At 43.4% G+C, this 57,671-nt stretch carries 51 protein-coding genes, 3 tRNA genes, 1 other RNA gene and 1 pseudogene (1 of these 56 running past the window's edge); 51 read left to right on the forward strand and 5 right to left on the reverse strand.

The genetic code is table 11. The features are described 5' to 3' along the window. From FRX57_RS06295 to FRX57_RS06325, 7 genes are all read left to right on the forward strand, one after another. The coding region (locus FRX57_RS06295; protein ID WP_146567778.1) for a MucBP domain-containing protein at nucleotides 1-1,061 on the forward strand (1,061 nt) is incomplete at its 5' end. Nucleotides 1,062-1,213: 152 nt separating this feature from the next. After that, on the forward strand, nucleotides 1,214-1,657 hold the full coding sequence (msrB, locus tag FRX57_RS06300) for a peptide-methionine (R)-S-oxide reductase MsrB (protein WP_146567780.1): 444 nt from the start codon (nucleotides 1,214-1,216) through the stop codon (nucleotides 1,655-1,657). A 2-nt stretch (nucleotides 1,658-1,659) separates the two neighbouring features. Further along, entirely contained in the window at nucleotides 1,660-2,817 is a 1,158-nt protein-coding gene (locus FRX57_RS06305) for an Mbeg1-like protein (protein ID WP_146567782.1), read from the forward strand. Between the two features lie 132 nt (nucleotides 2,818-2,949). Then, a complete protein-coding gene (locus tag FRX57_RS06310) occupies nucleotides 2,950-4,431 on the forward strand; it encodes an amidase (protein ID WP_146567902.1) in 1,482 nt (493 codons plus the stop codon). Nucleotides 4,432-4,454: 23 nt separating this feature from the next. After that, entirely contained in the window at nucleotides 4,455-5,090 is a 636-nt protein-coding gene (locus FRX57_RS06315) for an amino acid ABC transporter permease (protein WP_146567904.1), read from the forward strand. Nucleotides 5,091-5,115: 25 nt separating this feature from the next. Then, entirely contained in the window at nucleotides 5,116-5,769 is a 654-nt protein-coding gene (locus FRX57_RS06320; RefSeq protein ID WP_146567906.1) for a uracil-DNA glycosylase, read from the forward strand. A gap of 84 nt (nucleotides 5,770-5,853) precedes the next feature. After that, nucleotides 5,854-8,223 carry a 5'-nucleotidase C-terminal domain-containing protein gene (locus FRX57_RS06325; protein ID WP_146567785.1) on the forward strand — a complete coding sequence of 790 codons (2,370 nt, stop codon included), beginning with the start codon at nucleotides 5,854-5,856 and terminating at the stop codon, nucleotides 8,221-8,223. An 82-nt stretch (nucleotides 8,224-8,305) separates the two neighbouring features. Here FRX57_RS06325 and plsY read toward each other — a convergent pair whose 3' ends face one another. After that, entirely contained in the window at nucleotides 8,306-8,947 is a 642-nt protein-coding gene (gene plsY / locus FRX57_RS06330; protein ID WP_146567787.1) for a glycerol-3-phosphate 1-O-acyltransferase PlsY, read from the reverse strand. A 102-nt stretch (nucleotides 8,948-9,049) separates the two neighbouring features. Between plsY and parE the strand changes: the two genes are divergently transcribed. From parE to rpsA, 10 genes are all read left to right on the forward strand, one after another. Beyond that, on the forward strand, nucleotides 9,050-10,990 hold the full coding sequence (parE, locus tag FRX57_RS06335; protein ID WP_146567789.1) for a DNA topoisomerase IV subunit B: 1,941 nt from the start codon (nucleotides 9,050-9,052) through the stop codon (nucleotides 10,988-10,990). A 105-nt stretch (nucleotides 10,991-11,095) separates the two neighbouring features. Next, nucleotides 11,096-13,156, forward strand: coding sequence for an N-6 DNA methylase (locus tag FRX57_RS06340; RefSeq protein WP_146567791.1), 2,061 nt, complete (start codon nucleotides 11,096-11,098; stop codon nucleotides 13,154-13,156). Then, complete coding sequence (locus FRX57_RS06345; protein ID WP_146567793.1) at nucleotides 13,099-14,331, forward strand: restriction endonuclease subunit S; 1,233 nt, start codon at nucleotides 13,099-13,101, stop codon at nucleotides 14,329-14,331. Before FRX57_RS06340 ends, FRX57_RS06345 begins: the two co-directional genes overlap by 58 nt. A gap of 291 nt (nucleotides 14,332-14,622) precedes the next feature. Beyond that, nucleotides 14,623-15,399: a DUF6261 family protein gene (locus FRX57_RS06350; RefSeq protein WP_146567795.1), complete on the forward strand. Its 777-nt coding sequence runs from the start codon at nucleotides 14,623-14,625 to the stop codon at nucleotides 15,397-15,399. A 30-nt stretch (nucleotides 15,400-15,429) separates the two neighbouring features. Further along, nucleotides 15,430-15,780, forward strand: coding sequence for a hypothetical protein (locus FRX57_RS06355; protein WP_146567797.1), 351 nt, complete (start codon nucleotides 15,430-15,432; stop codon nucleotides 15,778-15,780). A gap of 52 nt (nucleotides 15,781-15,832) precedes the next feature. Next, the gene (parC, locus tag FRX57_RS06360; protein ID WP_146567799.1) at nucleotides 15,833-18,247 is read left to right on the forward strand and encodes a DNA topoisomerase IV subunit A; all 2,415 of its coding nucleotides are present in this window, start codon (nucleotides 15,833-15,835) and stop codon (nucleotides 18,245-18,247) included. A gap of 127 nt (nucleotides 18,248-18,374) precedes the next feature. Continuing rightward, on the forward strand, nucleotides 18,375-18,605 hold the full coding sequence (locus FRX57_RS06365) for a DUF2969 domain-containing protein (protein WP_146567801.1): 231 nt from the start codon (nucleotides 18,375-18,377) through the stop codon (nucleotides 18,603-18,605). 62 nt (nucleotides 18,606-18,667) lie between these two features. Further along, nucleotides 18,668-18,748: transfer RNA gene (locus FRX57_RS06370), tRNA-Tyr, on the forward strand. A 29-nt stretch (nucleotides 18,749-18,777) separates the two neighbouring features. After that, nucleotides 18,778-18,849, forward strand: a tRNA-Gln gene (locus FRX57_RS06375). Between the two features lie 122 nt (nucleotides 18,850-18,971). After that, nucleotides 18,972-20,180 carry a 30S ribosomal protein S1 gene (gene rpsA, locus FRX57_RS06380; RefSeq protein WP_146567804.1) on the forward strand — a complete coding sequence of 403 codons (1,209 nt, stop codon included), beginning with the start codon at nucleotides 18,972-18,974 and terminating at the stop codon, nucleotides 20,178-20,180. A 73-nt stretch (nucleotides 20,181-20,253) separates the two neighbouring features. Here the strand turns inward: rpsA and FRX57_RS06385 are convergent, their stop codons facing one another. Beyond that, on the reverse strand, nucleotides 20,254-20,847 hold the full coding sequence (locus tag FRX57_RS06385; protein WP_146567806.1) for a TVP38/TMEM64 family protein: 594 nt from the start codon (nucleotides 20,845-20,847) through the stop codon (nucleotides 20,254-20,256). A gap of 74 nt (nucleotides 20,848-20,921) precedes the next feature. Between FRX57_RS06385 and ssrA the strand changes: the two genes are divergently transcribed. Both ssrA and FRX57_RS06395 read left to right on the forward strand, forming a co-directional pair. After that, nucleotides 20,922-21,268, forward strand: a transfer-messenger RNA (tmRNA) gene (gene ssrA, locus FRX57_RS06390). Between the two features lie 27 nt (nucleotides 21,269-21,295). Next, nucleotides 21,296-21,928 (forward strand): DUF3862 domain-containing protein, encoded by a 633-nt coding sequence (locus FRX57_RS06395; RefSeq protein ID WP_146567808.1) that lies wholly within the window; start codon nucleotides 21,296-21,298, stop codon nucleotides 21,926-21,928. A gap of 109 nt (nucleotides 21,929-22,037) precedes the next feature. Here the strand turns inward: FRX57_RS06395 and FRX57_RS06400 are convergent. Then, nucleotides 22,038-22,109, reverse strand: a tRNA-Arg gene (locus tag FRX57_RS06400). A gap of 113 nt (nucleotides 22,110-22,222) precedes the next feature. Between FRX57_RS06400 and FRX57_RS06405 the strand changes: the two genes are divergently transcribed. From FRX57_RS06405 to FRX57_RS06465, 12 genes are all read left to right on the forward strand, one after another. After that, complete coding sequence (locus tag FRX57_RS06405; protein ID WP_146567810.1) at nucleotides 22,223-22,594, forward strand: GntR family transcriptional regulator; 372 nt, start codon at nucleotides 22,223-22,225, stop codon at nucleotides 22,592-22,594. Then, nucleotides 22,591-23,289 carry an ABC transporter ATP-binding protein gene (locus FRX57_RS06410; protein WP_146567812.1) on the forward strand — a complete coding sequence of 233 codons (699 nt, stop codon included), beginning with the start codon at nucleotides 22,591-22,593 and terminating at the stop codon, nucleotides 23,287-23,289. Before FRX57_RS06405 ends, FRX57_RS06410 begins: the two co-directional genes overlap by 4 nt. A gap of 9 nt (nucleotides 23,290-23,298) precedes the next feature. Beyond that, entirely contained in the window at nucleotides 23,299-24,048 is a 750-nt protein-coding gene (locus FRX57_RS06415) for an ABC transporter permease (protein ID WP_146567814.1), read from the forward strand. A gap of 94 nt (nucleotides 24,049-24,142) precedes the next feature. Next, nucleotides 24,143-27,247, forward strand: a complete 3,105-nt coding sequence (locus tag FRX57_RS06420) for a DNA polymerase III subunit alpha (RefSeq protein ID WP_146567816.1) — start codon at nucleotides 24,143-24,145, stop codon at nucleotides 27,245-27,247. A 69-nt stretch (nucleotides 27,248-27,316) separates the two neighbouring features. Then, nucleotides 27,317-28,330, forward strand: a complete 1,014-nt coding sequence (pfkA, locus tag FRX57_RS06425) for a 6-phosphofructokinase (RefSeq protein ID WP_146567818.1) — start codon at nucleotides 27,317-27,319, stop codon at nucleotides 28,328-28,330. Between the two features lie 46 nt (nucleotides 28,331-28,376). Then, entirely contained in the window at nucleotides 28,377-29,879 is a 1,503-nt protein-coding gene (gene pyk / locus FRX57_RS06430) for a pyruvate kinase (RefSeq protein WP_146567820.1), read from the forward strand. Between the two features lie 712 nt (nucleotides 29,880-30,591). Beyond that, nucleotides 30,592-31,146 (forward strand): signal peptidase I, encoded by a 555-nt coding sequence (gene lepB / locus FRX57_RS06440; RefSeq protein WP_146567910.1) that lies wholly within the window; start codon nucleotides 30,592-30,594, stop codon nucleotides 31,144-31,146. A gap of 153 nt (nucleotides 31,147-31,299) precedes the next feature. After that, nucleotides 31,300-33,117 carry a glutamine--fructose-6-phosphate transaminase (isomerizing) gene (gene glmS / locus FRX57_RS06445; protein WP_146567822.1) on the forward strand — a complete coding sequence of 606 codons (1,818 nt, stop codon included), beginning with the start codon at nucleotides 31,300-31,302 and terminating at the stop codon, nucleotides 33,115-33,117. A 12-nt stretch (nucleotides 33,118-33,129) separates the two neighbouring features. Next, complete coding sequence (locus FRX57_RS06450) at nucleotides 33,130-33,459, forward strand: zinc ribbon domain-containing protein YjdM (RefSeq protein WP_146567824.1); 330 nt, start codon at nucleotides 33,130-33,132, stop codon at nucleotides 33,457-33,459. A gap of 68 nt (nucleotides 33,460-33,527) precedes the next feature. Then, nucleotides 33,528-36,164 carry a DNA polymerase I gene (polA, locus tag FRX57_RS06455; protein ID WP_146567826.1) on the forward strand — a complete coding sequence of 879 codons (2,637 nt, stop codon included), beginning with the start codon at nucleotides 33,528-33,530 and terminating at the stop codon, nucleotides 36,162-36,164. Nucleotides 36,165-36,173: 9 nt separating this feature from the next. Further along, entirely contained in the window at nucleotides 36,174-36,611 is a 438-nt protein-coding gene (locus FRX57_RS06460; protein ID WP_146567828.1) for a CoA-binding protein, read from the forward strand. Nucleotides 36,612-36,646: 35 nt separating this feature from the next. Further along, the gene (locus FRX57_RS06465) at nucleotides 36,647-37,108 is read left to right on the forward strand and encodes a Fur family transcriptional regulator (protein WP_146567830.1); all 462 of its coding nucleotides are present in this window, start codon (nucleotides 36,647-36,649) and stop codon (nucleotides 37,106-37,108) included. Nucleotides 37,109-37,131: 23 nt separating this feature from the next. Here the strand turns inward: FRX57_RS06465 and FRX57_RS06470 are convergent, their stop codons facing one another. Next, nucleotides 37,132-37,875: a DUF975 family protein gene (locus tag FRX57_RS06470; RefSeq protein ID WP_186600843.1), complete on the reverse strand. Its 744-nt coding sequence runs from the start codon at nucleotides 37,873-37,875 to the stop codon at nucleotides 37,132-37,134. A gap of 127 nt (nucleotides 37,876-38,002) precedes the next feature. Here FRX57_RS06470 and tgt point away from each other — a divergent pair, with 127 nt between their 5' ends. Further along, complete coding sequence (tgt, locus tag FRX57_RS06475) at nucleotides 38,003-39,145, forward strand: tRNA guanosine(34) transglycosylase Tgt (protein ID WP_146567835.1); 1,143 nt, start codon at nucleotides 38,003-38,005, stop codon at nucleotides 39,143-39,145. 360 nt (nucleotides 39,146-39,505) lie between these two features. Continuing rightward, nucleotides 39,506-40,495, forward strand: a complete 990-nt coding sequence (gene trpX, locus FRX57_RS06480; protein WP_146567837.1) for a tryptophan ABC transporter substrate-binding protein — start codon at nucleotides 39,506-39,508, stop codon at nucleotides 40,493-40,495. Nucleotides 40,496-40,516: 21 nt separating this feature from the next. Here trpX and FRX57_RS06485 read toward each other — a convergent pair whose 3' ends face one another. Next, a complete protein-coding gene (locus tag FRX57_RS06485) occupies nucleotides 40,517-41,167 on the reverse strand; it encodes a prepilin peptidase (protein WP_146567839.1) in 651 nt (216 codons plus the stop codon). A 97-nt stretch (nucleotides 41,168-41,264) separates the two neighbouring features. On the opposite strand from FRX57_RS06485, the gene FRX57_RS06490 reads away from it, so the two are divergent. From FRX57_RS06490 to ileS, 18 genes and pseudogenes are all read left to right on the forward strand, one after another. Further along, the gene (locus tag FRX57_RS06490) at nucleotides 41,265-41,723 is read left to right on the forward strand and encodes a Dps family protein (protein WP_146567841.1); all 459 of its coding nucleotides are present in this window, start codon (nucleotides 41,265-41,267) and stop codon (nucleotides 41,721-41,723) included. 89 nt (nucleotides 41,724-41,812) lie between these two features. After that, nucleotides 41,813-42,019 (forward strand): YqgQ family protein, encoded by a 207-nt coding sequence (locus tag FRX57_RS06495; RefSeq protein ID WP_146567843.1) that lies wholly within the window; start codon nucleotides 41,813-41,815, stop codon nucleotides 42,017-42,019. Further along, nucleotides 42,012-42,983, forward strand: coding sequence for an ROK family glucokinase (locus FRX57_RS06500; RefSeq protein ID WP_146567845.1), 972 nt, complete (start codon nucleotides 42,012-42,014; stop codon nucleotides 42,981-42,983). Before FRX57_RS06495 ends, FRX57_RS06500 begins: the two co-directional genes overlap by 8 nt. Nucleotides 42,984-42,992: 9 nt before the next feature. Beyond that, nucleotides 42,993-43,379, forward strand: a complete 387-nt coding sequence (locus tag FRX57_RS06505) for a rhodanese-like domain-containing protein (protein WP_146567847.1) — start codon at nucleotides 42,993-42,995, stop codon at nucleotides 43,377-43,379. A 134-nt stretch (nucleotides 43,380-43,513) separates the two neighbouring features. Beyond that, nucleotides 43,514-45,355 carry a translational GTPase TypA gene (typA, locus tag FRX57_RS06510; protein ID WP_146567849.1) on the forward strand — a complete coding sequence of 614 codons (1,842 nt, stop codon included), beginning with the start codon at nucleotides 43,514-43,516 and terminating at the stop codon, nucleotides 45,353-45,355. A 22-nt stretch (nucleotides 45,356-45,377) separates the two neighbouring features. Beyond that, nucleotides 45,378-45,656 (forward strand): DUF3165 family protein, encoded by a 279-nt coding sequence (locus tag FRX57_RS06515; protein WP_146567851.1) that lies wholly within the window; start codon nucleotides 45,378-45,380, stop codon nucleotides 45,654-45,656. A 104-nt stretch (nucleotides 45,657-45,760) separates the two neighbouring features. Continuing rightward, nucleotides 45,761-47,116 carry a UDP-N-acetylmuramoyl-L-alanine--D-glutamate ligase gene (gene murD / locus FRX57_RS06520; RefSeq protein WP_146567853.1) on the forward strand — a complete coding sequence of 452 codons (1,356 nt, stop codon included), beginning with the start codon at nucleotides 45,761-45,763 and terminating at the stop codon, nucleotides 47,114-47,116. Between the two features lies 1 nt (nucleotide 47,117). Next, complete coding sequence (locus tag FRX57_RS06525) at nucleotides 47,118-48,179, forward strand: UDP-N-acetylglucosamine--N-acetylmuramyl-(pentapeptide) pyrophosphoryl-undecaprenol N-acetylglucosamine transferase (protein ID WP_146567855.1); 1,062 nt, start codon at nucleotides 47,118-47,120, stop codon at nucleotides 48,177-48,179. A gap of 9 nt (nucleotides 48,180-48,188) precedes the next feature. Continuing rightward, entirely contained in the window at nucleotides 48,189-49,283 is a 1,095-nt protein-coding gene (locus FRX57_RS06530; RefSeq protein ID WP_146567857.1) for a cell division protein FtsQ/DivIB, read from the forward strand. Between the two features lie 127 nt (nucleotides 49,284-49,410). Beyond that, a pseudogene (gene ftsA / locus FRX57_RS06535) lies at nucleotides 49,411-50,602 on the forward strand (cell division protein FtsA); the annotation flags it as partial. Then, on the forward strand, nucleotides 50,596-50,799 hold the full coding sequence (locus FRX57_RS07895) for a cell division protein FtsA C-terminal domain-containing protein (protein ID WP_425472615.1): 204 nt from the start codon (nucleotides 50,596-50,598) through the stop codon (nucleotides 50,797-50,799). The pseudogene ftsA and the gene FRX57_RS07895, both read left to right, overlap by 7 nt. A 28-nt stretch (nucleotides 50,800-50,827) precedes the next feature. Next, nucleotides 50,828-52,132, forward strand: a complete 1,305-nt coding sequence (gene ftsZ, locus FRX57_RS06540; RefSeq protein ID WP_146567861.1) for a cell division protein FtsZ — start codon at nucleotides 50,828-50,830, stop codon at nucleotides 52,130-52,132. Nucleotides 52,133-52,135: 3 nt separating this feature from the next. After that, complete coding sequence (locus FRX57_RS06545) at nucleotides 52,136-52,804, forward strand: YggS family pyridoxal phosphate-dependent enzyme (protein ID WP_146567863.1); 669 nt, start codon at nucleotides 52,136-52,138, stop codon at nucleotides 52,802-52,804. Between the two features lie 14 nt (nucleotides 52,805-52,818). Beyond that, nucleotides 52,819-53,400: a cell division protein SepF gene (locus FRX57_RS06550; protein WP_146567865.1), complete on the forward strand. Its 582-nt coding sequence runs from the start codon at nucleotides 52,819-52,821 to the stop codon at nucleotides 53,398-53,400. A gap of 4 nt (nucleotides 53,401-53,404) precedes the next feature. Continuing rightward, a complete protein-coding gene (locus FRX57_RS06555) occupies nucleotides 53,405-53,662 on the forward strand; it encodes a YggT family protein (protein ID WP_146567867.1) in 258 nt (85 codons plus the stop codon). Continuing rightward, a complete protein-coding gene (locus FRX57_RS06560; protein ID WP_146567869.1) occupies nucleotides 53,659-54,450 on the forward strand; it encodes a YlmH family RNA-binding protein in 792 nt (263 codons plus the stop codon). The genes FRX57_RS06555 and FRX57_RS06560 overlap by 4 nt, the downstream gene beginning before the upstream one ends. 10 nt (nucleotides 54,451-54,460) lie before the next feature. Further along, a complete protein-coding gene (locus FRX57_RS06565) occupies nucleotides 54,461-55,243 on the forward strand; it encodes a DivIVA domain-containing protein (RefSeq protein WP_146567871.1) in 783 nt (260 codons plus the stop codon). Nucleotides 55,244-55,482: 239 nt separating this feature from the next. Further along, nucleotides 55,483-57,671 carry the 5' portion of an isoleucine--tRNA ligase gene (gene ileS, locus FRX57_RS06570; protein WP_146567873.1) on the forward strand. 601 nt of this gene lie beyond the right edge of the window, so the window shows 2,189 of its 2,790 coding nt (coding positions 1-2,189); it begins with the start codon at nucleotides 55,483-55,485; its stop codon lies off the right edge, out of view.

The following is a 57,671-nucleotide window of genomic DNA, read 5'->3' on the forward strand; positions in this document are numbered from 1 at the left end:
CCTACCGCAAGGTAAGTAAATCAAATACTTCTTTCGTTGATGAAGAAGGTAACCCACTTGCGCCGCAAGAGGACGGTAAACAACCAAGCAAGACCATCTCAGGTTATGAAATCGTGTCAAGCACGACAGATGAGAATGGTAATGTGGTCCACACTTACCGCAAGGTAGCGAAGAAGACCACGTCATTTGTAGATGAGAATGGTAACCCACTTGCACCGCAAGAGGACGGTAAACAACCAAGCAAGACCATCTCAGGTTATGAAATCGTGTCAAGCACGACAGATGAGAATGGCAATGTGGTCCACACTTACCGTAAGGTAGCGAAGAAGACCACGTCATTTGTAGATGAGAACGGCAACCCAATCGTACCAAACGAGGAAGGTAACCAACCATCGAAAGACTTGCCAGAGTACGAGCTAGTATCAAGCACAACTGACGAAAATGGTAACACTGTTCACACTTACCGTAAGGTAGCGAAGAAGACCACGTCATTTGTAGATGAGAATGGCAACCCAATCGTACCAAACGAGGAAGGTAACCAACCATCGAAAGACTTGCCAGAGTACGAGCTGGTATCAAGCACAACTGATGAGAATGGTAACACTGTTCATACCTACCGTAAGGTTTCTAAACCATCAACACGCTTCGTTGATGAAGAAGGTAACCCACTTGCACCGCAAGAGGACGGTAAACAACCAAGCAAGACCATCTCAGGTTATGAAATCGTGTCAAGCACGACAGATGAGAATGGCAATGTGGTCCACACTTACCGCAAGGTGATTACTCCAGAAGCTCCACAAGAGCCAGTGAAACCAAGTCAGCCAGCTAAGGTTGAGCAACCGGTTAAACCAGTTGCACCAAGTCAACCTGCTGCACCGGCCAAAGCTGTTGAGGCGGCAAATCCGCAACCAGCAGAACCGACAGCACCTAAGACTGAGAACAAGCTAACAGTCTTACCAAATACTGGTACAGAAAGTACAACCACAGCAACTGCTGTTGGCGTTGGCATGATTCTTGCGTCACTTGGCCTAGTAGGCAAACGTCGTCGTAAAGAGGACTAAGCAGACCTGTCTCAATTGATAGATGACCAATCAATGAGATAAGAAAATCCCCTCCCTAAATTAGGGAGGGGATTTTTAGTATATGGTGGAAATTTATAGTTGACAAAGACCAGGAATCTTTTTAGAATGGACATAGTACAGGAGGTAGAAAGATGACAGAAACACAAGAGGAATTAAAAAAGCGACTAGGCTTTTTAGCCTATGAGGTTACTCAGAATGGTGCGACGGAGCATGCTTTTACTGGGAAGTATGATAATTTTTTTGAGAAGGGGCTATATGTTGATGTGGTCAGTGGAGAACCCTTGTTTTCGTCGTTAAATAAATACCAGTCTGGCTGTGGCTGGCCTGCCTTTACTAAACCGATTAATAATCGTTTCGTAACTAACCATGAAGATCTATCTCATCATATGCGGCGAATTGAGGTGAGGAGTCGTCAAGCCCAGTCGCATTTAGGACATGTCTTCAATGATGGTCCTCTTGCTGAGGGTGGTTTGCGTTATTGTATTAATTCGGCTGCTCTAGACTTTATTCCTTATGACCAGTTAGAGGAACGAGGCTACGGGGATTACAAGGCTATCTTTGATCAGGAGGAGTAATCGTGGCAAATATTCTTGATTATTTGACAGAACATGGGCAGTCCTCTTTTAATGACATTTCCCTGAATCATATTGATATGCTCATTTTAAATGAAATCGCCTACCTCCCCTTGGGAGAGGGTAAGGATTTGACCAGTGAGTCTACTTTGGTCACTTGGGGAGAGGAGCTATTAGCCCATGACTTGGATTTCTTGGTAACGGCAGAGCGGTTGGAATTATTGAAGGCGGTTTTGGCCAGTGCACGCTTTTCGGACTTGCAGCTAAAAGCCTATGTCAATGAAATTGACCCCACCTTTGATAAACAATTTGCTGCAGCTCTTTTTTACTTACCGGCTTTAGACTATTACCAGCTGGTTTTTCGCGGGACAGATGATAGCCTAGTGGGCTGGAAGGAAGACTTCAACATGACCTATATGAGCGAAATTCCAGCTCAGAGACGGGCGGTAGCCTTTTTGACTGATGTCCTAGGGCAACTACCAGGCACTCTCGTGGTGACAGGTCATTCTAAAGGGGGTAATCTAGCCGTCTATGCAAGTAGTTTTATTGCAGCGGCTGATCAAGATAGGATTAAGGCAGTTTATGCTTTTGATGCACCAGGAGTTCATGAACGTGTTTTAGCTAGCCCAGGCTATGAACGGATTAAATCTAAGATTGTTGCCATACGACCACAGGATTCGATTGTCGGTGTGATGTTGGAAAGTGACAGGGATCCTGTGATTATTGCTAGTGATAAGCGGGGATTGGAGCAGCATAATGTTATTCATTGGCAGACCGATGGTTATGGCTTGCTTTTAGTAGAGGAGGGAACCAAGACTAGCCAAATTTTAGAGCAGACCTTTAAATCATGGACCCAGGAACTCGGAGGTCAGGAATTAAAAGTCTTGGTTAATCTTGTGTTTGATGTCTTTGCCGAGGTTGGTATTGATAGCTTGAATGATTTACAGGAGAATTTCCCTCAAAAATTAACAGGCGTTTTATCAGCCTTTTCTAACCTACCGAGTCAGCAAAGAGAAATGATGAACCAGTCAGTTAATGTTTTTTTCAAACACTTGTTGCAGTTTCGATTTCAACAACTGACAGGAGATTTGGACCAAAAATTAGCGGGTTTTAACGCCAAACTCAAATCATTAGGGGAGACTGATCCATCAAGCAAGACATAAGCTTGCTAAAGGTCGATTAGGTTTTGGAGCTAGTCTGGGCTGATAGTCAGACTGGCCCTTTTTTGTTATAATAAAGCAAAAGAGAGGTTAATTGCTCATGATGATAGAAAGAAACAAGGGGTAATTGGGATGTTGGAAAACTTAGACGCCTTGGCCTTGGCGCAAAAAGTTAAGGACAAGGACCTTTCTCCTAAGGAATTAGTGGAGTGGGGCATCAAGCAAATTGAAGGCTTAAATCCTTATGTCAATGCCGTGACTAGCAAACGTTATGACAAGGCTTTAGCAGAAGCAGAAACGAGGGACTTTTCAGGTCAACCGTTTGGAGGAGTTCCCCTTTTATTGAAGGATTTGGGGCAGGAGCAGCTTGGAGAGCCGGCTAACTCAGGCTCTAAGCTTTTTACCAATTATCGGGCTCGGATTTCAGATAATTTTGTCAGAGCCTTGGAGAGCTTGGGCTTTATTGTTTTAGGACGGACCAATGTTCCAGAATTTGGTTTTAAAAATATTAGTGACAGCCAGCAATACGGAGCTGTCAACCTCCCCTTTGATCGGTCGCGTAATGCGGGTGGTTCAAGTGGTGGAGCTGCGGCAGCCGTATCCTCTGGTATGCTTCCCCTAGCGACAGCTAGTGATGGTGGTGGCTCTATCCGAATTCCGGCCTCTTTTAATGGCCTGATTGGCTTGAAACCTAGTCGAGGGAGGATGCCTGTTGGGCCGATTGGTTTTCGTGGCTGGCAGGGCCTCTCATCGCATTTTGCCCTGACCAAATCTGTCCGTGATACCAGGGCCTTGCTAGCAGGCATGCAGGTTTGTCAACTAGAGAGTCCCTTTGTTCTTCCTTTATTATCTAGCCGTCAGCTAGAAAGCCCTTTACGAAAAAAACTGCGAATTGGGGTCCAAATGACTTCGCCCGTAGGGACACCGGTTTCAAAAGATGCTCAAGCAGCTGTCAAACGGGCTTGTCAATTTTTGACTGATCAAGGTCATCAAGTGAGTGAGGTGTCAGCCCTGCCTCTGGATGGTTGGGAGGCCATCAAAACCTACTACCTGATGAACAGTGTTGAAACAGCTGCTATGTTTGATGAGATTTCGGTTCAGTTGGGGAGGTCAATGACCATAGCTGATATGGAGCTGATGACTTGGGCTCTTTACCAAAGTGGCCAAAAGGTAGCAGCTAAAGATTATACCAAGGCTATTCAGAAATGGGATACTTACAGTCATGTCATGGCAGAATACCATCAGGAGTTTGACCTCTTATTATCTCCGGCAACAGCTGATGTTGCGCCTAAACATGGTCAGCTGCAGCTAGATGAAGACTTGAGAGAAAAATTACTTCATATTTCAGACTATGGAGTGAGTGAGCAGCAAGATCTACTTTTGGAAATGTTTAAACCTGGTTTAAGCCTGACTCCTTTTAATCAGTTAGCCAATCAAACTGGTCAGCCCTCCATTAGTCTTCCTCTTTATCAAACAACAGCAGGGCTTCCTTTGGGAGTGCAGTTTACGGCTGCCAAGGGCCGAGAGGATCTCTTGTTGGCCCTAGCGCAGGACTTTGAGACCGCGGGGCAGTTTGTCCAACCCCGCCCTGTTTTTGAGAGAAAGGAAGACGTGTGAGTAAATTTATTGATATCCCACTCATGATAGATAGCTTTGGCTTTGTGATTTCGGGACTGCCTTATACCTTGGGAATTTCCTTGTTCAGTTTTGTTTTTGGTCTGGGCTTAGGACTTGTGGTTGCCCTGATGCGCTTATCGGGGAAGTTTTACTTGACCCTTCCTGCTCAGGTATTTGTCTCTCTGTTACGGGGAGTACCGATGATTGTGGTTCTCTTTGTCCTTTATTTTGGTCTACCACATTATGGCATTCAATTATCGGCCTTGCTTTGTGCCCTAATTGATTTTAGTGTGGTGTCATCTGCCTACATGTCAGAAATTTTTCGCTCCGCCATTGGGGCAGTTGATCAGGGCCAATGGGAGGCAGCAAGGGCCTTAGGGTTACCTGAGCACAAGGTATTAAGGGCTATCATTTTGCCCCAAGCCATGAGAATTGCCCTCCCTCCTTTGGGAAATGTGATTATTGACATGGTTAAGAGTTCTTCGCTGGTGGCCATGATTACTGTTCCAGATATTTTTCAAAATGCTAAGATTATCGGGGGCTCCAAGTGGGATTACATGTCCATGTACATGTTAGTTGGTTTGATTTATTGGTCCTTGACCTTTCTACTGGAACGTGGGCAAAGTATGTTAGAAAAGCGGCTTGGTTTAGGCCGTTAATAGAGAAGATTGAGAGGAATTGATGATGGAACACTCCACATGGCATAACTTAATCAAGGCAGAATTACCAGCTGGCTATTTTCAAGGCATCAACCAATTCATGAATCAAGTCTATCAGACAGGGATTGTTTATCCCCCACGTGAAAAGGTTTTTCGAGCCCTCCAGATGACCCCTTATGAGGCGGTAAAAGTCGTTATCTTAGGTCAGGATCCCTACCATGGTCCCCATCAGGCCCAAGGCCTGTCTTTTTCAGTTCCCAATGACTTACCCGCCCCTCCCTCTCTACAAAATATTCTCAAGGAACTGGCAACAGATTTGGGTGAACGATCCGGTCATGACCTGACCCCTTGGGCTAAAGAAGGCGTTCTATTATTGAACGCTTGTTTGACCGTGCCTCAACATCAGGCTAATGGTCATGCTGGGCAGATTTGGGAGCCTTTTACAGATGCTATCATTAAGGTGATTAATCAAAAAGACAGCCCTGTGGTCTTTATCCTTTGGGGGAGCTATGCCAGACGAAAGAAAACCTTAATTACCAATCCCCATCACCTGATTATCGAATCAGCTCATCCCAGTCCCTTATCGGCCTATCGTGGTTTTTTTGGTTCTCGTCCATTTTCACGAACTAATGCCTTTTTGAAGGCGGCAGGTCTTTCGGAAATCAATTGGTTAAATTAGCCATAAAAAGGACTTTCTCTTGACAGATGACTTCCGTTTTTGATATGATGAAAGCGTATAACGATTTATAAGGAGTAAAAGTCCATGGATAAAAAGCGAATGATACCTCTCTTGTCAAGTTTGGTCTTATCGGCAGCGGTTTTGACAAATCCTGCCTATGCAGAAGAACAGGTAACAGAATCAAGTCCAGCACCAAGCACTAGTGCTAGTCTGGTTACCGAAGAAAGTAGTCCTCAGCCAGAGCTTGAGTCAAGTCAGAGCCAAGACCTACTTGTGCCAGCGACAACAGAACTAGAGACAGAGACAGAAACAGAAACAGATTCTTCGGCAGTGGTAGCCGAGCCAGTAAGCCCTACTGAAGAATCCCTAGCAGTAAGTAATCGCTCAGTAGCCCCTAGTGAGTCTGCTACAGTTGAGTCAGAGCCAGCGGTCAGTCCAGTGGCGACTGCAGAAGCTAGCCCACTAGTTACCGCTCCTGTCACAGCCGAGTCATCAGTCAAGGATATTACCATCTTGCATACTAATGATATGCACGGTAATATGGAAGAAGGACGGGGTGTACTGGGCATGGCCAAGTTAGCTACGGTAGTGGAAGAGAGCCGTAAACAGGGACCAACCCTCTTGTTGGATGGTGGAGATGCGCTTCAGGGCATGCCTATTACCAACAGTACCAAAGGTGAAGAAATGGTTGCCCTGATGAATCAAATTGGCTATGATGCCATGACAGTCGGCAACCATGAATTTGACTTTGGCTTGGATCAGTTAAAACGTTTCCAAGAACTCTTGAAGTTCCCAATCATTAGTTCAAACATCTATGTTGACGGTGTCCGTCTCTTGCAACCTTACACGATTATCGACAAGGATAAGACGGTAGTCGGGGATGAATTTGTGGTTATCGGGCTGACAACACCTGAAGCAAGCACCAAGACCCATCCGCGTAATATTCCTGGAGTGACTTTTACTGAGCCGATTGCCGAAGTGGAAAAAGTCATTGCTGAAGTGGAGGCTCGGGCACAGGCAGAAGGCAAGGTCTATCGCAATTATGTTGTCCTATCGCATTTAGGAATTGACCAAACGACCCTCCCACAATGGCAGGGGGGCAATTTAGCCAAGGCATTTTCTCAAAGCAAGCTCCTAGAAGGCAAACGCCTGATTGTGGTTGATGGGCACTCACATACCCTGGCAACAGCTAGCTATGGTGACTATGTGGTCTATGGCCAAACCGGTAACTACCTTAATAATGTCGGTAAAATTTTGGTATCAGCTGATAAGATGACGGCTAGCTCATTAACCTATGATGATTTGAAGTCTGTGACGCCAGATCCAGCAGTCGCAGCTAAGGTGGCACAGGTTAAGGCAGATTTTGAACAATTAAATTCAGAAGTCTTGGTAGCCAACAATCCTGTTGAGCTAGATGCTGATCGGATGAATGTTCGGGTACGTGAAACCAATATTGGTAACTTGATTACTGATGCGATTTTGACCTATGGTCAGACAGGTTTCAGCCATAAAACAAACTTGGCAGTGATGAATGGTGGTGGTATCCGTAAGACCTTAGAAAAAGGAAAACCAATCACCAAAGGTGGCACCATTGCCGTGTTACCATTTGGTAATTTCATTTCACAGATTGAAATGACGGGTCAAAGTATTTATGACATGTTTGTCAAATCACTGGGATCTGTTCTCCAAAGTAAGGGGGAAACTCAAGCCCCTGTTCTTGATGAAAATGGTCAACCTCTCCTAGAACCAAGTGGAGGCTTCCTCCATGTTGCCGGAGCGGAAGTTTATTATGACACGACCCTACCAGCTGAGGAGCGGATTTTAGCCATTTCAATTTATAACCCAGAGACAGGTGCCTATGAGCCAATTGATTTAGCAAAATCTTACTATCTAGCAACCAATGATTTCTTGGCAGCTGGCGGTGATGGTTACATCATGCTAGGCGGCGCCCGTGAAGAAGGTCCGTCACTGGATACTGTCTTTGCAGATTTCTTGCAAACCCAGGCCAAGACTCTTGATTGGTCACTTTACGAGAAAATCAATCCAAATTCACGCTTGATTTCTCTCTCTAAGGCAAGCTTTGAAAAATTATTGGAGGAGTTAGCCAAGGCAGAGCAAGAGGACCAAAAACTAGACTTGCCAAGCACGTCAGAGAATAAGGAGCTGACCTTAGACCAAGCTAGGCCATTGGTGCAAGCAGGGACAGCAACAGGTCAAGCGACTCAAGCCCAGACACTTGTGACAACCAAGATGACAAGCGGCAGACAAACGGTTGCTAAACCAGCGTCATTTGAAGTGACTAAGATTGCTAGCCTGGCTAATGATAAGAACCACAGCCTAACGAGTGATAAATTCCTGCCATTGACTGCTGGTAATCGGTCAATCATGGGTATTTTTGCCGGACTAGGGCTGATGATTCTTGGCTTGGTCGGTGTGCGGAAGAAAGAGGAATAAGTCCCCTTAAAGGACTAGACACTTGTCTAGTCTTTTTTGGCGACAAAAAAGCCGAGCAACTGCTCGGCTAGTTAAGGAAGATTTATTTTTTAGGGGCTTGTTTGGTTAGATTAAGCCCAAAGGGAACTAAATTTTCCTTCTTGTTTTTAATCCGTTTCATATTATCCTGATGACGCAGGAGAATCACGGTTGCCATCAAGCCAATGACCACTGAAAAAACAAGGTCATAGCTGGGGAGGATGATGCCAAGGGCGGGGAAAATGATGATTCCAACCAAGGCACAGATGGCAACGGAAATGCTAGCATAGGAAATCATGCTGGTCAAATAAAGCGTGGTTAAAAAAATGACCAGTAGATAAAGGAAAAATGATGGGGCAAAGCCGAGAATGACGCCAGCACTGGTCGCAACTGCCTTACCCCCCTTAAAATGAGCAAAGACAGGAAAGGTGTGACCTAAGACAGCCAAGAAACCGATGATGATAGGCGATAGCCAGCTGCCACCAAACCAAATAGGCAAGAGGGTTGCCAAGGTTCCCTTTAATAAATCAACTAACAAGGTGACTGTTCCGGCCTTTTTGCCGAGAATGCGAAAGGTGTTGGTAGTCCCTGTGTTACCACTGCCAAATTCACGCAGATTTTTACCATAAATAGAATGACCAATCCAAAGACCAGTCGGAATGGAGCCTAATAAATAGGCAATCAAAAGATAAATCAAGGTAGTCATATTGCCATTATACCACATAAATCAGGAAAAAATGTAGAATTCCTTTGCAAAAACGCCTAAAAACTTGTAAGATAGGGGAGTATGAAAAATTTGGAGGTCAAGATGGCTAAGGAAGTAACGAGAACAACTTATAATGATGATGCCATTCAGGTCCTAGAAGGCTTGGAAGCGGTCCGCAAGCGACCAGGTATGTACATCGGTTCAACGGATGGGGCTGGCCTGCACCACTTGGTCTGGGAAATTGTTGATAATGCGGTGGACGAGGCCCTATCAGGCTTTGGTCGGGAGATTCGAGTCACCATTCATGCTGATGGTTCTCTTAGTGTGGCTGACCAAGGACGAGGCATGCCTGTTGGCTTACACGCGCGTGGGATTCCCACAGTAGAAGTCATCTTTACCGTCCTCCATGCCGGGGGGAAATTTGGTCAAGGTGGCTACAAGACCTCAGGGGGCTTGCACGGGGTTGGGTCGTCAGTTGTCAATGCCCTCTCTAGCTGGCTGGAAGTGGAAATCACCCGAGATGGGGCCATCTACCGCCAACGCTTTGAAAAGGGGGGGCAGCCTGTCACGACCTTGGAAAAGATTGGCACAGCAGCCAAGTCCAAATCAGGGACCACCGTCCGTTTTCTACCAGACGCCAGTATTTTTTCCACGACTCAGTTTAAATTTAATACCATTGCTGAGCGCTTGAAGGAGTCAGCCTTTCTCTTAAAAGATGTGACCATGGTCTTGACCGATGAAAGAAGTGGTCAGACAGAACACTTCCATTATGAAAATGGGGTAGAAGACTTTGTAGCCTACCTCAACGAGGACAAGGAAACCTTGACCCCTGTTGTTGCTATCGAAGGCAGTCAATCAGACTTTCAGCTCTCCATCGCCCTCCAATATCATGATGGCTTTTCAGATCATATCCTCTCCTTTGTTAATAATGTCCGCACCAAGGATGGCGGTAGCCATGAAACGGGTTTTAAGACGGCCATTACCAAGGTCATGAATGACTATGCCCGTAAGACTGGTCTGCTCAAGGAAAAAGATAAGAACCTAGAGGGGTCGGACTACCGTGAGGGCCTGTCTGCGGTCTTATCCATCCTGGTCCCAGAAGAACACTTACAGTTTGAAGGGCAAACCAAGGATAAGTTGGGGAGCCCTCTGGCTCGTCCAGTGGTGGAGAGCATTGTTTCAGACAAGCTGACCTTCTTTCTCATGGAAAATGGTGAACTAGCAGCCAATCTCATCCGCAAGGCCATCAAGGCGCGTGATGCCAGAGAAGCCGCTCGTAAGGCCCGTGACGATAGCCGCAATGGCAAGAAAAATAAAAAAGACAAGGGCCTTTTATCTGGCAAATTGACACCGGCCCAGTCTAAGAACCCTCAAAAAAATGAACTCTATCTGGTTGAGGGGGATTCGGCTGGTGGCTCAGCCAAGCAAGGACGAGACCGCAAGTTTCAGGCTATCTTGCCCCTCAGAGGTAAGGTTTTAAATACAGAGAAGGCCAAGATGGCAGATATCCTTAAAAACGAAGAAATCAATACCATGATTTATACCATCGGTGCCGGTGTCGGGGCAGATTTCTCATTGGTGGATTGTCATTATGATAAGGTCATTATCATGACCGATGCTGACACGGACGGTGCCCATATTCAAACCCTACTTTTGACCTTTTTCTACCGTTATATGCGGCCCTTGGTTGAGGCAGGTCGGGTTTATATCGCTCTTCCCCCTCTTTACAAGATGAGCAAGGGCAAGGGGAAAAATGAGCAGATTGCCTATGCTTGGAGCGATGGTGAGTTGGCTGATTTGCGAAAAGACTTTGGCAAGGGAGCGACCCTCCAACGTTATAAGGGACTGGGCGAAATGAATGCTGACCAGCTCTGGGAAACAACCATGAACCCTGAGACGAGGACTTTAATTCGCGTGACGATTGAAGATCTAGCTCGGGCTGAGCGGCGCGTGTCTATCCTGATGGGTGACAAGCCTGCTCCTCGTCGCCAGTGGATTGAAGACAATGTCAAATTTACCTTGGAAGAAGCCAGTGTGTTTTAGGGAGTCAAGAAAGGGTGGTTTGAAACAGTGGTCTTGGCGGGATTAAGATGGCGCTAGCGCCTTGCCAGCCATCGTAAGGAAAAAAGAAAGGCTGTGAAGTAAAAAATGGTAAAAGTACAAAGTGTTGAACCAAATATTGCTGATTTAGTCAATAGCTGGTTAAAAAATTATCAGCTGGATTATAAGTTAGAACAAGAAACCTTAAATACCGAGATTGATAAGGCTCTTAATGACTATCATTCTAAGAGTGGTGGTAAGGGTGGCAATAGACCCGACGCAAAACTCTTGTTGCAAGATGAACAAGGCAATTATTTTCCTGTCTTAATCGAGTATAAGGGTTATAAGGACAAGTTAGTCAAGCTAACGACGACTGGTGAGGTGGATAATAGCACGGCTAAAAATGAGCCGCATTTTCAGAATATCAAGAATTACGCTGTCAATGGAGCCGTTCACTATGCCAATGCCCTTTTGCACTATACTAGCTACACTGATATTATTGCCATTGGTGTGACTGGCTACAAGGATCCTCAAGATAATCTAAATCATGCTATTGGTGTCTATTATGTTTCTAAGTCCAATCTAGGTATTGGTCAAAAAGTTGGCGACTTTACCGACCTCTCCTTTTTAGCTCCTACTAATTTTGAAGGTTTTGTAGAAACTATTCGTCATCTGAGCTTGAGCGAAGAAGAATTGGCACGTATTAAGGAAAAACGTGAACAGGAAATTGACGCTAGTTTGACCAAGCTCAATAATGACATCTACCAAAACGAAAAAGGCTTGGGGGAAAATGACCGTGTTTATTTAGTTGCGGCGTCAATCATTGCCACCTTGGGGATTCCAGGTAAGGTAACTCCTCTAGAAAAATCAGATCTTAAATCTCAACGAGAGACAGGAAATGATAGTGATGGACAAGTTCTTAAACGGAAAATTGAAAGTTTTTTGGAAGAAAAAGACTTGCCTAAGTCTAAGAAAAAATTGATTATTCGTACTTTGTCTAATACCATTTTGTCGGATAATATTAACAAGATTAAAAATGGTGAAAGTCAGTTGAAAAGGGTTTTTACCAAGATTGTGGATGACTTGGGGATTTACTACAAGATTGGGTTGACAACAGATTTTACTGGAAAACTATTCAACGAGATGTATTCATGGTTAGGTTTCTCACAAGATAAGTTAAATGATGTCGTGCTAACGCCTTCCTATGTTGCTACTTTTTTGGTGAAGCTAGCCCGTGTTAATAAGGATTCTTATGTCTGGGATTTTGCCACAGGTTCGGCGGGTCTCTTGGTCGCTGCCATGAATGAAATGCTTAATGATGCCAAGGAAAAGATTAGTTCGCCAGAAGAACTTCGTCAGAAAGAGTTATCCATTAAGGCAGAGCAGCTGTTAGGACTAGAGTTACTTTCTGGTGTTTATATGTTGGCTGTCCTTAACATGATTTTGATGGGTGATGGTAGTTCTAACATTTTGAATAAAAATTCTTTGACAGAATTTAATGGTAATTATGGCTTTGGTAAAGAGGGAGAAAAATTTCCTGCGGATGCCTTTATTCTCAATCCTCCGTATTCGGCAGAAGGCAATGGCATGATTTTTGTTAAAAAGGCCTTGTCTATGATGACCAAGGGCTATGCTTCTGTCATTGTTCAGGATTCTGTTGGTAAAAATGGGCAAGAGATTAGGAAGGCAATTCTTGAGAAAAACACTTTATTAGCTTCGATAAAAATGCCAGTGGATGTCTTTATCGGAAAGTCTGGTGTACAGACGTCTATTTATGTTTTCAAAGTTGGTGAAAGTCATGATGTGAAGCAACCTGTTCGTTTTATTGATTTACGCAATGATGGTTATAAGCGAGCTAGTCGTAAGAAAACAAAGGCGAGTAATAACTTACGCGATGTTGATAATGCCGCAGGTCGTTATGCAGAAGTTGTTGATTTAGTCAAGTATGGAGCGAGTTATTTGCACATTCTGACCACTGATGAATTTATTGAAGACCCCATTACTCTAGATGAAGAAAAAATTGGACTGGATTGGAATTTTGAACATCATCAAAAGATTGATACCAAACCAACCTTGGATGATTTCAAAAAAACAGTTGCTGATTATCTCTCATGGGAAGTCACTCAACTACTCCAACAAAAGGGGGAAGATGTTGCAAAAAAGCCATAAATCCAGCTTTGCAGAAGTTAGACGATGACTTCATAAAGGCTGGGGGAGAGTGGAAAAAGATAGCAATTGAGACCCTCTTTGAAAAAATACCGACTAAGAAATTACCATATAAAGCGAGGGACTTAAAAAATAAACATGACGAAGTTTATTGTTTACCTGCTTTAACAGCTGGTGTGGAAAATCAAGGATTAGCTTATTATGTACCAGTAGAAAATGCAACAATTTTGAAAAATTGTATTAGCGTATCAGCCAATGGTGCTAATACAGGAGTAATGTATTATCAATCTAAGGAATTTACAGTCCTACAGGATGCCTATGCAATACGTTTTAAGGAAAAAGAGCTATCTGAGTTGGCTTACTTATACTTTGTCGGTGTATTGCAAAAGGCAATAAGATACCGTTATAATTGGTCAAATAAAGCCGGTTGGGAACGTATTAAATCAGTGGAAATCACAGTACCTTATGTAAAAAATGAGTTGGCATTTTCATATATGGAAACCTATATAAAGACGCTCGAGGCTGAACGCATCGAGACGCTCGAGGCTTATCTAACAGTCACTGGACTAAAAGATTATCACTTAACAGAAAAAGATGAAAAAATACTTGACAAGTTCGTCAAACTCTCCGATACTAAGAGTAGAGTAGAGTATTTGGGTACTTATGCTTTCAAAAGTATTTTTAACATTTATACAGGACAAGATGTTATTATTGGAAGAACAGAAAAAGGGAATATTCCTTTGGTCAGTCATCAACATCAAAATAATGGAATTTCGGTTTACATTAAACAGTTGTCCAATCGTCAGTTATTTGGTTATAAGGAAACTTTAGCTTTAGCAGATAGAGGTGTGTTTTTAGCAACAACACAGGCTAATGATTTTTATATTGGAACGAGGGTCAAAGCCTTACAATTTAAGGATGGAGACCAAACAAGCGAGGTTCGCTTGTTTGTGACGACAGCTATCAATAAATTACAAATTCTATTTACAGAGTACTCAGTCAATGCTACTAATAAACTACCTGATTTACAGTTTCAATTACCTGTTAAAAATGGGGAAATAGATTATACTTTTATGTTCGACTTTATCCGTGTAATTGAAAAATTAGTCATCAAAGACTTGGTCGAATGGACGGATAAGAAGATTGAAGCAACCAAGGAAGTGGTTGCTAGTCACTAATCAATAATTAAACCTTTTTTCTTAGTTTTACCTTTCTTTTACGAATGATAAGATAAGGAACCAATCATCTCATTTAGTTCTTTGCTGGTGAAATTAATGATTAAGGCTGTCTAACCAAGTAGTTGGGAGTGACTAATTTTTAGCCATCCTCTCCCTGATGGTCGGACAAGTCGATAAAATATAAAAAAAGCCAGCGAGCGGGTTAGGCAGGTCAAAAAATTTTTTATTGGCTTGTCCGACCCACTCCGAGTAGGTGATAAAAATTTTATCAGATTCATCAAGGAGGCTTCTATGAAAAAAGTTTATCGTGTGACTGGTATGTCCCCGGCAGCCTTGGACAGCAAGGCCCTGTATCAGCTGATCAAGGAATCGCATGATGCCATTGCTAAATTTACCAAGGCTCATAAAACGGAACTGCTCTATGTCAGTAAAAACACTCGCCTGTCAACCTTGTTAGACCAGTTTGACGATGGTCTACATGTCAATCGGTCGAGTAGAGTTACCAAAAAACTAGAAGCGGCAGACAATGAGCGCAAGGATGCCCTAGTCACCTTGTTTTCCTTAATTCGGGCCTTTGCTAGAAGCAAGGATAGCAATAGTCAAGCTGCTTATCAAGACCTCACTCCCCTACTAAAAAATTACCAAAAATTAACCCAGCTCAGCTATGAAAAACGAACCGAGAGTATCAATCACCTCTTGGCTCAACTGGCCTCAGTGACCTATCAGTCGGCTCTGACCCAATTCCACCTATCCCCACATGTGGAACAATTAAAGGCAGTCCAGAATCGTTTTGCTCGTCTTTATCAGGAGCGGCTGACAGAGCAGACGAGCTTTGTGCCTAGTCAAAATCGGCAATTAAAGGTAGAATTGATTGAGACTTACGAGTTTTTGGTTGACTTTACAGCACTCAATGCCTATGCTTATCCAGAAAAAGCCTACTTTGCCCAACTTCGTGACCAGCTTAATGCTATTCGGAGCCGGTATAGAAAACGTAAAGGTAAAAAGGCTCCGACGGTTATTGCCGACCTGGCAGTCACAACTACCAGTAACCAAGCTGAAGTGATCTAGACCTTAACAATGAAAGAATAAAGGAAACGTATGGAAAGTAAGACAATTCTAGCCACTGTTTCTTTGACACCCTTGACTTATACGGAGTTTGGTCAAGTATTAGATGCCAAAGAATCAAGACAGGCAATGACCGTTTACCGGATAATGGATAAACTGAAACATAAGGAAGAAACTTATGACAATACCTTATCTTCTCTCCCTTTTTCTTTGGAGGCGTCATGGAAAAAAGATGGGGTGTCTTGGGTTAGATTTGATGCCCTAAATGGTTACTATCTTGTTCTGTCTCATCTTGACGACCAAGTAACGGAATTTGACCTACCAGACGATCTCAAAGAACATATTGCCCAGAAAAAACCAGTCATGGTGACCTTAGCCCTTTAGAAAGGAACCCAATCAGTCCCAACATACGATAGTGGACGATGTGTATAATCTTATGACCAACATTCAAAACATGTCCTTGGAGGACATCATGGGGGAGCGTTTTGGACGTTACTCCAAATACATTATTCAGGAGCGGGCCTTGCCAGACATTCGTGATGGTCTCAAGCCCGTGCAACGGCGGATTCTTTATTCGATGAATAAGGACGGCAATACCTTTGACAAGGGCTATCGGAAATCAGCCAAGTCAGTGGGAAATGTCATGGGGAATTTCCATCCTCACGGTGATTCGTCCATCTATGAGGCCATGGTACGCATGAGTCAGGACTGGAAAAACCGAGAAATTCTGGTGGAAATGCACGGAAATAATGGTTCTATGGACGGAGACCCGCCGGCGGCCATGCGTTATACCGAGGCTCGGCTGTCAGAGATGGCAGGTTATCTCTTGCAGGACATTGATAAAAAGACCGTTCCTTTTGCTTGGAACTTTGACGATACCGAGAAGGAGCCTACGGTCCTACCAGCTGCCTTTCCAAATCTTTTGGTCAATGGAGCAACAGGTATTTCGGCCGGTTATGCTACGGATATTCCCCCCCATAATCTGACGGAGGTGGTTGATGCGGTGGTACACTTGATTGACCACCCCAAGGCTAGTCTGGATAAGCTCATGGAGTTTCTTCCTGGGCCTGATTTTCCAACAGGTGGCTTGATTCAAGGAACTGAAGACCTGAAAAAAGCTTATGAAACAGGTAAGGGACGCTTGGTACTGCGTAGTCGGACAAGCATTGAGCCCCTTAAGGCAGGCAAGGAGCAAATCGTCATTACCGAACTCCCCTATGAGGTCAACAAGGCAAATCTAGTTAAGAAAATTGATGAGGTTAGGGTCAATAACAAGGTGCCTGGCATTGCCGAGGTCCGAGATGAGTCAGACCGCGCCGGCCTACGCATTGCGGTAGAATTGAAAAAGGATGCGGACAGCCAGACCATTCTCAACTATCTCTTTAAGTACACGGACTTACAGATTAACTATAATTTCAACATGGTGGCCATCGACCATTACACGCCGCGGCAGGTTGGTTTGATTAAAATCCTCTCTAGCTACATTGCCCACCGCAAGGAGATTATTATTGCCCGGTCACGTTTTGATAAGGAAAAGGCGGAAAAACGGCTTCATATCGTGGAGGGCTTGATTCGTGTCTTGTCAATTCTCGATGAAGTCATTGCCCTGATTCGGGCCAGTGAGAACAAGGCTGACGCCAAGGAAAACCTCAAGGTCAGCTATGACTTTACAGAAGAGCAGGCTGAGGCCATTGTGACCCTACAACTTTACCGCTTGACCAATACCGACATTGTGACCTTACAGGAGGAAGAAGAGCGTCTGCGACAGGAGATTCAATACCTGTCTGCCATTATCGGAGATGAAAAGACCCTGTATCAGGTCATGAAAAAAGAACTGCGAGAGGTCAAGAAACGGTTTGGCAATCCTAGACGAACAGAATTAAGGGCAGAAGAAGCTCATATTGAGATTGACAGCAAGAGCTTGATTGTGGCAGAGGACACCTATGTTAGTGTGACCAAGGCTGGCTATATCAAACGAACCAGTCCACGCTCCTTCTCCGCTTCAACCCTTACTGAGGTAGGCAAGCGCGATGATGACTACCTGATCTTCTTAGCCCAGGCTAAGACCACCCAACAACTACTCATCTTTACCAACCTTGGGAATGTCATCTATCGCCCGGTCCATGAATTGGTTGATAGTCGCTGGAAAGATATCGGAGAGCACTTGTCACAAACCATCAGTAACTTTTCTGCTGATGAGGAGGTTGTCTTTGTTGACTTGTTAGACCAGTTGAGAGACGGTCTTTACCTGGCAGCTAGCCAGTCGGGCCAGATTAAACGCTTTGAGCAAAAAGAGTTAGGTCCTTGGCGAACCTATCGGTCCAAGTCTCTGACCTTTATGAAATTGAAAGCGGCTGGCGACCGAGTCTTGACTGTGGCTCCTGTTCAGTTGGAGGAGGTCATGCTAGTGACCCAGTTGGGTTATGCTCTGCGGTTTGAAAATAGCGAAGTGCCGGTAGTCGGTCTGAAAGCGGCTGGGGTTAAGGCGGTTAATTTGAAGGCAGATGATTTGGTCCAGGCCGTCTTTACTGTCCAAAGTGATTCCTTCTATCTCTTGACCCAAAGGGGAAGCCTGAAGCGAGTGGCGGTGGATCAGTTGCCGGTTACTGGTCGGGCCAAACGAGGCCTTCAAGTTCTCCGGGAATTGAAAACCAAGCCCCACCGAGTTTATCTAGCGGGTAATGTCTTGGCTGGACCGCAACAGTTACAGGTCGTGTCACAGGCAGGCCAAACCTACACGGTGGACTTGACCAGTCTCTCCCTGTCAGAGCGGACCAGCAATGGTAGCTTTATTGCAGATAGCATGAGCAGTGACCAAGTTATCAAGGCCTGGGAGGAGTTGTCTGGGTGAGAACAGGTCTTTGTTAGCGACCACATGTTACCCAAGTTGGTTTGACTGTCCATTGCTAAGTGTCGGGAAGTTTGCTCTTGCAAGCTTCCTTGTTTTTGTGTAAAATAGTTACAGGAGTGAGGTTCTTATGAGTAAAAAAGATAAAAAGATTGAAGTACAGGTCCTAGATGCCAAGGTTGAGGTCAATGGTCAGCTGGTGGCAGGCTACCACTTAGTTATTGGTAAGAAAATTGCCGGTCAACTGGTTGAGTTGGATAAACAGTTTGCCGTCATTAAACAGGGGGCTGTTGACAGTATCTATAAAACATTTGACCAAGGAATTGAGCATATTATTGAAGCTTATAACTTGAATCATTAAAAAAATAACAAAAAAGTCTTGCACAAAGGCAAAACCTGTGTTATAATAGGTTTTGTTGTTAAGGAGAGATAGCGAAGAGGCTAAACGCGGCGGACTGTAAATCCGCTCCTTCGGGTTCGGGGGTTCGAATCCCTCTCTCTCCATATCTAAGACAAGTAGCTTAGATGATGATTGGGGTATCGCCAAGCGGTAAGGCAAGGGACTTTGACTCCCTCATGCGTTGGTTCGAATCCAGCTACCCCAGTTGAGGTATTAGGAATTCCTAAGACCGTCAGCGATAAAATTCTTGTCCTTGCGGGTTGCCTTGAAAAAATATATTGTTGTTAAAAGCTAGCTTGGCTAGCTTTTATTGGAGGATTTTTTAGAATGAATGAATTTGAAGATTTGCTAAACAGTGTTAGCGAAGTGAACCCAGGTGACGTGGTCACTGCGGAAGTTTTAACAGTTGATAATGGTCAAGCAAACCTTGTCATTGAAGGTACAGGTGTTGAAGGTGTTTTGACACTTCGTGAATTGACAAATGACCGTGATGCTGATATCAATGAATTTGTTAAAGCTGGCGAAACACTTGAAGTGCTTGTTCTTCGTCAAGTTGTAGGTAAAGATACTGATACAGTAACTTTCCTTGTTTCTAAAAAACGTTTAGAAGCTCGCAAAGCTTGGGATAAGCTTGTCGGTCGTGAAGAAGAAGTTGTTACGGTTAAGGGAACTCGTGCCGTTAAGGGTGGTCTTTCTGTTGAGTTTGAAGGCCTTCGTGGCTTCATCCCTGCATCAATGCTTGATACTCGTTTCGTTCGTAACACTGAGCGTTTTGTTGGTCAAGAATTTGAAGCAAAAATCAAGGAAGTTAATGCAGCAGAGAACCGTTTCATCTTGTCACGTCGTGAAGTTGTAGAAGAAGTTGCAGCAGCGGCTCGCCAAGAAGTCTTCTCTAAAATTGAAGTTGGATCAGTTGTCACTGGTAAGGTTGCTCGTTTGACTAGCTTTGGTGCCTTTATTGATCTTGGTGGTGTTGATGGTCTTGTTCACGTGACTGAATTGTCACATGAGCGTAACGTTTCTCCAAAATCAGTCGTAACTGTTGGTGAAGATGTTGACGTTAAAGTTCTTGCTATTGACGAAGAAGAAGGTCGTGTATCGCTTTCTCTTAAAGCAACAACACCTGGACCATGGGATGGTGTAGAGCAAAAACTTGCAGCTGGTGATGTTGTTGAAGGTAAAGTAAAACGTTTGACTGACTTTGGTGCTTTTGTAGAAGTGTTGCCAGGTATTGATGGCTTGGTTCACATCTCACAAATCTCACACAAACGTGTTGAAAATCCAAAAGATGCCTTGTCAGTAGGTCAAGATGTAACGGTTAAAGTGCTTGAAGTTAATGCCGCTGATGAGCGTGTATCATTGTCAATCAAGGCACTTGAAGAGCGTCCAGCCCAAGACAAGTCTGAAGGCGACAATGGTGAAAAACGTCAATCACGTCCACGTCGCCCACGTCGTCAAGAAAAACGTGACTACGAGTTGCCAGAAACACAAACTGGTTTCTCAATGGCTGACTTGTTTGGTGATATTGAATTGTAATAAAAAAGCTTGGTTTTACCAAGCTTTTTTATTGTTGCCTTCAGTCAAGAAAAAAGCACCCATCTGGGGGGTGCTAGAGACTAAGAAAGTATTGGAGGAGATGGCCGCCGTAAATCCATAGGTAACTGTAACCGATGATGGATAAGGGTTTGGTGATTAGCATGATGATGATAAAGCGTCTGAGCGACATGCTACTCAGCCCTGTAACCATGACCATGATGTCGGCTGGAGAAATCGGCGAGGCCATGCAGAAGATGAAAAAGCGTTCGTAGCCCTTGGTTTCTAGTTTGGCTTCGTATTTACTGAGATCCTTGTCCTTGACAAACAGTTTGATAAAGGGGCGACCATAGCGCTTGACAATGAGGAAAAGAATGATACTCCCTAGTAAAATCCCGATATAGTTAGTGATAAAGCCTAGCCAGGGTCCAAAAACCAAGTAGCCGGCTACTGTGGTTACCCCACCTGGAAGGATGGGGATGACAATCTGGACAATTTGAATGAAAATAAAGATTAGGGGAGCCATCAGTTGGTATTGGCTGACCCAGCTCTTAAAGGCATTCTGATCATTGAGAATCCCATTTTTGAAGAGCCAGATGACTAGGGCAATGGAGGCAATCAGTGTGATGATTCCTAAAATTTGAAACGTTTTCTGCCATACTTTATACATAATACAATCATATCAAAAATAGTATTTTTTTGCCATCTTTTAATGTTTTTGATATACTAGTTAGGTAATGTTTTGGGGTCGTTACGGATTCGACAGGCATTATGAGGTAGATTCTGCAACTCGGGTGACGGCGTAACCGTTCAGTTAAATATAACTGCAAAAAATAACACTTCTTACGCTTTAGCTGCCTAAAAACCAGCGGGCGTGACGTCTCTGGAATTGCTTGTGTTTCAGTAGAGGTCTTATTTGAGCAAGCTACGTTTAGCCATTGTCTAGCTGGCTAAAAAGAGAGTGATAGACTCGCAAGATAGGGGCTTGAGCCATGTGTCACTAGCTTGTTAAACCAAGACATGGCCTATGGTTGTAGACGAATCTGTTGGCAGGTGTTTGGACGTGGGTTCGACTCCCACCGGCTCCATTAAGTTTAAGATAAAGATAGAGGATAGATATGACGACAAAAAAGATGAGCCTGGTCAGTTTGGTGTTCTTGGCCCTCTTGCTTTCGGCTTGTTCCAGTCAAGCCAAAAAAGCAACGACTAAGCCTTCCTTGGAGGTTAATCAGTCTTGGATTACCAAGCCAAGTGTCCCCAACCATGAAGATGTTCGGATGAAGTTTGAACAAATCAGGCTAGGCACAGAAGCCAATGAGTTTCAAGGTGGGTCTAACCTAGAAGAACTCAAGGCTCTCTTTGGTGAGCCAAGTGGCCACGAAACCAAGCAGGCAGGGGAAAATGTTACCATTGACGCCTATACTTGGACTTTTGATGATGTGGTTTTAGCTGTTCAACAGTATAAGGACAGTGCGATTTCCCGGTCTATTTCTAATTTCCAATTCACTCGTGAGGAGCGAATCACACTTGATGATTATAAGGCCTTGACAGAAGGCATGACCTTTGAACAAGTGGTTGAAAAATTTGGTAAGCCAGATGTCATGGCCCAGGTGGTGTCAACAGGTAAGGCTGAGACCCAGGCGATTTGGTCAAGTGGTTTGAAAAAAGGAGCCAATGTCTCTAATGCCAATATTCAGTTGATTTTTGAACAGGGAGTTTTGACCAAAAAAAGCCAGAATGGTTTGGGCTAATCAGAACAACATAAAGTTGAGAAGTTTCTCAACTTTATTTTCATAATCAGCCAGCCAATAGGAGAGGATAAAAAAACTGGACCAAGAAAGGTCCAGAAATGTCTTATCATCCATCCTGAGAGAATCGAACTCCCATTTCAAGAACCGGAATCTTGCGTGATATCCATTACACTAAGGATGGCTAGATTCTATTATAACATAAAATCATCAATTGGGAAGATTTCTCTTGCAAAAAATTAAAAAAAATTATAAGATGATGACGCATGAAGGTCAAAGAGAAAGGAGAGGAAAGTGATGGCTTGGACATTTGATGAACGATCTCCCATTTATGCTCAGTTAGCGCAGCGGGTTAAGATGAAAATATTAAGCGGGGAATTGGGCAGTGGGCAGCAACTGCCAACTGTTAGAGAACTAGCTGAGGAGGCAGGGGTTAACCCCAATACCATGCAGCGGGCTTATACAGAGCTTGAACATGAGGGCTTGGTCTTTACCCGTCGGACAGCCGGCCGGTATGTGACGGAGGATGTGGCCCTACTAGCGGCTATTCGACATGAAGTAGCAGGTAATGAGATTAAAACCTTTATTGATAATATGAAACATGTTGGCTTTATGGAGGAAGAAATTGTTGCAGAGTTAAGCAACTACATGAAGGGAGAAGAGCGATGACAACTTTGCTACGTTTTAATCATGTGACAAAGGCCTATGGTGGGTCAAGGGTTTTGGACGATTTTAATTTAGACCTAGCAGAAGGCAAGATTGTTGGTCTCTTGGGACCGAATGGTAGTGGCAAGACCACCTTAATCAAATTAGTGAATGGTCTTTTACAACCTGATCAGGGGGAGGTTTTGATTGCAGGCCATCACCCTTCGGTAGCTACCAAGAAGTTAGTGTCCTACCTGCCGGACACAAGCTATCTTAGGGATTATTTAAAGGTTAGAGAGATTATTTCCCTGTTTGCAGATTTTTATGCTGATTTTGATCGGCAGCGGGCAGAAAGCCTGTTGTCAGATTTGGCCATTGATGACACCCAATATTTAAAAAATTTATCCAAGGGGGATAAGGAAAAGGTCCAGTTAATCTTGGTGATGAGTCGTAAGGCCAAGCTCTACGTCTTGGATGAGCCAATTGCAGGTGTTGATCCTGCAACGCGAGATTATATCTTACGGACCATCATTAGTAATTATTCTGAGGATTCTTCTGTCTTGATTTCGACGCATTTGATTGCTGATGTGGAACCAGTTTTGGATCAGGTTGTGTTGCTAGATCAGGGTAAGCTCATCTTGCAAGGTGAAACAGATGACTTGCGCCAAGAATATGGGAAGTCCATTGATGGGATTTTCCGTGATAGATTTAGGGTTTAGGAGGGGGCCATGTTTGGAAAATTAGTAAAATATGAATTGAAGTCAGTTGGCAAGTGGTATTTGGGTCTTTACGGCCTAGCCTTTCTTTTCTCCATCATTCTACGCTTGAGTATTCCTGATATGGAGGAACTGAACCAAGCGGTCAATATCAGTCAATGGGTTTTGACCACCTATCTGGTTTCCGTCATTGCTATTGTTGTTTTAATTGTTGCTATCTTTTTATCAACCCTTTTTATCATTATTAGGCGATTTACCCAAGCCATTTATGGCCGCGAGGGTTATCTGACCATGACCTTGCCGGTGACAACGCATCAGTTACTCTTGTCTAAGGTGGTGACAGCCCTAATCTGGTGTCTGTTAAATGGCCTTATTATTTTAGTGAGTGCCGCAGTGATTAGCGATGGCCTGACCGAGCTTTCGGATGCGATTTGGATGAGTCTTGATTTACCGTCAATTAGTGTCATGGTTGCCGTCTTACAATGGCTACTTTACCTGTTACTAGCTATTGTAAGAGGAATTTTAATGATTTATTTGGCCATTTCTCTAGGACAGCTGTTCAATAATCGTCGGATTTTGATGGCTTTTGTGGCTTATTTTACCCTAGCCTTTTTGGCGGGTTTATTAACCTCCTTGGTCCAGCATTTGCTAGCTGGGGCAGAAGCCTATCTTTTTTTCCTAGCCTTGTTTGAGCTAGTCTTTATTGTTCTTTATTATTGGATAACCCATTACCTGATAAAACATCGGTTAAATTTACAATAGCTGGTATTGTGCGACCCTTAGTGGGTCGTTTTTTGGTGCATGCTAGCGTTTTTCATAGTATAATAAAGACGAGAAAGGTTGAGGAGGAAACCTTATGTTTGTTCAGTTAGATACTAAAACGGTCTATAGTTTTATGGATAGTCTGATTGATGTTAAAGACTATGTGGCGATGGCCAAGCAGTTGGGTTACCAGCAACTGGGAATTATGGATCGGGGAAATCTCTATGCGGCCTATCATTTTATTCAGGCTGCAAAGAAGGAGGGGCTAAGGCCAATTTTGGGGATTGAATTAAGTCTAAATTGGTCTGGGCAGGACTTACGCCTCTATGCGATTGCCCAAAATACAGAAGGCTACCACCATTTGATTAAATTAGCCACCTGTCAGATGACGCAAGGGGTGAGTTTGGCTGACTTGGAAGACTATGGGGCAGGGGTAGCCTTTATTGTGCCCTACACTGAGGGTGTGTTAGAGGTGGACTTGCCTTTGGATTATTATCTAGGGGTGTTTTTGGATAGTCCACAAGTTGATTATTCTCGTCCCATTATTCCCTTGCAGACTGTCCGTTATTATCAGGATGAGGATACTGAGGTACTTCAGGTTTTACATGCTATTCGAGATAATGTCTCTTTGGCTCAGGCAGAGCTGGCGCCACGACAACAGTGCTTTTATCCAGCCCAGCAAGTTGCCGATCTGTTTGAAGAACGTTTTCCTGGTAGTATTGCCCGGCTGCAGCAACTAGTGGCAGGGGTTGATTACCAGCTGGATAATGGTTTGAAGTTACCCCGTTTTAATCGTAACAAAGAAGCGGTCGTTGAATTGGCTGAACGAGCTCAAGCAGGTCTGGTGGCTAAGGGCAGTTGGACAGCGCCTTACCAGAGTCGTTTGCAGGAGGAACTCGCTATTATTCATCAGATGGGCTTTGATGATTATTTTCTAATTGTTTGGGATTTATTGCGCTTTGGACGGAGTAAGGGCTATTATATGGGCATGGGTCGGGGATCGGCTGCAGGCAGTTTGGTAGCCTATGCCTTGGATATTACAGGTATTGACCCTGTGAAAAACAACCTCCTTTTTGAACGTTTTTTAAATGTTGAACGGTATAGCATGCCTGATATTGATATTGATTTGCCTGATATTTATCGGGGAGAGTTTTTACGCTATGTCCGTGATCGTTATGGGCGACGCCATTCGGCACAAATTGTGACCTTTTCTACCTTTGGTGCCAAACAGGCCTTGCGTGATGTCTTCAAGCGATTTGGGGCTAGTGAGTATGAATTGAGTCAGCTTAGCAGAAAAATTGGGTTTAAAGACAGTCTGGCTTCTGCTTATCAACAAAACATGTCCTTTCGTCAACTTATTGCTAGTAAACAAGAGTACCAAAAGGCCTTTAAGGTGGCCCAAATCATAGAGGGGAAGCCACGCCAAACCTCTATTCATGCGGCGGGTATTGTGATGAGTGATGATGACCTGACAGATCATATTCCCCTGAAATCAGGAGAAGAGATGATGATTACTCAGTTTGATGCGGAAAGTGTTGAGAGTAATGGCCTCTTGAAAATGGATTTTTTGGGCTTAAGAAATCTGACCTTTGTCCAAAAGATGCAGGAAACAGTTGCTAGTCGTTATGGGGTGACCATTGACATTAAGGCCATTGATTTGGAAGATGCTCCCACCTTGGCCTTATTTGCAGCGGGGAAAACCAAGGGAATCTTCCAATTTGAAAGGGCTGGGGCCATCCACTTGTTAAAACGGATTAAGCCTTCAGCTTTTGAAGAGGTGGTTGCCACAACCAGTTTGAATCGTCCTGGGGCTAGTGATTACACGGAAAATTTTATACGGAGAAAGTATGGTCAGGAAGCCATTGAACAACTGGATCCTCTCGTTGACCAGATTTTGGCGCCTAGTTATGGCATCATGCTTTATCAGGAGCAGGTCATGCAGATTGCCCAAGTTTATGCAGGGTTTAGTCTAGGGAAGGCAGACCTCTTGCGACGAGCCATGTCCAAAAAAGACCAAAAAGAGATGCAGGCCATGGCTAGTGAGTTTATGGCCGGAGCTCAGTCTTTAGGACATCCGGCAGATATGGCTCAGGATATCTTTGAGCGGATGGCTAAGTTTGCCGGTTATGGCTTTAACCGTAGCCATGCCTACGCCTATTCTGCCTTAGCCTTTCAGCTGGCCTATTTTAAATGCCACTATCCTGATGTTTTTTATGACATTATGCTTAATTACTCCAGTAGTGATTACATTGAGGATGCCTTGCAGGCCGGTTTCCACCTGGCTAAATTTTCGATTAATCAGGTTAGCTATCATCATCGATTGGATCAACAATACCTTTATCTGGGCTTGAAGATGGTTAAGGGCTTGGCTCAAGATCTGGCTAAGTGGCTGGTTGAGCAGTCTCCCTTTGTCAGTATGGAAGATTTTTTGACCAGATTACCGAATCAGTATCGCAAAGCAGAAGTTTTGGAACCTTTGATTAAGGTTGGGTTGTTTGATGACTTGGAAGCCAATCGGAAAAAGTTACTGTTGAACCTAGAACCTCTATTTATCTTTGTTACCGAATTGGGCAGTCTATTTGGAGAAACATCTTATAATTGGTTGGAAACCAGTGATTATAGCAATCATGAGAAATATGACATGGAGCGTGAGCTACTAGGTGTCGGCTTAAGTCCCCACCCGTTAGTGGCTATTTTACAGGAACATGAGGGGAATTTTACTCCCTTGGATCAGCTAGTAGCAGACCAGTCAGCAAGACTGTTAGGCCAGATTGAGGCGATTCGGGAAATTCGAACCAAGAGTCAGGGAGAGTTAATGGCTTTTTTAACCGTAACCGATTTACAGAGATGTTTTGATGTGACTGTCTTTCCAGGCCCTTATGCTCAACTAAAAGACCAGCTAGCCCAGGGGAACATTCTTTATTTTCTTGGTAAGACGCAGGAGCGTCAAGGCAAGTTACAACTGGTTTTACAGACTGTTCAGGTTCCTAGTCAGGAAAAATTTTGGATCCAATTAAAAAATCATGAGCATGACCAGGAGATTTCACAGTTATTAAGCCAATATCCTGGTGATATTCCGGTGATTCTCCATTATGAAGAAACTAAAGAAACCGTAAGAAGCCGTCGTCACTTGGTGGCAAAATCGGAAGAATTAGAAGGAAAACTAAAAACTTATGTCATGAAAACGATTTTTCACTAAAAATGAGAGAATTTTGTTTAGGAGTATGCTATAATGATATAGTTAAGTAAGAAAAGGAGTACAAAATAAATGAAACGTATTGCTGTTTTGACCAGTGGTGGTGACGCTCCCGGGATGAACAATGCTGTTCGTGCAGTCGTTCGTAAGGCGACATCAGAAGGAATGGAAGTTTTTGGCATCAATCGTGGCTATGCTGGCATGGTTGAAGGAGATATCTTCCCGATGGACGCTAAAAGTGTCTCGAACATTCTATCGCATGGTGGTACTTTCCTTAAATCAGCTCGTTATCCAGAATTTGCCCAATTAGAAGGCCAGTTGGCTGGCATTGAACAACTTAAAAAACATGGGATTGAGGGTGTTGTTGTTATCGGTGGAGATGGCTCGTATCATGGGGCTATGCGCTTGACAGAACATGGTTTCCCAGCTATTGGAATTCCAGGAACTATTGATAATGATATTGTCGGAACGGACTACACGATTGGTTTTGATACAGCTGTGAGAACGGCGACAGAAGCCATTGATAAAATTCGTGATACGTCATTTAGTCATGGCCGTACATTTGTTGTTGAGGTTATGGGACGTAATGCAGGAGATATCGCTCTTTGGGCGGGAATCGCTACAGGGGCTGATTTGATTATTATTCCAGAAGAGCCTTTTGATATGGAAGCTGTTGTGGCTAATGTTAAAGAAGGCTACGAGGTTAAGAAAAAAGATCACTTTATTATCGTTGTTGCTGAAGGCGTTATGAGCGGTGAAGAGTTTGCTGCTAAAATGCGTGAGGCAGGTGATACTAGCGATTTGCGTGTGACTAATTTGGGCCATATCCAACGTGGCGGTAGCCCATCACCACGTGACCGTGTTCTGGCGTCATGGATGGGGGCACATGCTGTAGAATTACTGAAGGCAGGCCGTGGCGGTTTGGCTGTTGGTGTGAAAAATGAAGAACTCATTGAAAGTCCAATCCTAGGGACGGCTGAAGAAGGTGCCTTATTTAGTTTGACGGAAGAAGGCAAAATTGTGGTTAATAATCCACATAAGGCACGTCTTGATTTTGCTAAACTGAACCGTAGTTTGGCACGCTAATCGTATTGTTATCAACGAAATCATAAAAGGAGTAAAAAAGTTAAAAATGAATAAACGTGTAAAAATTGTTGCAACACTTGGACCAGCGGTAGAATTCCGTGGTGGTAAAAAATTTGGTGAAGATGGCTACTGGGGTGAGAGTCTTGATGTTGAAGCATCAGCACAACGCATTGCTCAGTTGATTCAAGAAGGTGCTAACGTTTTCCGTTTCAACTTCTCACATGGTGACCATGAGGAGCAAGGTCAACGTATGGCTGTTGTTCGTCGTGCTGAAGAAATTGCTAACCAAAAAGTTGGTTTCTTATTGGATACTAAAGGTCCTGAAATCCGTACGGAATTGTTTGAAGGTGATGCTAAAGAGTATGACTACAAAACTGGTGAAAAAATCCGTGTTGCAACCAAGCAAGGTATTAAATCAACTCGTGAAGTGATTGCCCTTAACGTTGCTGGTGGTTTGGACATTTTTGACGATGTGGCTGTTGGTCAACAAATCCTTGTTGACGATGGTAAGTTAGGTCTTCGCGTAGTTGCCAAAGATGATGCTACCCGTGAATTTGAAGTTGAAGTTGAAAATGATAGTGTTATTGCTAAGCAAAAAGGGGTTAACATTCCAAATACGTCAATCCCATTTCCAGCCTTGGCTGAACGTGACAATGCAGATATCCGCTTTGGTCTTGAGCAAGGCTTGAACTTCATCGCCATCTCATTTGTTCGTACCGCTAAGGACGTTGAAGAAGTGCGCGCCATCTGTGAAGAAACAGGTAATGGCCATGTTAAGTTGTTTGCTAAGATTGAAAACCAACAAGGGATTGACAACCTTGATGAAATCATCGAAGCGGCAGACGGTATCATGATTGCACGTGGTGACATGGGGATTGAAGTACCATTTGAAATGGTGCCAGTTTACCAAAAAATGATTATCAAGAAAGTTAATGCTGCTGGTAAAGCAGTCATTACAGCAACCAACATGCTTGAAACAATGACTGAAAAACCACGTGCGACTCGTTCAGAAGTTTCTGATGTCTTTAATGCTGTTATTGACGGTACTGATGCAACCATGCTTTCAGGTGAATCTGCTAACGGTAAATACCCAGTAGAATCTGTTCGCACCATGGCAACTGTTGCTAAGAACGGTCAAGCACTTCTTAGTGAATATGGACGTCTTGATTCATCAAGCTATGATCGTAGCAACCAAACAGAAGTTATCGCTTCTGCCGTTAAGGATGCGACGAAATCAATGAATATCAAGTTGGTGGTGACCATCACTGAGTCTGGAAATACAGCTCGTGCGATTTCTAAATACCGTCCAGATGCAGATATCTTGGCTGTAACCTTTGATGAAAATACGCAAAAATCATTGATGATTAACTGGGGAGTTATTCCAGTCGTGACAGCTAAACCAGCTTCAACGGATGACATGTTCGACTTGGCTGAGAAAATGGCACTTGAATCAGGTTTGGTTGAAACTGGTGATAACATTGTGATTGTTGCCGGTGTACCAGTTGGTTCAGGTGGTACAAACACGATGCGTATCCGTACAGTGAAATAAGAAAAAGCAGGTTTCCCTGCTTTTTTTGTTCTTATGAGAGCGTTGCATGTTCTAATTTGAGATGGTTGAGGTAGTCAGGTAAGTCATTGGTTTGCTCTTGGATTTGTCGTTCGGGTGTTTACCGAGAGAGATTAATCCTTCAATGACATAGGTATAGGATTTGGGGAGACTTTTACGAAATTGAGAAGGCGAGTATTTATTGGTACAGTATTAGTCGATTAATTTTTCCCCTACCAGCTTGTGAGTTCCTTTGGATTGCTAGTGGCCTTAATGTTTTGACAGATAAAGTGGGGATAAGAAATGAGAAGGTCCAAGTCACGACGCTCACCTTGATTTAATTGTGTGAAGGAGAGGTCTAACTTTTCTTTGATTGGGCCTACTCCTATTTTGAGAATGTGGTTGAAGCCGGCAAATTCGCATGGGTGGCGCTACTGTCATACTTTGTTTTCTTGGGAAGATTAAGGATAGCTTGCAGATTGACCAAGTTCTGCGATGACAGTTGTTTCGGTGGGAAAGAACTGTTGTAATTCATGGTAAAATTTATCTTGGTGCATAAAGCCTCCTTAGAAAAATGATTGCATCATCGTATCATACTGGGAAATAACTGACAAGAAAAATATTGGGAGATTGCTTGAGTTGGGATATGGTCTTCCCCTTTTCTTAGTAGTTAAAACATGGTATAATAAGAGGTAGAAAATTAATGGGGGTAGCCATGCTCAAGCGTGATTTTTTTAGAAATATTTTCTTGGTTGGTCTAATTTTAGTTGGCTTGCTTTGCTTACGTGTATTTGTTTTTTCACTAGATAAGATTAGTGAAGCAGAAAGCAATAGCTACTTAAGAGCAGGCGATATTGTTCTTGTGACTAAAAATAGGTCCCCTAAGTTGCGGGAGTTTGTCCAGTATGAAGTGGATGGGCGCACCTATATTGGTCGGGTAGTTGCCCAGCAGGGGGATTCGGTGACCTATATGGACGATATTTTCTATCGGAATAATCACCCTGAAAGTGAAAACTATTTAACTGCGCTTCGCTCTAAGTATCTGGCATCAGAAACAGCTTCCATGTTTACAGAGGATTTTACCTTGGCTAGCTTGGCAGGACCACAGGTGACAAGTATTCCTCAGGAAAATTATTTGATCCTGAATGATAATAGGCAAAATATGGCTGATAGCCGACAATTTGGCTTGATTAAAAAAACTCAAATTAAGGGAGTTATTGAGTTTAGATTACTGCCCTTGGATAATTTTGGATTTATCAAGTCAGAATAAGTGAGAAAACTGGTTCGAGTAAGGGCTAGTTTTTTTAAGATGAGATGACTAGACCAATTTTTAGGATTGACAAAGTCAAGATAAAAGCATACAATAATAGTGCTGTCTAGTGGGTAAAAAATGACTAGACCAATTTAAAAAGGAGTATCGATAATGTGCGGAATTGTTGGTGTTGTGGGCAATGAAAATGCCACAGACATCTTATTGCAAGGATTAGAAAAATTAGAGTACCGTGGTTATGATTCGGCGGGGATTTTTGTGACTAAGGCAGGCGAGGAGCCAGCGCTGGTCAAGTCAGTTGGTCGCATTGCTGATTTACGTGATAAGGTAGGAGAAAGTTTGGCGGGTAATCGTGGCATTGGCCATACCCGTTGGGCAACCCATGGTAAACCCTTGGAAGAAAATGCTCATCCCCATCAGTCAGAAACTGGCCGTTTGACCTTGGTTCATAATGGTGTGATTGAAAATTATGCTGAGCTGAAGGAAGAGCATCTAGCAGGACATCATTTCAAAGGGCAGACAGATACCGAAGTAGTGGTTCACTTGATTGGTAAGTTTGTTGAGGAAGATGGTCTGGATACCTTAGCTGCCTTTCGTCAGGCACTTGGTTTGATTAAGGGCTCTTACGCCTTTGCCTTGATTGATCAAGAAGAGCCAGAAACCATTTATGTGGCTAAGAATAAGTCCCCTCTTTTGATTGGTTTGGGGCAAGGCTATAACATGGTCTGTTCAGATGCCATGGCCATGATTCGCGAAACCAATCAATACATGGAAATTCATGACCAAGAATTGGTCGTGGTGACCAAGGATAGTGTGTCGGTCCAAGACTATGCGGGAAATGTTTTGGAGCGTGAGAGCTACACCGCAGAACTTGACCTGTCAGATATTGGCAAGGGGACCTATCCTTATTACATGCTCAAGGAAATTGATGAGCAACCAAGTGTCATGCGTAAGCTGATTTCAACCTATGCAGATGACAGGGGAGCCATGACAGTTGATCCAGCTATTGTCAAGGCTGTTCAAGAGGCTGACCGTCTTTATATTATTGCTGCGGGAACATCTTACCATGCTGGATTTGCCTCTAAGCAGTTCTTAGAAGAATTGACAGATACACCTGTAGAATTAGGGATTGCTTCTGAATGGGGTTATGGCATGCCACTATTAAGTCAGAAACCGCTCTTCATCTTCCTGACTCAGTCAGGGGAAACGGCTGATAGTCGTCAGGTCTTGGTCAAGGTTAATGAGATGGGCTTGCCTAGCTTGACCATTACCAATGTTCCTGGTTCAACCCTGTCGCGTGAAGCTAGCCATACCATGCTTCTACATGCGGGTCCTGAGATTTCAGTGGCTTCAACCAAGGCTTATACTGCACAAATTGCAACCATGGCCTTCTTGGCTAAGGCGGTTGGTGATGCCAATGGTAATTCTAAGGCCAAGGATTTTGACCTAGTCCGTGAATTATCTTTGGTTGCCCAATCCATTGAAGCAACCTTGTCGGATAAGGACATGATTGCTGATAAGGTGGAGAAGTTACTCTTAACTGCTCGTAATGCCTTTTATATCGGACGTGGAAGCAACTATTATGTGGCCATGGAAGCGAGTTTGAAGTTGAAGGAAATTTCTTATATCCAGTGTGAGGGCTTTGCTGCAGGTGAGCTAAAACACGGGACGATTTCCCTGATTGAAGATGGGACACCAGTAATTGCCCTCATTTCCAATAATTCGGTCTTGGCTTCGCACGCTCGGGGAAATGTTGCCGAAGTGGTGGCTCGTGGTGCTCATGTTCTGACCATTGTTGAGGAGGGAGCTGATAAGGCCGGCGATGATATCATCACACGGGCAGTTCATCCTTATCTATCAAGCATTTCCATGGTCATTCCAACCCAGTTAATTGCCTACTATGCTTCCCTCCAACGTGGTCTAGATGTTGATAAACCACGCAATCTAGCTAAATCAGTTACCGTAGAATAGAGAGGATTTCCCATGCCAAATTGTCCACAATGTCAATCAGAATACGTTTACGAAGACCGCGGATTTTATATCTGCCCTGAATGTGCCTATGAATGGAACCCAGCAGAGGTCACTGAAGAGAGTGATGAGCTGCTTGTCCTTGATAGTAATGGTACCCGGCTAGCTGATGGCGATACCGTCACTGTTGTCAAGGATTTGAAAGTTAAGGGGGCTCCCAAGGATATTAAGCAAGGAACCCGTGTCAAAAATATTCGTTTGGTTGACGGTGACCATAATATTGACTGCAAGATTGATGGCTTTGGTGCCATGAAACTTAAATCGGAATTTGTTAAGAAATTGTAAGACTAGAAGGGGTGTATTAGCACCTCTTTCTCTTTTTCCTGTCCGATAAATTATGTTATAATAAAACCATGTTAAAGAAGAATAAATTACTCCTCATTGATGGCTCATCAGTAGCCTTTCGGGCGTTTTTTGCCCTTTATCATCAACTGGACCGCTTCAAAAATAAGTCTGGTCTTCATACCAATGCCATCTATGGTTTCCATCTCATGCTGGACCACATGATGGCACGGGTCAAGCCAAGTCATGTGTTAGTGGCCTTTGATGCCGGAAAAACCACCTTTCGGACGGAAATGTTTGCCGATTACAAGGCTGGCCGGGCCAAGACACCAGAGGAATTTCGTGAGCAATTTCCTTATATTCGAGACATGCTCAAACATTTGGGCATTGCCCATTATGAGCTTGACCAGTATGAGGCAGATGATATTATTGGGACCTTGGCCAAGATGGCTGAGGCAGATGAGCGTCCTTTTGAGATTACCGTTGTCAGTGGTGACAAAGACTTAATTCAGCTGACCGATGCCAATACGGTGGTGGAAATTTCTAAAAAGGGGGTGGCAGAATTTGAGGCCTTTACCCCTGCCTACCTCAAGGAGAAAATGGGGTTGACGCCCAAACAGTTTGTTGATCTCAAGGCCCTCATGGGGGATAAGTCAGATAATATCCCTGGCGTGACTAAGATTGGTGAAAAAACAGGTCTTAAACTATTGCATGAATATGGCAGTCTAGAGGGAATTTATCAACAAATTGATCACTTTAAGCCCTCTAAAATGAAGGAAAATTTACTTGCTGATAAGGAGTTGGCCTTCTTATCTCAGACCTTGGCAACAATTAACACGGCTTCTCCTCTGACGATTGGGCTAGATGATATTGTGTACCAAGGGCCACAACTGGAAAATTTGGCAGCTTTTTATGAGGAAATGGACTTTAAACAATTTCGACAGGCCTTGGACTTGCCTAAGGATGAGCAAGTACCTGTTTCTTACCAGAGTGTTAAACAATTGACAGATAAGATGTTTGGTGATGACCAATTCTTCTATTTTGAGATTTTAGATGATAATTATCATCTGTCACCGTTGGTGGCTTTTGCTTGGGGAAATGAGGAGACGATTTATGTTAGTGATGACATCAGTCTTTTGCAGACAGATCTCTTTCGGCAGGTCCTTGCCCAACCGATCAAAACCTATGACTTTAAGCGCACTAAGGTTCTTCTGGCAGGACTAGGTATTGACTTACCTCAGGTGGCCTTTGATAGCCGGTTGGCCAAGTATCTTCTGTCAACGGTTGAAGACAATCAATTATCAACCATTGCTCAGCTCTATGGTCAAACGTATTTGCCAACAGATGATGAGGTCTATGGTAAGGGGAGTAAACGTGCTTTGCCAGACCAAGCCTTGTTATTTGAGCACCTGGCTAGGAAGATTAAGGTTTTGGCAGAGACACAGGAACCGATGTTGCAAGCTTTAAGGGATCATGAGCAAGAAAAACTTTTATTTGAAATGGAACTACCTTTGGCAAAGGTTCTTGCCAAGATGGAAATTGCGGGTATTAGCGTTAATAAGGCCAGTCTACAGGAAATGGCTGAGGAAAATCAACAAGTCATTGACCGCTTGACGGAAGAAATTTACGTCCTGGCTGGGGAAGAATTTAATATTAATTCGCCTAAGCAGCTGGGAGTCTTACTCTTTGAAACATTAGGTCTGCCGGTGTCAGTAACTAAAAAGACGAAGACAGGTTATTCAACTGCGGCCGAGGTTTTGGAACGCTTGGCTCCCGAATCAGAGTTGGTTAGTAAAATTTTGGATTATCGCCAAATAACCAAATTGCAATCGACCTACCTTGTCGGCTTGCAGGACTATATCTTAGCTGATGGTAAAATTCATACCCGCTATGTGCAAGATCTAACTCAGACTGGTCGGTTGTCAAGCATTGATCCCAACTTACAAAATATTCCGATTCGTTTGGAACAGGGGCGTTTAATTCGCCAAGCTTTTAGACCTGAGCAAGATAGGGCTGTCCTTCTTAGTTCAGACTATTCTCAAATTGAATTGCGGGTCTTAGCTCATATTTCCGGAGATGCTCACTTGATTCAGGCTTTTGAAGAGGGAGCGGATATTCATACAGCCACAGCCATGCGGGTATTTAATATTGACAATCCATCAGAGGTCACGGCCAATGATCGCCGGAATGCCAAGGCGGTTAATTTCGGTGTTGTCTATGGCATCTCTGATTTTGGCTTGTCCAATAATTTAGGGATTAGCCGCAAGGCCGCTAAAGAGTATATTGAAACCTATTTTGACCGTTATCCAGGGATTAAATCCTATATGGATAGAGTGGTTCGCGAGGCGAGGGATAAGGGTTATGTTGAAACTATTTTTAACCGTCGTCGTGAACTTCCGGATATTAATTCGCGGAATTTTAACCGACGTAGTTTTGCAGAACGTACGGCCATCAATTCACCAATTCAAGGAAGTGCGGCTGATATTCTGAAATTAGCCATGATTGATTTGGATAGGGAGTTGGAAGAACGAGCTTTAAAATCAAAACTTCTTCTTCAAGTACACGATGAAATTGTCTTAGAAGTTGTGGAAGAAGAGCTAGACTTGGTAACAGACTTGGTTAAAAAGACCATGGAGCAGGCGGTCGACCTTCTTGTTCCCCTCTTGGTCGATCAGAATAGCGGTAAAACTTGGTATGAGGCCAAGTAAGGAGGACAGATGACTTATCATTTTAAAAATCCTAGCGATGCTATCATCAACGATTATTTGAGCAGCAGTCGTGTGATTGCAGTGGTCGGCTTGTCTAATCGAGAGGAAACAGCCAGTTATCAGGTCAGTCGAGTCATGCAGCAGGCAGGTTATACTATTATTCCAGTCAATCCCCGTCTGGCAGGACAAGAGATTCTAGGGCAAGAGGTTTATGCTAGCCTACTGGACATTCCAGTAGCCATTGATATTGTTAATGTCTTTCGTCCTAGTCAGGTCTTGCCACAAGTAGCAAGTGACTTTATCCAGAGTGGGGCCAAGATTTTTTGGGCCCAGTTGGGTTTGGAAAGTCAGGATGCTGAGCTGCTATTGAGACAGGCAGGTAAGGACAAATTGGTCATGAACCGTTGCATCAAGTTGGACTATCTCAGATTGTTTGGTAAGCCTTAAGATTGTGTTATAATAGACAGTAGGAAGGAGGGCTCATGGAATTTAACTTATCAGAATCAGAACAAGCCTTGTACCAAGAAACCTTGGCCGAGTTCAAGGAACGACAAATTCGTTTAACCGATACCCGCAAGGCTATTATTGCTTACATGATTGAGAGCCATGACCATCCCAGTGCCGAGATGATTTATCAGGATTTGTTACCGGCCTATCCCAGCATGAGTCTGGCAACCGTTTATAATAACCTCAAGGTCTTGGTTGACGAGGGCTTTGTTAGTGAGTTGAAACTTCCTCAGGATAGTACTAGCTACTATGATTTTTTAGGGCATCAGCACCCGCATGTCATTTGTCAGGTTTGTGGCAAGATAGTTGATGTGATGGTGGCCGCCAGCTTACCTGACTTGAAAACAGCCATTGAGACAGAAACAGGCTTTCATGTCACTAAGACGCAAACCATGATTTATGGGATTTGCCCAGACTGTCAAGAAAAAAAGGATTAGACTAGGGTCTAATCCTTTTTCAGTTATTGTGTCTGGTTATTTGCTGTTACTAGCTGATTATAGAAAATAGTCGTCGCAGTGGTGTAATAAGGAAGGCAGTAGATGAGAATTGGGCTAAGGAAAATGGTTAAGATAAACCAACCAATAAAGGAGACATCTAAAAGAAAGGCTTGTTTACGATGACCAGCCATCAGTTGGCGACTGGCCATGAGTAGCTTGTGGGGATTTTGATAGGTTTGATTTTGAACCTGGTCATATAAGAGCAAGGTGGATTGGCTAAAACTATAATAGAGGGGAGCGGAAATACTGACCATCACTAGGAAAAGGATAAGCATAAAGCCAAGGAAAAGTGGGATAGGATCTGCAGGCTTGATGTTATCGACAATAAAGCCAAAAATTAGGCCAAGCAGGCTACCGAGAACTAGCTGGGGTAAGAGGATATAGAAGAATTTGAGCAGTTCCACCAAGATGAATTTACCAATAAAAGGGCGTGAGAAGGCGCGGCTACTGTCGCTAAAAGTAGGAATGGTTTTGGTTTTTCTGTAAATATCTAGCATGGTTATGCTGGCTGAAGCAAGGAAAAAAGCATTAAAAATAGTTAGCAGATTAGGGAAAAGCAAGGGGTAGATTTGGTCCGAGTTGATGGTGCTAGTCAGGCTGTTGGTGATAATCAACAGTAGGACAGGGGTTAAAAAAAGAGAGGCTTTTTTGGGGGTACTTTTCAAGACTTGTTTGGCTTCTTGTTTAATGGCTTGATTGGTCATCATAGAAATGACCTCCTTTCTGTCCTTTATTATATCATATCCCATGACAGAAGCTGCTTTTTTTGGTAAAATATGGGATGTTTAAGAAGCCTGGAACTGTATTTTCCAGTTGCTAAGTAAAGGAGACAACATGACAGAACATCCAATTCAATATCGCTTAATCAAAAAAGAAAAACACACGGGTGCCCGTTTGGGTGAAATTGTTACCCCCCATGGCACCTTCCCAACGCCAATGTTTATGCCCGTCGGTACCCAGGCAACGGTTAAAACCCAGTCACCTGAAGAGCTCAAAGAAATGGGCTCTGGGATTATTTTGTCAAATACCTATCATCTATGGTTGCGTCCTGGTGACGAATTAGTGGCTCAGGCTGGAGGACTCCATAAATTTATGAACTGGGACCAGGCTATTTTGACGGATAGCGGTGGTTTTCAAGTTTATTCCTTGGCAGATAGTCGTCAGATTACCGAAGAAGGGGTGACCTTCAAAAATCATCTCAACGGGGCAAAAATGTTCCTTTCCCCAGAAAAGGCGATTTCCATTCAAAATAATCTGGGCAGTGATATTATGATGAGTTTTGATGAATGTCCCCAGTTCTATCAGCCTTATGATTATGTCAAAAAATCAATTGAACGTACCAGCCGGTGGGCAGAGCGTGGCCTTAAGGCCCATCGTCGCCCGCAGGACCAAGGTCTCTTTGGGATTGTTCAAGGGGCTGGTTTTGAAGATTTACGCCGTCAATCCGCTCAGGATTTGGTCAGCATGGATTTTTCAGGTTATTCCATTGGTGGTCTAGCTGTGGGTGAAACACATGAAGAAATGAATGCCGTCTTAGACTTTACCGTCCCTCTTTTGCCTGAAAATAAACCGCGTTACTTGATGGGGGTTGGGGCCCCAGATAGTTTGATTGATGGGGTTATTCGTGGGGTGGATATGTTTGACTGTGTCTTGCCGACGCGTATCGCTAGAAATGGTACCTGCATGACCAGTCAGGGTCGTCTTGTTGTTAAAAATGCCCAATTTACCGAGGACTTTAGCCCGCTTGACCCTAATTGTGACTGTTATACTTGCCAAAACTACACACGGGCTTATATTCGCCATCTGCTCAAGGCTGATGAAACCTTTGGTATTCGTTTGACCAGCTACCATAATCTTTATTTCTTGGTTAATTTGATGAAACAGGTTCGCCAAGCCATTTTGGATGATAATTTGCTGGACTTCCGAGCAGATTTTGTTGAGCGTTATGGCTATAATAAATCCAAGAGAAATTTTTAACCATCAAATTGTTTAAGCTTAGCTTAAGCTAGTTGGACTATACTATAACCATCCTAAAACTTTTCTTTTTCATAAATCTCCTTCCCAACAGTTGTTGGGAAATCGGAAGCTACCAGTTATTGGCTGGTAGTTTTTTATTTGTTCAGATAAGACAAGGTTCAGTAAGCTGAGGCATTTGTTATGTTGCTGTTCGGTATAATGGAAAAAGCGATAGTGAAAAGTGGCCAGGTTAGGGCAGCTGGAGTAAAAGCTAACACCTAGAGTAGTAAGGATGTAATCCCTTACTTTTTTCTGAAAATAGCTTGACAGATAGTCTTAATGACGATACAATGAACTCATATAGATAAAGGGAGGTCTATTATGATTAAGAATAAACGTCTACTGACCATCATCTGTCTTGCCCTGGTGGTTGCTATTGCCAGTCTTTTCTTTCCGAAGGGCCAGGAGGCTAAGAAAGATGAACCTGCCAAGGTTGGTGTTTTGCAGTTTGTTACCCACGAGGCCTTGGATGAAATCTATCGTGGGATTCAGGCAGGTTTGGCTGAGTCAGGCTATGATGACAAAAAGTTAACCATTGATTTTCTTAATGCAGAAGGTGATCAAAGTAAGGTTCAAACCATGAGTCAAACCTTGGTGAATAATGGCAATCAAGTTTTAGTTGGGATTGCGACACCTGCAGCTCAGGGCTTAGCCAATGCTAGCAAGGACATTCCGGTCATTATGGGGGCTGTAACAGACCCGGTTGGTGCTAATCTGGTTAAGGATTTGAAAAAACCAGGTGGCAATGTAACAGGTGTGTCAGACCGTACACCAATTGGGGCACAGATTGAGTTGATGAAGACTCTGACACCTGATGTTAAAACAGTTGGTGTACTTTACACAAGTAGTGAGGACAATTCAAAATCACAGGTTGAAGAATTCACTAAATTGGCAGAAGAAAAAGGGTATAAGGTTGAGGCTTACTCTGTGCCATCAACCAATGAAATTACCACAACCATGAATGTCATGTTGAGCAAGGTAGACGCAGTATGGCTTCCCCTTGATAATACAATAGCTAGTGCTTTTGCAACGGTAGTATCAGCTGCCAAAGAAGCGAAAAAGCCAATTTTCCCAAGTGTTGACACCATGGTGAAAGAAGGCGGTCTAGCCTCTGTTGTGATTAACCAGTATGAATTGGGAGTAGCGACAGGAAAAATGGTTGCCAAGGTCTTAGATGGTCAGAAAGTGGGCGACCTGCCTGTTGAAATTTTTGCTGAAGGTCAGCCGGTAGTCAATCAAAAAGTAGCCAAGGAACTGGGGATTGCTATTCCAGAAGATGTTTTAAAAACGGCAGTTGAAGTGATTAAATAATAAAAGGCTCTTAGGAGCCTTTTAGTGTAACCACAAAACGAAAAAATAGGCAAGAGACAGAAAGGGAACAAAAGGGATGGGGTCTTGGTATTTTTTTAAGCCAAGGCAGTAGATGATGGCTAGAAAGCTGGCAAGTTGTAGTAGGTTAATGACTGCAGTTATGGAGAGAGACAGACTGAGGCTAGCTAAAAAGAGAAAGTCTCCGCTACCAATGTTCAAGGGAAGTAGGTAAGCTAGAAGTCCTAGGAGTAGAAACAGTAGGCTGATTGTTTTAAAAGGAGTTAGGAAAAGAAGAGGAAGACTGCCTAGGAACCAAATCACAAGGGGATATTCTTGGTATTTTAAATCGTATAGGCTGAGAATAAGTGCTGAGTAGATTAATATCAGCTGGGCAAGGTTGACGATACCCCACCAAAAGACCAATAAAACAAGGCCACAAGCCAACTCAAGTCCCGCATACCAGAAAGGAAGTTTCACTTGGCAAAAGCGGCAACGTGAGCGATGATAAACTTGTGATAAAATAGGAATGAGGTCGTACCACCTTAATCGCCTTTGACAATTTTGGCAGTGACTGGCGGGCCAGATGATGGAATGGTCAGGGAAACGGTCAATGATTAGGCCAAAGAAGGAGCCTAAACTAGCGCCGAGGAAAAAAATAAGAAAAGTTGTCATACCTTATTATTCGTAATCGTCGAGAGGAAAACAGTAAATCATTGACAAATTTGTTTAGAATGATTATAATTAAAATATAAATAAAAAGGAGATCATCATGACAGAACATACTTATCCTCAAACGAAACAGGTGCTAAATCAAGCGGTAGCTGACATCTACAAGGCTATTTCAATTATTCGTCAGGCCCACTGGTACATGCGTGGGCAAGGCTTTCTCTATTTACACAAGCAGATGGACAAGCTCATTGATGGGTTAGATGGGCACTTGGATGAACTGAGTGAACGCCTGATTATGCTTGGCGGGGCCCCTTATTCTACCCTGAAAGAATATGACCAAGTCTCCCAGTTGGTTGAAGTGGAAGGGAGTTTTGAGGTACCAATGGCTGAGCGTTTGAACAGACTGGTTGACCTCTATGAATATTTGGCTACTTTGTATCGTCAAGGTTTGGCTGTAACAGATGAGGAAAATGAAGCCGTAGCCAATGGTCTCTTTGCTGATGCCTTAGCCGATGCCGAAAAGGTTAGTTGGATGTTGAAGGCAGAATTAAGCCGCTAGGTCAGATAGGAAAAGGAAGCTAGTTCAAGTCAGGACTGGTTTCTTTTTATCATTGAAAAGTACTGGAAATTTTGATAAAATTTGTGTATATGAAAAGCTTATATGACGTGCAACAGTTGCTCAAGCGATTTGGTATAATCGTTTATTTAGGAAAACGATTATACGATATTGAAATGATGAAGATTGAGTTGGAGCGTCTGTATCAAAATGGCTTGCTTGGACGTGAAGACTATTTGCAGGCTGAACTGATTTTACGACGAGAACATCGCTTAGAAAGGCAGAAAGAAGATGAGTAAGAAATTATTAGGCATTGATTTAGGTGGAACAACGGTCAAATTCGGCATCCTTAGCTTAGAGGGAGAGGTCCAGGAAAAGTGGGCGATTGAGACTAATATTTTAGAAGAAGGTCGTCATATTGTGCCAGATATTGTGGCTTCGCTCAAGCATCGATTGGAGCTTTATGGCTTGACTGCTGCTGATTTTGTGGGGATTGGCATGGGTTCGCCGGGTGCGGTTGACCGCCTCAATAAGACGGTGACAGGTGCCTTTAATTTAAACTGGGCTCAGACTCAGCAGGTTGGCTCAGTCATTGAAAGAGAACTCGGGATTCCCTTTGCGATTGACAATGATGCCAATGTGGCTGCCTTAGGAGAACGTTGGGTTGGGGCAGGCGATAATCAACCTGATGTTGTCTTCATGACCCTGGGTACAGGTGTCGGTGGCGGTATTATTGCAGCTGGTCATCTGATTCACGGCGTGGCAGGAGCTGGCGGTGAAATTGGCCACATGATTGTGGAGCCAGATTCTGGCTTTGATTGTACTTGTGGTAATAAAGGGTGTTTGGAGACCGTAGCTTCAGCAACAGGGGTTGTTCGTCTAGCTCGTTTATTGGCGGAAAGCTATGAAGGTGATTCGGCCCTTAAATTAGCGATTGATAACGGGGATGACGTGACCAGTAAGGCTATTTTTGATGTTGCTCAAACGGGTGATTACTTTGCCAATCAAGTGGTTAATCAAGTGGCTAAATATCTAGGATTAGCAGCGGCAAATTTGGGGAATATTCTCAATCCGGATGCCATTGTGATTGGTGGCGGCGTTTCAGCTGCGGGTGAATTTTTACGTCAGAAGGTAGAGGACTATTTTGTAGCTTATGCCTTTCCTCAAGTTAAACAGACTACAAAGATTAAATTAGCAGAGTTGGGTAATGATGCTGGCATTATTGGTGCGGCAAGTCTAGCTCGTCAGTTTTTAGAAGATTAGGAGATAGTGATGATAACCTGGTTTTTATGGATGATTGTTTTAGGTTTTGTGGCCTGGACAGTTTGGAATTATTGGCGGGTGCGACAATCAGCCCAATTTATTAGCAATGAAGAATTTAAGGGACTAATGCAGGGAGGTCAGGTCATTGATCTCCGAGATGGTGCTAGTTTTCGTCGTCAGCATATTTTGGGGGCGAGAAACTTTCAAGCGGGTCAATTTAAGGAGTCGCTCTCAGCTCTCCGCCCGGATAAACCTGTTTTGCTCTATGATAATGCGCGTGGAGCCAATTTGGCCCGTAGTATTTTAAGCTTGAAAAAAGCAGGCTTTACCCAAGTTTATGTTTTGCGGGATGGGTTTGACCATTGGGATGGTAAAATCAAGGCAACTAAACAGTAGATTTAGGCTAGGATTTCCTAGTCTATTTTTTTAAAAAGTCGTCAGGAAACGTTTACAAGTATTGTGTTTTCTGTTTTTTATCAAAAAATATGGTATAATACAACGGTTAAGATAAAAAATAAATAGAGGAAATCATGACAAAATTAAGAGAAGATATCCGTAACGTTGCCATTATCGCTCACGTTGACCACGGAAAGACCACCCTTGTAGATGAATTGCTGAAACAATCACAAACCCTAGATGAACGCACCACCCTAGATGAGCGTGCCATGGACTCTAATGACCTAGAAAAAGAGCGTGGTATCACCATCTTGGCGAAAAATACTGCAGTTGCTTACAATGATGTCCGTATCAATATCATGGATACCCCAGGTCACGCGGACTTTGGTGGTGAGGTTGAGCGGATTATGAAAATGGTTGACGGTGTTGTCCTTGTGGTTGACGCCTATGAAGGGACCATGCCCCAAACTCGCTTTGTATTGAAAAAAGCCTTGGAGCAAAATCTAACCCCAATCGTTGTGGTTAACAAGATTGATAAGCCGTCTGCTCGTCCAGCAGAGGTTGTTGATGAAGTGCTTGAGCTCTTTATTGAGTTGGGGGCAGACGATGACCAACTTGATTTCCCAGTGGTTTATGCCTCAGCCATCAATGGAACATCATCGTTATCAGATGATCCAGCGGATCAAGAAGCGACCATGGCACCAATCTTTGATACTATCATTGACCATATTCCTGCCCCAGTGGATAATTCAGATGAGCCACTGCAATTCCAAGTGTCACTTTTGGACTACAATGACTTTGTCGGTCGAATTGGAATTGGTCGTGTCTTCCGTGGAACAGTTAAGGTAGGGGACCAGGTAACCCTATCAAAACTTGATGGCAGCACTAAAAATTTCCGTGTTACTAAACTTTTTGGTTTCTTTGGCTTGGAACGTCGTGAAATTCAAGAAGCTAAGGCTGGTGATTTGATTGCCGTGTCTGGTATGGAAGACATCTTTGTCGGTGAAACAGTGACCCCGACAGATGTGGTTGAGCCTTTACCAGTGCTTCGGATTGATGAACCAACCCTACAAATGACCTTCTTGGTTAATAATTCACCTTTTGCTGGTCGTGAAGGAAAATGGGTAACCTCTCGCAAGGTGGAAGAGCGTCTTTTGGCTGAGTTACAAACCGATGTGTCACTTCGTGTTGACCCAACTGATTCACCAGATAAATGGACGGTTTCAGGGCGTGGTGAGTTGCACTTGTCAATCTTGATTGAAACCATGCGTCGTGAGGGTTATGAACTTCAAGTATCACGTCCAGAAGTTATCATCAAGGAAATCGATGGGGTCAAGATGGAGCCTTTTGAACGTGTGCAAATCGACACGCCAGAAGAATACCAAGGGGCAGTGATTCAATCCCTATCTGAACGCAAGGGTGACATGCTAGACATGCAAATGGTTGGTAACGGTCAAACACGCTTGATTTTCCTTGTGCCAGCCCGTGGCTTAATCGGCTACTCAACAGAATTCTTGTCAATGACCCGTGGTTATGGGATTATGAACCACACCTTTGACCAATATTTGCCGGTAATTCCAGGAGAAATTGGAGGTCGTCACCGTGGAGCCTTGGTATCAATTGATGCTGGTAAGGCAACCACTTATTCCATCATGCGGATTGAGGAGCGGGGAACCATCTTTGTTAATCCAGGAACAGAAGTTTATGAAGGCATGATTATCGGTGAAAATTCTCGTGATAATGATTTGACCGTTAATATCACAACTGCCAAACAAATGACCAATGTCCGCTCAGCCACCAAGGACCAGACAGCGGTGATTAAAACACCTCGTATTCTAACCTTGGAAGAATCCTTGGAATTCTTGAATGATGATGAATACATGGAGGTTACTCCAGAATCTATCCGTCTCCGTAAACAAATTCTTGATAAACAAGGGCGTGACAAGGCAGCTAAGAAGAAAAAATCTGCTGAATAAACTTTAACTAAGAGGTTAATCGATGTTCTATCTTATTATTGCATTAATGATTTTAGGTTATTACATTTTTGCCGCGCCTAAATCAATAAAAAATACCTTGACCATGATTTTTATGGTTGGTATTGTCGGGGTCTTTCTAGTATTAGCCATCTTGAGTTTTGTTCATTTGGTGAAATCTCCCCCAGAGATTTTTGTCGGTCTAATCATGACGGTTCTGGGTGTTTGGTCGTTAAAAGATACCCTAGAGTTGAAAACTAGGCGAAAAAGTAAGATAGATAGAGAAAATAGGAGAGGTTTTTAAGAGCCTCTCTTTTTCTAGTTGGGCGTTTCCCACCCTTGAATCTTGAAAAATAGGTTAATTAAGGGTAAAATAGTAATGATAGAAACGGATGGAATGGAAAGAGTATGAAAATAGTTAATCGCTTCAAGCATCAAAAAGTTTTGGTCTTAGGCTTGGCTCGTTCAGGCCTGGCAGCAGCCAAATTACTTAGTCAACTGGGGGCCCTTGTGACGGTCAATGATGCTAGTCCCTTAGCAGATAATCCTTTGGCACAAGAATTGTTAGAAGAAGGTATTCGGGTGGTTTGTGGCCATCACCCTGTGGAATTGTTGGAAGAAGACTTTATGCTTATGGTGAAAAACCCTGGGATTCCTTACCATAATCCTATGGTTGAAGCAGCCTTAGCCAAGGGGCTTCCTGTGTTAACAGAAGTTGAGTTGGCTTATCTGATTGCGGAAGCACCTATTATTGGGATTACTGGATCCAATGGTAAGACGACAACCACAACCATGATTGCTGAGGTCTTCAAGCAGGCTGGGCAGTCGGGAGTTGTCGCAGGAAATATAGGGTTTCCAGCCAGTCAGGTGGCGCAAACAGTCACAGCGAGTGATAACCTGATTATGGAATTGTCTAGTTTTCAATTGATGGGGATTGAGAGCTTTAAACCACATATCGCTGTCATTACTAATTTTATGCCTAGTCACTTGGATTACCATGGTAGCTTTGATGACTATGTTGCTGCTAAATGGCGTATTCAAGAAAATATGACATCGGCAGACTACTTGGTTCTTAACTTCAACCAACCCTTGGCTAAGGAATTAGCGGTAAGCAGTAAGGCTCAACTTGTGCCATTTTCAACGGATGAAAAGGTTGACGGGGCTTACTTGTCTGAGGGAATGCTCTACTTTAAAGAAGAGGCAATTTTACCTGCGGCTGACCTGGGTGTTCCTGGTTTGCACAATATTGAAAATGCCTTGGCGACTATTGCAGTGGCCAAGTTAGCTGGTTTGCCTAACCAGGCCATCGCTGAAGCTCTCGGTCAGTTTGGTGGGGTTAAACACCGCTTGCAGTACCTAGGTCAGATTAATCACGTTAAGTTTTATAACGATAGTAAGTCTACTAATGTTCTAGCCACTCAGAAAGCCTTGTCTGGTTTTAAGAAATCGGAGGTCTTGCTTATCCTTGGGGGATTGGATCGAGGAAATGCCTTTGACGATTTATTACCAGATATCAGAGGTTTGAAAAAAATCATTGTTCTTGGGGAATCAGCTCCTCGGTTGCAAGGTCTGGCTGCACAAGCTGGGGTTGACTGTTTGACAGTGGCAGATGTTAGACAGGCTGCTTTGGAAGCCTTTAAGCAAGCCAATCCAGGAGATACGATTTTGCTCAGTCCAGCTAATGCTAGTTGGGATATGTATGCTAACTTTGAAGAACGTGGTGATGAATTTATCCAAGCCTTTGAGAGCCTAAAAGGAGAATAAAATGGGTCAGAAAAAGATTATTTTTACAGGTGGTGGCACGGTTGGTCACGTTACCCTCAATCTTATTTTAATGCCTAAATTTATTGCGGATGGCTGGCAAGTTCATTATATTGGAGACAAGAAAGGGGTCGAGTACCAAGAGATTGTCAAATCGGGTTTGCCTGTAACCTTTCATGGGATTGCTACTGGTAAGTTACGTCGCTATTTTAGTTGGCAAAATTTTTTGGACCTGTTTAAGGTAGCCTATGGCATCATTCAGTCGCTCTTGATTGTTGGGAAGGTTAGACCTCAGGCTCTCTTTTCTAAGGGAGGGTTTGTTTCTGTTCCACCTGTTATTGCAGCTCGTCTCTTGCGGGTTCCTGTTTTTGTTCATGAATCCGACTTGTCCATGGGCTTGGCCAATAAAATTGCTTCAAAATTTGCAACGACCATGTATACTACTTTTAAACAAGGGCATCTGGTTAAGGAAAAACATGTGGGAGCAATCACCAAGATTAGTCAGCAAGAGGTTGATCTTGGACAGGTCCAGGACATTCAGGCCCAATTTGATGACAAGCTTCAGACCATCTTGTTCATCGGAGGGTCTGGTGGAGCTAAGGTCTTCAACGATTTTATTTCCAATAATAAGGCCCTTTTGGAAGCTTACAATGTGATTAACATCTCAGGTGATAAAAGTCTCAACCAATTATCACAAAATCTTTATCGGGTTGATTATGTCACAGATAGTTATCAAGCCTTGATGACACTGGCCGATGTGGTGGTGACACGAGGAGGAGCTAATACGATTTTTGAATTATTAGCCATGAAAAAATTGCAGGTGATTGTGCCTTTGGGGAAAGAGGCCAGTCGAGGTGATCAGTTGGAAAATGCCGCCTATTTTGAGAAACAAGGTTATGCCAAGCAGATTTTGGAGTCAGATTTGACTATGGAGACTTTAAATCAGGCAATAAAAGAGTTATTGGCCAATCGTGAGGCTTATATAAGCGCCATGGAGCAAACCAAAGATTTAAAATCGGCTGATGCGTTTTATGCCCTGCTTCAGTCAGATATTGAAAAAACATAGAAGGACATTATGGCAAAAAAAGGGAAGAGCAAGCAGTCAGCTGAAGAACCAGTATTGACAGACTGGCAAAAAAGAAATATTGAGTTTTTAAAAAAGAAACAGCGAGAAGAGCGGCTAAAGTCAGAGCAGGCTAGTCATTTTCCGTCCCGACGCCCTTCTGTGGACAGGGAGCCAACAGAAGGAAAAATGCCGAAAAAACCAATTAAACAGAAGAAGGTTAAGCCGGTTAGGGTCAAAAAGGAGCGGACAGCCCAGGATCGCGCGCGGTCCAAGTCTTTACCTATTTTTATTGTCGCAAGTTTGATTTTGCTTGTGGCTACCTTTTATATCACGCCCTTCAGTCAAAGTAAACAACTGTATATTTCAGGGAATCAAAATGCCTTGATTGAGGATATTGGTCAGGATACGGGGATTAAGGCCAGTGATTATATCACCAGTGTTTGGCTCTTTCATCAGAAATATGAGGAGCAGTTGAAGGCAAAAAATCCTTGGATTAAGGAGGCCAAGATTTCCTACCAGTTTCCTAATCAATTTACCATCAAGGTTAAGGAATATGGGATTTTGGCCTATACCCTAACGGCAGATGGCTACCAACCGATTTTGGAAAATGGAAAAAAGGTAGCCTCAGTTAATGCTAGCCAATTGCCAGATAATTTTTTAACCATTAACCTATCGAATGATAAACAAATTAAAGCCTTGGTAGCGGATTTGGTGACCTTGAGTCCTAGTTTGCGTCGGAATATCCAAACAATTAGTTTGTCACCTAGTAAGGCGACGAAGGATTTAATACAATTTGACATGTACGATGGTAATATCCTTCGTGTTCCCTTGTCTGAGGTGGCGATAAAATTGCCTTATTATGACAAAATAAGTACTAGCCTTGAAGCACCAAAAATCATTGATATGGAAGCGGGTGTTTATACCACAACGGCTGAGTTAGAGGCTTCTGTGACGTCAAGTGAGAGTTCTTCGTCACCCAAGGAAGAAGAAGCCAGTGAGAGTGCCACTGAATCGACATCAATCAGTGGCGAGGAAACTAGTGCACAGGCAGAATCAACTGATAATTTAGCAGAGGGCCCAGCTGGTGAGGAGCCGTCAAGATAAGTTTCTACAACAAAAAGCGTAAAATGTTATCATTTTACCTTTTTTTATGATATAATAGCATCTGAATAATTCTATTTTTGAATAGTACAAGATAATAGCAGATTGGAAAGATAGTGAGGTCAAGTGAATGGCTAGAAATGGCTTTTTTACAGGGTTAGATATAGGAACAAGCTCCATCAAAGTTCTAGTTGCCGAATTTATTAAGGGCGAAATGAATGTGATTGGGGTCAGTAATGTTGAAAGCAGTGGTGTGAAAGATGGCATTATTGTTGATATTGAGGCCGCAGCAACAGCTATTAAATCTGCTATTGAACAGGCAGAAGAAAAGGCTGGCATTTCTATTGAACGGGTAAATGTTGGTTTACCAGCCAATCATTTGCAAATCGAGCCTACTCAAGGAATGATTCCTGTGCCTAGTGAGTCCAAAGAAATTAAGGATGAAGATGTTGACAGTGTTGTTCGTTCAGCATTAACCAAGAGTATCACACCAGAACGTGAAGTGATTTCTTTAGTACCAGAGGAATTTATCGTGGATGGTTTCCAGGGGATTCGAGATCCTAGAGGGATGATGGGGATTCGTTTGGAAATGCGTGGCTTGATTTATACAGGGCCAAGTACCATTTTACATAACCTTCGTAAGACAGTTGAGCGTGCAGGTATTAAGGTAGAAAATATCATTATTACCCCTTTAGCCATGGCAAAAACGGTTTTAAATGAGGGAGAGCGTGAATTTGGTGCAACAGTCATTGATATGGGAGCTGGTCAAACGACAGTGGCTTCTATGCGAGCACAAGAATTGCAGTACACTAATATTTATCCCGAGGGGGGTGAATATGTGACCAAGGATATTTCAAAAGTTTTGAAGACCTCTATGCAGATTGCTGAAGCTTTGAAATTCAATTTTGGTAGTGCTGATATGGCAACAACCAGCTTGACAGAGACCGTTCCAGTAGAAGTGGTCGGAAGTGAAGAGCCTATCGAGGTTACGGAACGTTATCTGGCTGAAATCATTTCTGCTCGGATTCGTCATATTTTGGAACGTATCAAACAAGATTTGGTACGAGGGCGTCTTTTGGAATTGCCTGGCGGTGTTATCTTGGTTGGTGGTGGTGCTATTCTTCCAGGTGTGGTTGAATTAGCGCAAGAAATTTTTCAAACCAATGTCAAATTACATGTACCAAATCAGGTTGGTATCCGCAATCCGATGTTTGCTAACGTGATCAGTTTGGTAGAATATGTTGGCACAATGACAGAAGTTGATATTTTGTCGCAAGGTGCAGTTTCTGGAGAAGAGCTGCTTAGACGTAAGCCAGTGGACATGGGGACACCTAGTATGACGGTAACTGCTCCTGAGCTTAATAGGTCCTATGATGTTAAGCCATCTAGAGCGGTGGAATCCTTCCAAGAACCAGACTATATTCCACAACCCCTACCAAAAGAGCCCGCAGCTCCGAAGGAAGCTAAGCCGAAGATGGGCGAACGCATGCGTGGTGTCTTTGGCAGTTTATTTGACTAAAAGTTCTACTGAAGTGAGGAAATAATACATGGTATTTTCATTTGATGCAGCATCTGTCCAAGGTGCAATTATTAAAGTAATCGGTGTTGGTGGTGGTGGTGGTAATGCCATCAATCGTATGGTTGATGAAGGTGTTGCCGGCGTTGAATTTATTGCAGCCAACACGGATATTCAAGCCTTGAGTGCCTCTAAGGCGGAAACTGTTATTCAGTTAGGGCCTAAATTGACTCGTGGTTTGGGTGCTGGAGGTCAGCCTGAAGTTGGTCGTAAGGCGGCCGAAGAAAGTGAAGAGGTACTGGTGGAAGCTCTGACAGGAGCAGATATGGTCTTCATCACAGCAGGTATGGGTGGTGGCTCTGGAACAGGGGCAGCACCGGTAATTGCTCGTATTGCTAAGAGTCTAGGTGCTTTGACAGTAGCAGTGGTCACTCGTCCTTTTGGTTTTGAAGGAAATAAGCGTGGAAATTTTGCTATTGAAGGCATTGCTGAACTTCGTGAGCAAGTAGATACCCTACTGATCATTTCCAATAACAATCTTTTGGAGATTGTTGATAAAAAGACGCCTTTGCTTGAGGCCTTGAGTGAAGCAGATAATGTTCTTCGTCAAGGGGTACAAGGGATTACAGATTTGATTACTAATCCAGGTCTAATCAACCTTGATTTTGCTGATGTTAAAACTGTTATGGCCAACAAAGGGAATGCCTTAATGGGAATTGGTATCGGTAGCGGAGAAGAACGCATCATTGAGGCGGCACGTAAGGCGATTTACTCTCCCTTGTTGGAAACAACGATTGATGGGGCTGAGGATGTCATTGTCAATGTGACGGGTGGTCTGGATATGACCTTGACTGAGGCTGAAGAAGCTTCTGAAATTGTCAGTCAAGCAGCAGGTAGTGGTGTAAACATTTGGTTGGGAACATCAATTGATGATAGCATGAAAGATGAAATCCGTGTCACTGTTGTTGCAACTGGTGTCGGTAAAGATCGTGTCGACCAGGTCTCTAATTTCCGTCAACCACGGACCTACACTCAGGCAACCACTAGTCAGTCATCAGCAAATGATCATCAAGAACCTGTTCAGCCAAATTTTGATCGTCGCACAAATTTTGATATGGCTGAAAGCCGTGAAATGCCTGTTCCAACGATGACAACATCGAAGAAACAGGTTAGTCCGGAAGAATCCTCCTTTGGTAATTGGGATTTACGCCGTGATAACATTGCTCGTCCGACTGAGGGAGAGTTAGACAGTCAGTTGAGCATGTCAACCTTCCAACAAAGTTCCTTTGATGGGGATGACGAGCTTGAAACCCCACCGTTTTTTAAAAATCGTTAATCTATGACTATCGCAGAAAATAAGCAGTTAGTTTATCAAAGAATTAAGGCAGCTCAGGCAAGGTCAAGGTTTCAGCAGGCCGTAGAGGTGATTGCTGTGACCAAGTATGTTGGTTGTCCAGAAGCAAAAGCTTTAGTGGATTTGGGGATTGAGCACTTAGGGGAAAATCGAGTGGATCAGTTCCTTGAAAAATACAAGGAGTTGGCAGGTAAGCCGATTACTTGGCATTTAATTGGGAGTTTGCAGAGGCGCAAGGTCAAGGAAGTTATCAATTATATTGATTACTTCCATGCTTTAGATTCTCTCAAGCTAGCTGCTGAGATTCAAAAGAGGGCCCAAAAACCGATCAAATGCTTTTTGCAGGTAAATATTTCAGAGGAGGCAAGTAAACATGGGTTTTATTTGTCTGAAATAGAGGCAGCCCTTGAAGAATTGAAGGCCTATGATAAAATTATTTTGGTTGGTCTGATGACCATGACTCCCTTAGCGGCTAGTCAAGATGACAAACGAGCGATTTTTCAAAAAGCTAAGATATTACAAGAATCTTTGGCTGAGAGGAAGCTTGAACGGATGCCCTTTGCTCAGTTGAGTATGGGAATGAGTGATGATTTTGACATCGCTATTCAAGAAGGGGCCAATTTTATCAGGGTAGGATCAGCCTTCTTTAAATAAATAGGAGTACAATTATGGCAATAAGAAATTTTTTTGATAAGGCTATATCTTATTTTGATACAGATGAGGTTAGTGAATTAGAGGAGACGCTAGCCACGCCAAGAATGGACAGTCAAGCAACTCCTCAGCAGCGAAAACAGGCGACGGTTAGTCAACCTGTTCGTTCTCAAGTCAGTCAGCAGAGCCAAGCTCGTGCTCAGGTGAGTTCTCAATCACAGACTCAACAAAGACCTCGACAGGAGGAGCCCTTTAGACCAGTTAACCAGCGGCGTGAAACGCCTGTTTCTGTTGCCAATAGTGCGGTGACAATTGCCCTGAAATATCCTAAAAAATATGAGGATGCTAGAGAGATTGTGGCTCTTCTTAATAGCAACGAATGCGTCCTTATTGATTTCCAATACATGTTGGAAACTCAAGCTAGACGGTGTTTGGATTTTATTGATGGTGCCAGTGAGGTTCTCTCAGGTAACCTACAAAAAGTAGGCTCATCAATGTATCTGCTGACCCCAGTTTCTGTTGTTGTTGATATTGAAGAAATGCAGCTACCGGGTAATGGTCAAGACCTATCTTTTGACTACGATATGAAGAGAAGATAAGCTAATGGAATTTGTGATTATAATAGCACTAAGGTTCATCCAGGTTTACTCATATATTTTATTGATTTATGCAGTTTTATCTTGGTTTCCTGGTGCTTATGAGACTCGGTTGGGCCAGCTGATTTCTTCCTTGGTCGAGCCGGTGGTTAAACCTTTTCGACGTTTTCGTCTTGTTTTTGCTGGCTTAGATTTTACCATCTTTGTATTGATGGGAATTTTAAATTGGCTGAGTGGTTTTTTACTTAATTTATTGAATCGATGAAAAAGTCCAGTCAATCAATCTACCAGCATTTTCATCCTAGTGAGAAGCCTTTTATCGATAAAGTCTTTCAGCTTATTGAGAAGATGGAGACTAGTTATAGTTACCAGTTGACGGATTTTTTAGACCCGAGACAACTTACTATCGCTAGTAATATTTTAGCCAGTCAGGGAGTTTCCTACTTTCTTTCGACAGCTCTTTGCCCGATGGAGCAAGCTAGGTTAATTATTGCCCCGGATTATTATGTTTATCATGCTGAGGATTTTGAAATTTCCTTGGTAGAGATTGACTACCCAAGGAAATTTTCACAATTAACCCATCGTCAGGTGATGGGGGCCTTCTTGAATCAATCTGGGTTAAAGCGAGGGTTCTTGGGGGATATTTTAGTAGCTGATGGACGGATTCAATGCTTTATTGATAGCAGAAAGTTGCCTTATCTTGCGCAAGAAGTGACAAGTATTGGACGTTTACCCGTTTCCCTTCGTGAGATTGCTTTTGAGGAGCGTTTAGTGGGGGAATCAGGGCAGGAGCGTTTCATTATCAGCTCTAGCCTAAGGTTGGATAAGGTGGTTGCGCAAGTGCTCAAGAAGCCTAGGAGTCAAGTCTTAGCCTTAATTGAGCAGGGACGGGTAAAATGCGATCATGCCTTAGTTGATAAGCCCTCATTGGAGCTGGCTATTGGCAGTCTTGTTAGTATTCGTGGCTATGGCCGTTTTCAGATTGAGAAGAGCAAGGGCCTGTCTAAACAAGGAAAATATAAATTAATCATCAGACAGATGATGTCTAAATAAGGAGAAAATTATGGCACTTACAGCACTTGAAATTAAGGAAAAGACCTTTAAAGTCAAATTTCGGGGATATAGTGAAGAAGAAGTAAATGAGTTTTTGGATGTTTTGGTAGATGATTATGAAGAGCTTGTTCGTGTAAATCGGGAACAGGAAAATCGAATCAAAACACTGGAAGAAAAACTAGCCTACTTTGATGATATGAAAGAATCATTGAGTCAGTCAGTTATCTTGGCCCAAGAGACTGCCGAGAAAGTAAAAACAACTGCTCAGACAGAAGCTACTAATCTAGTTGGTAAGGCAACCAATGATTCTGAACGTTTGCTGGAAGAAGCCAAATTAAAGGCCAATCAGATTTTGCGTGATGCAACAGATGAAGCCAAGGTTGTAGCCATTGAAACAGAAGACTTGAAACGTCAGAGTCGTGTTTTCCACCAACGCTTGTTGGCAGCTATTGAAGCACAACATAGCTTGATGATGTCGCCAGAATGGAGTGAGCTACTGCAACCAACAGCAGTTTACTTGCAAAATTCAACAGCGGCCTTTAAGGAAGTGGTGGAGAGTGTTTTGCAAGAACAAATTCCAGAAACGACTGATGAGAATTCTTTGGATGCGACTAGACAATTTACTCCAGATGAAATTGCTGAATTGCAACGTCGTATGGAAGAAAGCAACCAGCAATTAGAGGCAGCTCAGGCGGAAGAAAAAAAAGCTGAGCAGGATGTTAAAACTGAGACGGAGGATTTCCGTGCAACAGCTGGTGAAACACAAACTTTCAAACTAAATATTGCTGATTAACAAAAACACGATAATCACTTGATATTACTAGCGAGCAGGAGATGGTGGAAGTCCTGTAATCCCTAAGGTGATTGTTATCATTTTGTATCATTCTGGCTGAACCTTAGTAGGCTAGGACGGTTTGTCCCCGTTATCCGACAATAGAGGGACGGTGTTTAACATCGTCTGAACAAAGGTGGTACCACGAGCTTTCGTCCTTTTTGGCGGAGCTCTTTTTCTATATGTAAAAGGAGACAGAGATGAAATTAAAAGAGACCCTAAACCTAGGTAAAACAGCCTTTCCCATGCGGGCAGGCCTACCAAATAAAGAACCAGAATGGCAGAAAAAATGGCAAGAGGCTGAGATTTATCAAAAGCGCCAGCAACTAAATGCTGACAAACCAAGCTTCTTTCTTCATGATGGCCCTCCCTATGCCAATGGTAATATCCATGTCGGCCACGCCCTTAATAAAATCTCTAAGGATATTATTACCCGTTCCAAGTCCATGATGGGCTACCGTGCTCCCTTTGTTCCTGGCTGGGATACACACGGTTTGCCAATCGAGCAGGTTTTGGCCAAACAAGGGGTCAAGCGTAAGGAAATGGACTTGGCTGATTACTTGAAGATGTGTCGGGATTATGCCCTTAGTCAGGTTGACAAACAACGTGAGGATTTCAAACGTTTGGGTGTCGCTGGTGATTGGGAAAATCCTTACGTTACCCTGACGCCAGATTTTGAAGCGGCACAAATCCGTGTCTTTGGAGCCATGGCAGATAAGGGCTATATCTACCGTGGTGCTAAGCCAGTTTACTGGTCTTGGTCATCAGAGTCAGCCCTTGCTGAGGCTGAAATTGAATATCATGATTTGGTATCAACCTCACTTTATTACGCTAACCGTGTTAAAGATGGCAAAGGGGTACTTGATACCAACACCTACATCGTGGTTTGGACAACAACACCATTTACCATCACGGCTTCTCGAGGGTTGACGGTTGGTCCTGATTTTGATTATGTAGTGGTCAAACCTGCCAATGATAGCCGTCAATTTTTGGTGGCAGCTGAGCTGCTCAATTCATTAGCAGAACGCTTTGGCTGGCAAGATGTGACCGTGGTTGCAACCCATCAAGGTAAGGCCCTAGACCGTATTGTGACCGAACACCCTTGGGACACCGCCGTTGAGGAATTGGTCATGAATGGTGACCATGTCACTCTGGATTCTGGTACTGGTGTGGTTCACACGGCGCCTGGTTTTGGTGAAGACGACTACAATGTGGGTATCAAGTATGGCTTGGAAGTTGCCGTGACAGTTGATGAACGTGGCTTGATGAATGAGGCTGCTGGTCCCGATTTCCAAGGACAATTTTATGATAAGGTCGTGCCAACAGTGGTGGACAAGTTAGGTGATTTGCTGCTGGCTCAAGAAGAAATCTCCCATTCTTACCCATTTGACTGGCGGACTAAAAAGCCAATCATCTGGCGTGCCGTACCGCAATGGTTTGCCTCAGTCTCAAAATTCCGTGAAGATATTTTATCTGAAATTGACAAGGTTAATTTTTACCCAGCTTGGGGTAAAACCCGCCTTTACAATATGATTCGTGACCGTGGTGACTGGGTTATTTCCCGTCAACGTAACTGGGGAGTGCCTTTGCCAATCTTCTATGCTGAAGATGGCACGGCTATCATGACCAAGGAAGTGACTGACCATGTGGCTAAGCTCTTTGAAGAGCATGGTTCAATTATCTGGTGGGAGCGTGAGGCTAAAGAACTCTTGCCAACAGGCTTTAGTCATCCAGGGTCACCAAATGGTGAGTTTAGCAAGGAAACAGACATCATGGACGTTTGGTTTGACTCAGGGTCATCATGGAATGGGGTCATGAATACGCGTCCTAACCTTGGCTACCCAGCTGACCTCTACCTTGAAGGAAGTGACCAGTATCGTGGTTGGTTTAACTCATCCTTGATTACCTCAGTCGCGGTTAATGGCCATGCCCCATACAAGTCAATCCTGTCACAAGGCTTTGTCCTTGACGGTAAAGGTGAAAAAATGTCTAAATCTAAAGGTAACATCATCTCACCAAATGATGTGGCCAAGCAGTACGGGGCAGAAATTCTCCGTTTGTGGGTGACCTCAGTGGATACCAGTAATGATGTGCGTGTGTCAATGGATATCCTTGGTCAGGTGTCTGAAACCTACCGTAAGATTCGTAATACCCTGCGTTTCTTGCTAGCCAATACGTCAGACTTTAACCCAACAACAGATAAGGTGGCCTATGCAGACCTGCGTGCGGTTGATAAATACATGACCATTAAATTTAACCAGCTGGTGGCTAGCATTAACCAAGCCTATGATAGCTACGATTTCATGGCTATCTACAAGGCTGTTGTTAATTTTGTAACTGTTGACTTATCAGCTTTCTACCTTGATTTTGCCAAGGACGTGGTTTATAT

This window comes from Streptococcus cuniculipharyngis (assembly GCF_007859195.1).
Taxonomy (GTDB): domain Bacteria; phylum Bacillota; class Bacilli; order Lactobacillales; family Streptococcaceae; genus Streptococcus; species Streptococcus cuniculipharyngis.

What these genes read in the sequence shown, in the direction of transcription:
- msrB (WP_146567780.1), top strand. Translation starts at nt 1,214, where the DNA reads ATGACAGAAACACAAGAGGAATTAAAAAAGCGACTAGGCTTTTTAGCC.
- FRX57_RS06315 (WP_146567904.1), top strand. Translation starts at nt 4,455, where the DNA reads ATGATAGATAGCTTTGGCTTTGTGATTTCGGGACTGCCTTATACCTTG.
- FRX57_RS06320 (WP_146567906.1), top strand. Translation starts at nt 5,116, where the DNA reads ATGGAACACTCCACATGGCATAACTTAATCAAGGCAGAATTACCAGCT.
- FRX57_RS06325 (WP_146567785.1), top strand. Translation starts at nt 5,854, where the DNA reads ATGGATAAAAAGCGAATGATACCTCTCTTGTCAAGTTTGGTCTTATCG.
- plsY (WP_146567787.1), bottom strand. Translation starts at nt 8,947, where the DNA reads ATGACTACCTTGATTTATCTTTTGATTGCCTATTTATTAGGCTCCATT.
- parE (WP_146567789.1), top strand. Translation starts at nt 9,050, where the DNA reads ATGGCTAAGGAAGTAACGAGAACAACTTATAATGATGATGCCATTCAG.
- FRX57_RS06340 (WP_146567791.1), top strand. Translation starts at nt 11,096, where the DNA reads ATGGTAAAAGTACAAAGTGTTGAACCAAATATTGCTGATTTAGTCAAT.
- FRX57_RS06345 (WP_146567793.1), top strand. Translation starts at nt 13,099, where the DNA reads ATGGGAAGTCACTCAACTACTCCAACAAAAGGGGGAAGATGTTGCAAA.
- FRX57_RS06350 (WP_146567795.1), top strand. Translation starts at nt 14,623, where the DNA reads ATGAAAAAAGTTTATCGTGTGACTGGTATGTCCCCGGCAGCCTTGGAC.
- FRX57_RS06355 (WP_146567797.1), top strand. Translation starts at nt 15,430, where the DNA reads ATGGAAAGTAAGACAATTCTAGCCACTGTTTCTTTGACACCCTTGACT.
- parC (WP_146567799.1), top strand. Translation starts at nt 15,833, where the DNA reads ATGACCAACATTCAAAACATGTCCTTGGAGGACATCATGGGGGAGCGT.
- FRX57_RS06365 (WP_146567801.1), top strand. Translation starts at nt 18,375, where the DNA reads ATGAGTAAAAAAGATAAAAAGATTGAAGTACAGGTCCTAGATGCCAAG.
- rpsA (WP_146567804.1), top strand. Translation starts at nt 18,972, where the DNA reads ATGAATGAATTTGAAGATTTGCTAAACAGTGTTAGCGAAGTGAACCCA.
- FRX57_RS06385 (WP_146567806.1), bottom strand. Translation starts at nt 20,847, where the DNA reads ATGTATAAAGTATGGCAGAAAACGTTTCAAATTTTAGGAATCATCACA.
- FRX57_RS06395 (WP_146567808.1), top strand. Translation starts at nt 21,296, where the DNA reads ATGACGACAAAAAAGATGAGCCTGGTCAGTTTGGTGTTCTTGGCCCTC.
- FRX57_RS06405 (WP_146567810.1), top strand. Translation starts at nt 22,223, where the DNA reads ATGGCTTGGACATTTGATGAACGATCTCCCATTTATGCTCAGTTAGCG.
- FRX57_RS06410 (WP_146567812.1), top strand. Translation starts at nt 22,591, where the DNA reads ATGACAACTTTGCTACGTTTTAATCATGTGACAAAGGCCTATGGTGGG.
- FRX57_RS06415 (WP_146567814.1), top strand. Translation starts at nt 23,299, where the DNA reads ATGTTTGGAAAATTAGTAAAATATGAATTGAAGTCAGTTGGCAAGTGG.
- FRX57_RS06420 (WP_146567816.1), top strand. Translation starts at nt 24,143, where the DNA reads ATGTTTGTTCAGTTAGATACTAAAACGGTCTATAGTTTTATGGATAGT.
- pfkA (WP_146567818.1), top strand. Translation starts at nt 27,317, where the DNA reads ATGAAACGTATTGCTGTTTTGACCAGTGGTGGTGACGCTCCCGGGATG.
- pyk (WP_146567820.1), top strand. Translation starts at nt 28,377, where the DNA reads ATGAATAAACGTGTAAAAATTGTTGCAACACTTGGACCAGCGGTAGAA.
- lepB (WP_146567910.1), top strand. Translation starts at nt 30,592, where the DNA reads ATGCTCAAGCGTGATTTTTTTAGAAATATTTTCTTGGTTGGTCTAATT.
- glmS (WP_146567822.1), top strand. Translation starts at nt 31,300, where the DNA reads ATGTGCGGAATTGTTGGTGTTGTGGGCAATGAAAATGCCACAGACATC.
- FRX57_RS06450 (WP_146567824.1), top strand. Translation starts at nt 33,130, where the DNA reads ATGCCAAATTGTCCACAATGTCAATCAGAATACGTTTACGAAGACCGC.
- polA (WP_146567826.1), top strand. Translation starts at nt 33,528, where the DNA reads ATGTTAAAGAAGAATAAATTACTCCTCATTGATGGCTCATCAGTAGCC.
- FRX57_RS06460 (WP_146567828.1), top strand. Translation starts at nt 36,174, where the DNA reads ATGACTTATCATTTTAAAAATCCTAGCGATGCTATCATCAACGATTAT.
- FRX57_RS06465 (WP_146567830.1), top strand. Translation starts at nt 36,647, where the DNA reads ATGGAATTTAACTTATCAGAATCAGAACAAGCCTTGTACCAAGAAACC.
- FRX57_RS06470 (WP_186600843.1), bottom strand. Translation starts at nt 37,875, where the DNA reads ATGATGACCAATCAAGCCATTAAACAAGAAGCCAAACAAGTCTTGAAA.
- tgt (WP_146567835.1), top strand. Translation starts at nt 38,003, where the DNA reads ATGACAGAACATCCAATTCAATATCGCTTAATCAAAAAAGAAAAACAC.
- trpX (WP_146567837.1), top strand. Translation starts at nt 39,506, where the DNA reads ATGATTAAGAATAAACGTCTACTGACCATCATCTGTCTTGCCCTGGTG.
- FRX57_RS06485 (WP_146567839.1), bottom strand. Translation starts at nt 41,167, where the DNA reads ATGACAACTTTTCTTATTTTTTTCCTCGGCGCTAGTTTAGGCTCCTTC.
- FRX57_RS06490 (WP_146567841.1), top strand. Translation starts at nt 41,265, where the DNA reads ATGACAGAACATACTTATCCTCAAACGAAACAGGTGCTAAATCAAGCG.
- FRX57_RS06495 (WP_146567843.1), top strand. Translation starts at nt 41,813, where the DNA reads ATGAAAAGCTTATATGACGTGCAACAGTTGCTCAAGCGATTTGGTATA.
- FRX57_RS06500 (WP_146567845.1), top strand. Translation starts at nt 42,012, where the DNA reads ATGAGTAAGAAATTATTAGGCATTGATTTAGGTGGAACAACGGTCAAA.
- FRX57_RS06505 (WP_146567847.1), top strand. Translation starts at nt 42,993, where the DNA reads ATGATAACCTGGTTTTTATGGATGATTGTTTTAGGTTTTGTGGCCTGG.
- typA (WP_146567849.1), top strand. Translation starts at nt 43,514, where the DNA reads ATGACAAAATTAAGAGAAGATATCCGTAACGTTGCCATTATCGCTCAC.
- FRX57_RS06515 (WP_146567851.1), top strand. Translation starts at nt 45,378, where the DNA reads ATGTTCTATCTTATTATTGCATTAATGATTTTAGGTTATTACATTTTT.
- murD (WP_146567853.1), top strand. Translation starts at nt 45,761, where the DNA reads ATGAAAATAGTTAATCGCTTCAAGCATCAAAAAGTTTTGGTCTTAGGC.
- FRX57_RS06525 (WP_146567855.1), top strand. Translation starts at nt 47,118, where the DNA reads ATGGGTCAGAAAAAGATTATTTTTACAGGTGGTGGCACGGTTGGTCAC.
- FRX57_RS06530 (WP_146567857.1), top strand. Translation starts at nt 48,189, where the DNA reads ATGGCAAAAAAAGGGAAGAGCAAGCAGTCAGCTGAAGAACCAGTATTG.
- ftsZ (WP_146567861.1), top strand. Translation starts at nt 50,828, where the DNA reads ATGGTATTTTCATTTGATGCAGCATCTGTCCAAGGTGCAATTATTAAA.
- FRX57_RS06545 (WP_146567863.1), top strand. Translation starts at nt 52,136, where the DNA reads ATGACTATCGCAGAAAATAAGCAGTTAGTTTATCAAAGAATTAAGGCA.
- FRX57_RS06550 (WP_146567865.1), top strand. Translation starts at nt 52,819, where the DNA reads ATGGCAATAAGAAATTTTTTTGATAAGGCTATATCTTATTTTGATACA.
- FRX57_RS06555 (WP_146567867.1), top strand. Translation starts at nt 53,405, where the DNA reads ATGGAATTTGTGATTATAATAGCACTAAGGTTCATCCAGGTTTACTCA.
- FRX57_RS06560 (WP_146567869.1), top strand. Translation starts at nt 53,659, where the DNA reads ATGAAAAAGTCCAGTCAATCAATCTACCAGCATTTTCATCCTAGTGAG.
- FRX57_RS06565 (WP_146567871.1), top strand. Translation starts at nt 54,461, where the DNA reads ATGGCACTTACAGCACTTGAAATTAAGGAAAAGACCTTTAAAGTCAAA.